This window comes from Alicyclobacillus tolerans (assembly GCF_900142255.1).
Taxonomy (GTDB): domain Bacteria; phylum Bacillota; class Bacilli; order Alicyclobacillales; family Alicyclobacillaceae; genus Alicyclobacillus_I; species Alicyclobacillus_I tolerans.
This window is the reverse complement of record NZ_FRAF01000012.1, coordinates 1-57,671: the sequence shown is the minus strand read 5'-3', so window position 1 is coordinate 57,671 and position 57,671 is coordinate 1. Positions and strand designations below refer to the sequence as shown.

General features: G+C 45.9%; 54 protein-coding genes (1 of these 54 running past the window's edge). 50 read left to right on the top strand and 4 right to left on the bottom strand.

Annotated elements, in window-relative coordinates; genetic code table 11:
* From BUA75_RS08145 to BUA75_RS08065, 15 genes are all read left to right on the top strand, one after another.
* Window positions 1–271, top strand: the 3' portion of a protein-coding gene (locus tag BUA75_RS08145; protein ID WP_072874106.1) for a chemotaxis protein CheA. 1,772 nt of this gene lie to the left of the window's left edge; 271 of the gene's 2,043 nt are visible here — the last part of the coding sequence; its start codon lies off the left edge, out of view; its stop codon occupies window positions 269–271.
* Window positions 272–348: 77 nt separating this feature from the next.
* The gene (locus tag BUA75_RS08140) at window positions 349–813 is read left to right on the top strand and encodes a chemotaxis protein CheW (protein WP_072874105.1); all 465 of its coding nucleotides are present in this window, start codon (window positions 349–351) and stop codon (window positions 811–813) included.
* A gap of 5 nt (window positions 814–818) precedes the next feature.
* The gene (locus tag BUA75_RS08135) at window positions 819–1,439 is read left to right on the top strand and encodes a chemotaxis protein CheC (protein ID WP_072874104.1); all 621 of its coding nucleotides are present in this window, start codon (window positions 819–821) and stop codon (window positions 1,437–1,439) included.
* Entirely contained in the window at window positions 1,432–1,944 is a 513-nt protein-coding gene (locus BUA75_RS08130) for a chemotaxis protein CheD (protein WP_072874103.1), read from the top strand. Before BUA75_RS08135 ends, BUA75_RS08130 begins: the two co-directional genes overlap by 8 nt.
* A 445-nt stretch (window positions 1,945–2,389) precedes the next feature.
* A complete protein-coding gene (locus BUA75_RS08115; RefSeq protein ID WP_072874100.1) occupies window positions 2,390–3,043 on the top strand; it encodes a hypothetical protein in 654 nt (217 codons plus the stop codon).
* A 164-nt stretch (window positions 3,044–3,207) separates the two neighbouring features.
* Window positions 3,208–3,912: a 30S ribosomal protein S2 gene (gene rpsB / locus BUA75_RS08110; RefSeq protein ID WP_072874099.1), complete on the top strand. Its 705-nt coding sequence runs from the start codon at window positions 3,208–3,210 to the stop codon at window positions 3,910–3,912.
* Between the two features lie 132 nt (window positions 3,913–4,044).
* Complete coding sequence (gene tsf, locus BUA75_RS08105; protein WP_072874098.1) at window positions 4,045–4,695, top strand: translation elongation factor Ts; 651 nt, start codon at window positions 4,045–4,047, stop codon at window positions 4,693–4,695.
* Window positions 4,696–4,851: 156 nt separating this feature from the next.
* Window positions 4,852–5,586: a UMP kinase gene (gene pyrH, locus BUA75_RS08100; RefSeq protein ID WP_072874097.1), complete on the top strand. Its 735-nt coding sequence runs from the start codon at window positions 4,852–4,854 to the stop codon at window positions 5,584–5,586.
* Window positions 5,583–6,140, top strand: coding sequence for a ribosome recycling factor (frr, locus tag BUA75_RS08095; RefSeq protein WP_072874096.1), 558 nt, complete (start codon window positions 5,583–5,585; stop codon window positions 6,138–6,140). Before pyrH ends, frr begins: the two co-directional genes overlap by 4 nt.
* A 59-nt stretch (window positions 6,141–6,199) precedes the next feature.
* Window positions 6,200–6,961 carry an undecaprenyl pyrophosphate synthase gene (gene uppS, locus BUA75_RS08090; protein WP_072874095.1) on the top strand — a complete coding sequence of 254 codons (762 nt, stop codon included), beginning with the start codon at window positions 6,200–6,202 and terminating at the stop codon, window positions 6,959–6,961.
* Between the two features lie 4 nt (window positions 6,962–6,965).
* Window positions 6,966–7,763: a phosphatidate cytidylyltransferase gene (locus BUA75_RS08085; protein WP_072874094.1), complete on the top strand. Its 798-nt coding sequence runs from the start codon at window positions 6,966–6,968 to the stop codon at window positions 7,761–7,763.
* Window positions 7,764–7,800: 37 nt separating this feature from the next.
* Complete coding sequence (gene dxr / locus BUA75_RS08080) at window positions 7,801–8,973, top strand: 1-deoxy-D-xylulose-5-phosphate reductoisomerase (protein ID WP_072874093.1); 1,173 nt, start codon at window positions 7,801–7,803, stop codon at window positions 8,971–8,973.
* A 21-nt stretch (window positions 8,974–8,994) separates the two neighbouring features.
* Window positions 8,995–10,260, top strand: coding sequence for an RIP metalloprotease RseP (gene rseP / locus BUA75_RS08075; protein ID WP_129583567.1), 1,266 nt, complete (start codon window positions 8,995–8,997; stop codon window positions 10,258–10,260).
* Window positions 10,261–10,348: 88 nt separating this feature from the next.
* Window positions 10,349–14,779: a PolC-type DNA polymerase III gene (locus tag BUA75_RS08070; RefSeq protein ID WP_242650277.1), complete on the top strand. Its 4,431-nt coding sequence runs from the start codon at window positions 10,349–10,351 to the stop codon at window positions 14,777–14,779.
* A 71-nt stretch (window positions 14,780–14,850) separates the two neighbouring features.
* Window positions 14,851–15,816: a prephenate dehydratase gene (locus BUA75_RS08065; RefSeq protein ID WP_072874092.1), complete on the top strand. Its 966-nt coding sequence runs from the start codon at window positions 14,851–14,853 to the stop codon at window positions 15,814–15,816.
* Between the two features lie 24 nt (window positions 15,817–15,840).
* On the opposite strand, the gene typA is transcribed toward BUA75_RS08065, so the two are convergent.
* Window positions 15,841–17,682, bottom strand: coding sequence for a translational GTPase TypA (typA, locus tag BUA75_RS08060; RefSeq protein WP_072874091.1), 1,842 nt, complete (start codon window positions 17,680–17,682; stop codon window positions 15,841–15,843).
* 232 nt (window positions 17,683–17,914) lie between these two features.
* Here typA and rimP point away from each other — a divergent pair, with 232 nt between their 5' ends.
* From rimP to dapA, 19 genes are all read left to right on the top strand, one after another.
* Window positions 17,915–18,388, top strand: a complete 474-nt coding sequence (gene rimP, locus BUA75_RS08055; protein ID WP_072874090.1) for a ribosome maturation factor RimP — start codon at window positions 17,915–17,917, stop codon at window positions 18,386–18,388.
* Window positions 18,389–18,496: 108 nt separating this feature from the next.
* Window positions 18,497–19,606 carry a transcription termination factor NusA gene (gene nusA, locus BUA75_RS08050; RefSeq protein WP_072874089.1) on the top strand — a complete coding sequence of 370 codons (1,110 nt, stop codon included), beginning with the start codon at window positions 18,497–18,499 and terminating at the stop codon, window positions 19,604–19,606.
* A gap of 78 nt (window positions 19,607–19,684) precedes the next feature.
* Entirely contained in the window at window positions 19,685–19,978 is a 294-nt protein-coding gene (rnpM, locus tag BUA75_RS08045; protein WP_072874088.1) for an RNase P modulator RnpM, read from the top strand.
* On the top strand, window positions 19,959–20,318 hold the full coding sequence (locus BUA75_RS08040) for a L7Ae/L30e/S12e/Gadd45 family ribosomal protein (RefSeq protein WP_072874087.1): 360 nt from the start codon (window positions 19,959–19,961) through the stop codon (window positions 20,316–20,318). The genes rnpM and BUA75_RS08040 overlap by 20 nt, the downstream gene beginning before the upstream one ends.
* A gap of 19 nt (window positions 20,319–20,337) precedes the next feature.
* Window positions 20,338–23,241 carry a translation initiation factor IF-2 gene (infB, locus tag BUA75_RS08035; protein WP_083574214.1) on the top strand — a complete coding sequence of 968 codons (2,904 nt, stop codon included), beginning with the start codon at window positions 20,338–20,340 and terminating at the stop codon, window positions 23,239–23,241.
* A gap of 44 nt (window positions 23,242–23,285) precedes the next feature.
* The gene (rbfA, locus tag BUA75_RS08030; protein ID WP_072874158.1) at window positions 23,286–23,756 is read left to right on the top strand and encodes a 30S ribosome-binding factor RbfA; all 471 of its coding nucleotides are present in this window, start codon (window positions 23,286–23,288) and stop codon (window positions 23,754–23,756) included.
* Between the two features lie 21 nt (window positions 23,757–23,777).
* Window positions 23,778–24,785, top strand: coding sequence for a DHH family phosphoesterase (locus BUA75_RS08025; RefSeq protein ID WP_083574199.1), 1,008 nt, complete (start codon window positions 23,778–23,780; stop codon window positions 24,783–24,785).
* A complete protein-coding gene (gene truB / locus BUA75_RS08020) occupies window positions 24,782–25,696 on the top strand; it encodes a tRNA pseudouridine(55) synthase TruB (RefSeq protein ID WP_072874085.1) in 915 nt (304 codons plus the stop codon). Before BUA75_RS08025 ends, truB begins: the two co-directional genes overlap by 4 nt.
* 2 nt (window positions 25,697–25,698) lie before the next feature.
* Entirely contained in the window at window positions 25,699–26,670 is a 972-nt protein-coding gene (locus BUA75_RS08015) for a bifunctional riboflavin kinase/FAD synthetase (protein ID WP_072874084.1), read from the top strand.
* A gap of 165 nt (window positions 26,671–26,835) precedes the next feature.
* On the top strand, window positions 26,836–27,105 hold the full coding sequence (rpsO, locus tag BUA75_RS08010; RefSeq protein ID WP_072874083.1) for a 30S ribosomal protein S15: 270 nt from the start codon (window positions 26,836–26,838) through the stop codon (window positions 27,103–27,105).
* 137 nt (window positions 27,106–27,242) lie between these two features.
* Window positions 27,243–29,339: a polyribonucleotide nucleotidyltransferase gene (gene pnp, locus BUA75_RS08005; protein ID WP_072874082.1), complete on the top strand. Its 2,097-nt coding sequence runs from the start codon at window positions 27,243–27,245 to the stop codon at window positions 29,337–29,339.
* Between the two features lie 132 nt (window positions 29,340–29,471).
* Window positions 29,472–30,416 carry a polysaccharide deacetylase family protein gene (locus BUA75_RS08000; protein ID WP_083574198.1) on the top strand — a complete coding sequence of 315 codons (945 nt, stop codon included), beginning with the start codon at window positions 29,472–29,474 and terminating at the stop codon, window positions 30,414–30,416.
* A gap of 131 nt (window positions 30,417–30,547) precedes the next feature.
* Complete coding sequence (locus BUA75_RS07995; RefSeq protein WP_072874081.1) at window positions 30,548–31,819, top strand: M16 family metallopeptidase; 1,272 nt, start codon at window positions 30,548–30,550, stop codon at window positions 31,817–31,819.
* Window positions 31,804–32,277, top strand: coding sequence for a dUTP diphosphatase (gene dut, locus BUA75_RS07990; RefSeq protein ID WP_242650275.1), 474 nt, complete (start codon window positions 31,804–31,806; stop codon window positions 32,275–32,277). Before BUA75_RS07995 ends, dut begins: the two co-directional genes overlap by 16 nt.
* A 120-nt stretch (window positions 32,278–32,397) precedes the next feature.
* Complete coding sequence (dpsA, locus tag BUA75_RS07985) at window positions 32,398–33,303, top strand: dipicolinate synthase subunit DpsA (RefSeq protein WP_072874080.1); 906 nt, start codon at window positions 32,398–32,400, stop codon at window positions 33,301–33,303.
* 25 nt (window positions 33,304–33,328) lie between these two features.
* A complete protein-coding gene (locus BUA75_RS07980; protein WP_072874154.1) occupies window positions 33,329–33,964 on the top strand; it encodes a dipicolinate synthase subunit B in 636 nt (211 codons plus the stop codon).
* A 13-nt stretch (window positions 33,965–33,977) separates the two neighbouring features.
* Window positions 33,978–35,018, top strand: coding sequence for an aspartate-semialdehyde dehydrogenase (locus BUA75_RS07975; RefSeq protein WP_072874079.1), 1,041 nt, complete (start codon window positions 33,978–33,980; stop codon window positions 35,016–35,018).
* A 25-nt stretch (window positions 35,019–35,043) separates the two neighbouring features.
* Window positions 35,044–36,270, top strand: a complete 1,227-nt coding sequence (dapG, locus tag BUA75_RS07970) for an aspartate kinase (RefSeq protein WP_072874078.1) — start codon at window positions 35,044–35,046, stop codon at window positions 36,268–36,270.
* Window positions 36,271–36,276: 6 nt separating this feature from the next.
* Window positions 36,277–37,167, top strand: coding sequence for a 4-hydroxy-tetrahydrodipicolinate synthase (dapA, locus tag BUA75_RS07965; protein ID WP_072874077.1), 891 nt, complete (start codon window positions 36,277–36,279; stop codon window positions 37,165–37,167).
* 57 nt (window positions 37,168–37,224) lie between these two features.
* Here dapA and BUA75_RS16095 read toward each other — a convergent pair whose 3' ends face one another.
* Window positions 37,225–37,512 (bottom strand): hypothetical protein, encoded by a 288-nt coding sequence (locus tag BUA75_RS16095; protein ID WP_129583565.1) that lies wholly within the window; start codon window positions 37,510–37,512, stop codon window positions 37,225–37,227.
* A 91-nt stretch (window positions 37,513–37,603) separates the two neighbouring features.
* On the opposite strand from BUA75_RS16095, the gene BUA75_RS07960 reads away from it, so the two are divergent.
* Entirely contained in the window at window positions 37,604–39,262 is a 1,659-nt protein-coding gene (locus tag BUA75_RS07960; RefSeq protein ID WP_072874076.1) for a ribonuclease J, read from the top strand.
* Window positions 39,263–39,378: 116 nt separating this feature from the next.
* Here the strand turns inward: BUA75_RS07960 and BUA75_RS07955 are convergent, their stop codons facing one another.
* Entirely contained in the window at window positions 39,379–40,026 is a 648-nt protein-coding gene (locus BUA75_RS07955; RefSeq protein ID WP_072874075.1) for a helix-turn-helix domain-containing protein, read from the bottom strand.
* Window positions 40,027–40,233: 207 nt separating this feature from the next.
* Here BUA75_RS07955 and BUA75_RS07950 point away from each other — a divergent pair, with 207 nt between their 5' ends.
* From BUA75_RS07950 to BUA75_RS07930, 5 genes are all read left to right on the top strand, one after another.
* Window positions 40,234–41,559, top strand: coding sequence for an NRAMP family divalent metal transporter (locus BUA75_RS07950; RefSeq protein WP_072874074.1), 1,326 nt, complete (start codon window positions 40,234–40,236; stop codon window positions 41,557–41,559).
* Between the two features lie 125 nt (window positions 41,560–41,684).
* Window positions 41,685–42,464: a ClpP family protease gene (locus tag BUA75_RS07945; RefSeq protein WP_083574197.1), complete on the top strand. Its 780-nt coding sequence runs from the start codon at window positions 41,685–41,687 to the stop codon at window positions 42,462–42,464.
* Window positions 42,461–42,688 carry a YlzJ-like family protein gene (locus BUA75_RS07940; protein WP_072874073.1) on the top strand — a complete coding sequence of 76 codons (228 nt, stop codon included), beginning with the start codon at window positions 42,461–42,463 and terminating at the stop codon, window positions 42,686–42,688. The genes BUA75_RS07945 and BUA75_RS07940 overlap by 4 nt, the downstream gene beginning before the upstream one ends.
* Window positions 42,689–42,798: 110 nt before the next feature.
* Window positions 42,799–45,288, top strand: a complete 2,490-nt coding sequence (locus BUA75_RS07935) for an FtsK/SpoIIIE family DNA translocase (RefSeq protein ID WP_072874072.1) — start codon at window positions 42,799–42,801, stop codon at window positions 45,286–45,288.
* Window positions 45,289–45,399: 111 nt separating this feature from the next.
* Window positions 45,400–45,978 carry a hypothetical protein gene (locus tag BUA75_RS07930; RefSeq protein ID WP_129583564.1) on the top strand — a complete coding sequence of 193 codons (579 nt, stop codon included), beginning with the start codon at window positions 45,400–45,402 and terminating at the stop codon, window positions 45,976–45,978.
* A gap of 131 nt (window positions 45,979–46,109) precedes the next feature.
* On the opposite strand, the gene BUA75_RS07925 is transcribed toward BUA75_RS07930, so the two are convergent.
* Window positions 46,110–46,451 carry a hypothetical protein gene (locus BUA75_RS07925; RefSeq protein ID WP_072874152.1) on the bottom strand — a complete coding sequence of 114 codons (342 nt, stop codon included), beginning with the start codon at window positions 46,449–46,451 and terminating at the stop codon, window positions 46,110–46,112.
* 208 nt (window positions 46,452–46,659) lie between these two features.
* On the opposite strand from BUA75_RS07925, the gene BUA75_RS07920 reads away from it, so the two are divergent.
* The 10 genes from BUA75_RS07920 to rny all read left to right on the top strand — a co-directional run bounded on the left by BUA75_RS07920 (window position 46,660) and on the right by rny (window position 57,321).
* Window positions 46,660–47,673 carry a hypothetical protein gene (locus BUA75_RS07920; RefSeq protein ID WP_207549731.1) on the top strand — a complete coding sequence of 338 codons (1,014 nt, stop codon included), beginning with the start codon at window positions 46,660–46,662 and terminating at the stop codon, window positions 47,671–47,673.
* A 97-nt stretch (window positions 47,674–47,770) separates the two neighbouring features.
* Entirely contained in the window at window positions 47,771–48,568 is a 798-nt protein-coding gene (locus BUA75_RS07915) for a DUF3388 domain-containing protein (RefSeq protein WP_242650274.1), read from the top strand.
* A 95-nt stretch (window positions 48,569–48,663) separates the two neighbouring features.
* A complete protein-coding gene (locus BUA75_RS07910) occupies window positions 48,664–49,614 on the top strand; it encodes a helix-turn-helix domain-containing protein (protein ID WP_072874069.1) in 951 nt (316 codons plus the stop codon).
* Between the two features lie 50 nt (window positions 49,615–49,664).
* Window positions 49,665–50,156: a YajQ family cyclic di-GMP-binding protein gene (locus BUA75_RS07905; RefSeq protein ID WP_072874068.1), complete on the top strand. Its 492-nt coding sequence runs from the start codon at window positions 49,665–49,667 to the stop codon at window positions 50,154–50,156.
* 131 nt (window positions 50,157–50,287) lie between these two features.
* Entirely contained in the window at window positions 50,288–50,878 is a 591-nt protein-coding gene (pgsA, locus tag BUA75_RS07900) for a CDP-diacylglycerol--glycerol-3-phosphate 3-phosphatidyltransferase (protein ID WP_072874150.1), read from the top strand.
* A gap of 2 nt (window positions 50,879–50,880) precedes the next feature.
* The gene (locus BUA75_RS07895; RefSeq protein ID WP_072874067.1) at window positions 50,881–52,143 is read left to right on the top strand and encodes a competence/damage-inducible protein A; all 1,263 of its coding nucleotides are present in this window, start codon (window positions 50,881–50,883) and stop codon (window positions 52,141–52,143) included.
* A 90-nt stretch (window positions 52,144–52,233) separates the two neighbouring features.
* The gene (locus BUA75_RS07890) at window positions 52,234–53,817 is read left to right on the top strand and encodes a DEAD/DEAH box helicase (RefSeq protein ID WP_072874149.1); all 1,584 of its coding nucleotides are present in this window, start codon (window positions 52,234–52,236) and stop codon (window positions 53,815–53,817) included.
* A gap of 198 nt (window positions 53,818–54,015) precedes the next feature.
* The gene (recA, locus tag BUA75_RS07885; RefSeq protein ID WP_072874066.1) at window positions 54,016–55,059 is read left to right on the top strand and encodes a recombinase RecA; all 1,044 of its coding nucleotides are present in this window, start codon (window positions 54,016–54,018) and stop codon (window positions 55,057–55,059) included.
* Entirely contained in the window at window positions 55,049–55,687 is a 639-nt protein-coding gene (locus tag BUA75_RS07880; RefSeq protein WP_072874065.1) for a regulatory protein RecX, read from the top strand. Before recA ends, BUA75_RS07880 begins: the two co-directional genes overlap by 11 nt.
* A 92-nt stretch (window positions 55,688–55,779) precedes the next feature.
* Window positions 55,780–57,321 carry a ribonuclease Y gene (gene rny / locus BUA75_RS07875; protein WP_072874064.1) on the top strand — a complete coding sequence of 514 codons (1,542 nt, stop codon included), beginning with the start codon at window positions 55,780–55,782 and terminating at the stop codon, window positions 57,319–57,321.
* Window positions 57,322–57,671: the final 350 nt, after the last annotated feature.

Sequence of the window (57,671 nt, the reverse complement as noted above, 5' to 3'; positions counted from 1 at the left end):
CCATCGAGATGGGCTCATCCCGCTGCTGGATGCGGGGGATGCTTTTTACGAACAATCGTCGGCCATTCAATTTCCTTGGTCAGCCATTCTCTGTAAAGAAGGCAATCGTCGTTTGGCGATACTTGTCGATGATATTGTTGGAGAGCAGGAAATTGTCAACAAACCATTGGGGAAATATCTGCAGTCCGTGCGAGGATTTTCTGGAGCGACCATTCTCGGCGACGGTACGGTGGGACTCATTCTCGATCTCGATGCCTGGCTATCAGCCTGAAGTTAACAACCTCTCAAAGACTTGAATTGATTTTTATATTTTGGCAGTCGAAAAATTCGGGGTAAGGAGTGATAGACATGGAGCAACAATTTGTCGTCATGGCTGTAGGTCAGGAAAAATATGGTGCCTCAGTAACCCAGGTATTGTCTATTGAGAAGCCTATGGAAATTACACGTGTACCGCGTACGGTCGCATTTATCAAAGGTGTTGTGAATTTGCGCGGCACCATTGTGCCTGTGGTCGATCTCGGTGAGCGTCTGGGATTGGCTTCTTCCTTGCAGCAAGATGATTCCCGTATAGTCATTGTACAAGTGGAAGATATGATGGTAGGTATGATAGTGGATGCGGTTACAGATGTAGTGACACTTGCAGATTCGGATATTCAACCTGCTCCTTCGATGGTAGGTGGACTTTCCGCAGAATTTTTGCAGGGGATTGCAGAACATCAGAAACAAGTGCTGATTCTCCTCCATTTGCCTCGCCTTTTTAATCATGCTGAACAGTTGCAGCTCAAGGAGTTGCGGGAGCAGGAGGAACGTTAAGAAACATGAGTGTATTCTATAATCTGGATGATCGACAGCAAGATATTCTCCGTGAAGTCGGCAATGTGGGCGCTGGTCATGCTGCTACTGCGTTGTCTGTATTGTTGCAAGAAAGTGTACAAATGTCCGTCACAGCTGCTAGATTATGCCCGTTTGACGAGATTGCAGATATTGCTGGCGGTCCAGAGGCGCCTGTTGTCGGCATCTTTTTACAAATTGGGGGGCAGATGAATGGAAGCATGTTTCTGCTTTTACCCATGCAAAGTGCGGAACATCTATTGCATCAGCTGAATTTGACAGGTCATGAAGGGCTTCTTTTTGAAGAATTGCAGCTTTCAGCGCTGGCGGAAGTTGGAAATATTCTTTCTGGCAGCTATGTCACCGCCATCAGTGAACTCGCGTCGCTGCAAATTACTCTTTCAGTACCGTCGATTGCTGTGGACATGGCTGGTGCCATTCTCGACATCGGCCTTGCTTTCTCTGGTGATATAGCCGATCAAGCGATTTTGATTAACACGCAAATTTGGCAAGGACAAATGAACATCGATGGCCATTTCTTCCTTCTCCCTCACCCACAATCTATGGTCAAGCTGTTCAGTGCGCTGGGGTGGGATAATGATGTGTGAATTCACCTTACCCTCGATTCAAGAAAGCCAACTGATTCGGGTAGGTATTGCTCAAGGGGCAATCGTTTCAGGGCCAGATCGAATTGGGACAACGGGTCTCGGTTCGTGCGTTGGCGTGGTTTTATACCATGCAAGGAAAAATATAGCCGGTTTAGTTCATATTATGCTTCCTCAATCACCACCTAATTTTTCAGGAAACGTATGTAAATATGCCGATCTCGCTTTGGATTGGCTGTTGGATGAATTTTCAAAGCAGGGTTTGCGGCCCAGTTCGTTGAAAGCCAAAGCTGCGGGTGGTGCGCAAATGTTTAGCGGATCGGCCAATTCCGATATTCTCCGGGTGGGCCCGCGTAATGCTGAAGCAGTAGAAAACTATTTGCGAGACGCTGGAGTAGAGTTGGTTTCAACTGATTTTGGAGGCAATACGGGTCGAACTATTGAGTTTGATTTGCAGACAGAGTTGTTACAAATTCGTACTGCTATCAAGGGTACATATACGATTTGAAGAAAGAGCATCTATCTAATGTTAAGTACTCTATTGAGTTCTAAGACCTATGAAGGGAAGTGATTTTTGAGGGTATCAATATAAGCCTGTCAGAGACAGACGGGTTTGCAGATTCAGTCCAATATATGATCTTACGCGATTGGTTCGTATGGCTTTTTGTCACGCAACAAGGCATGAATGATGTATGTCAATTTGCGCGCAACAGCAGCTTTGAGGCGCTTTTCGATCTCGGCATGGAGTCGTTCTAAGGGCCACTCTGTGAAGCGAATTTGCTGGACAAGCAGGCGCAAATGCAGTCGGTACGCATCCACTGCCGTGTCAATGCCCAGTGGCGCGGCGGCAACAGACTTGAGGTTTTCTGCATTATCCAGGCCCAGGCGATTCCGGCTGTGTTTAGCGATGAAGGCCGCCAGTACTTCGGTAATATACTAGGAGGTGAACAGATATGTGGTTGACAGGAGCTATGGGTCTACTTTGTGCGGCTATGGTCGTCGTACTCTATACTTCTACGGGGGGATGGAAACAATATGGTGGGTTAAAAGGTATTTTTCGTTGGCTGCGCTCCGGTGCTCTGGCCAATCCACAAGTCATTCAAGCAAAGGAAAGTCCGCAAGCTATGATTTCCGCAGTTAATGAAGAAGTTGTGAAAATTTTAGAAGATATTTACATGGAATTGCGATCCAATTTAGATGCGTTAGAACGAACCATGGATGAGCGTGTTGGCAAATTAGAAGAACGTTTCAATCAATTGGAAGAGATACTTCAAAAAGACGAACCTCACCATATAAAATTTTTTTCAAAGAATGAGCAAGTTGTTTCGAGATTTGATGATGTGGGTCAGTCATTGGCGGGTGAACAGCTGTTGATGAAACAGTTAATAGAAATGTCTCGAGAAGAGGTTGGTGAAGCATTGAATGCTCAGAAACCTGAAGCTGCAGAAACAGTTGAATCTCCTTCCTTTTCTCCACGTTACTTTGAGATTCTCGATGCTTTAACTCAAGGCTTGACTGCAGAACAGGCTGCTCAACAGTTATCCTTACCAGTTGCTGAGGTTTTACGTGTGGAACGAGCCTTGCATATGCCGCCGACTCTGAATTGATAGAGTGGGTCATTGCAGTCTTACGCAGGCTGTGATATATTGGAGAACGGTGCAATGCCCACAGTGAAGTGGAGCACACACGCTTATCTGATGGCTTGCGGGTCCAACTGGTCGCAGGTTCATATGACGAGGGCGGAGGACAAACCGTTTAGGAGGAGTTATCTTTGGCGATTATTTCTATGAAGCAATTGTTGGAGGCGGGTGTTCATTTTGGACATCAAACCCGTCGCTGGAACCCCAAGATGTCTCGTTATATTTTTACGGAGCGCAATGGGATTTATATCATCGATTTGCAAAAAACTGTTCGCAAAGTTGAAGAAGCTTATAATTTTATTCGTGACACTGCTGCGAATGGCGAAACTATCCTGTTCGTTGGCACTAAAAAGCAGGCTCAAGAAGCTGTAAAAGAAGAAGCAGAACGCTGTGGCATGTTTTATGTCAATCAGCGCTGGCTGGGCGGTACATTGACCAACTTCCCAACCATCCAAAAACGTATCCAGCGTTTGCTAGAGTTGGAGCGTATGGAGGAAGATGGGACTTTTGAACGCTTGCCTAAGAAAGAAGTTATCTTGCTTCGCAAAGAAGCTGAGCGTTTGGAACGTTTTCTTGGCGGCATCAAAGGTATGAAGAAATTGCCGAGCGCTATGTTTGTGATTGATCCGCGCAAAGAACGGATTGCTGTTGCAGAAGCGCGTAAGCTCGGTATTCCAATTGTAGCCATCGTCGACACCAATTGTGATCCGGATGAAATTGATTATGTGATTCCGGGTAATGATGATGCTATTCGGGCTGTTAAACTGTTGACTGCCAAGTTGGCAGATGCTGTATTAGAAGGCGCTCAAGGTCAAGGGGAAGAAACCACTGCCTGATTGGAGCTAGTAGGTGACGGGAGCATCTGTGGCTCGTCACCTTTTTTGTGCGCTAATGCGTGTTGAAAGAACTTCGTTAGGTATGTGCTCAAATGGTATTCTAAGTTTTTGCTGAATTGAGGAGGAAATGAGATGGAAGTTACAGCGTCAATGGTCAAAGAATTGCGTGAGAAAACAGGTGCAGGTATGATGGATTGTAAGCGCGCCTTAGCTGAAGCCGATGGGGATATGGAGAGAGCGATGGAAGTTTTGCGCGAGCGCGGACTGGCATCTGCTGCTAAAAAATCGGGTCGTGTAGCTGCGGAAGGATTGGTGGAAGCTTATATTCATGGCGGTGGACGGATTGGCGTTTTGGTCGAAGTGAATTGTGAAACTGACTTTGTGGCCAAAAACGAAGATTTTCGTCAATTGGTTCGTGATATTGCTATGCATATTGCTGCCTCTAATCCACTTTATGTGCGTCGCGATGAAGTTTCGAGTGAGTTCATAGAGAAAGAACGCGAAATTCTTCGGGCGCAAACTTTGAATGAAGGTAAGCCGGAAAATATTGTGGATAAAATTGTGGATGGACGTATTGAAAAATATTTGAAAGAAATTTGCCTTCTAGACCAGCCGTTTGTCAAAAATCCAGATAAGACAGTGGAGATGTTGGTGCGTGAGAAAATTGCCCAAATAGGCGAGAATATTTCCATCCGCCGTTTCACACGTTTTGTTGTTGGTGAAGGTATTGAAAAGAAAGAGAGTAACTTTGCTGAAGAGGTCATGTCGCAGGTTCGCGTTTAATGGCACTGGCCTTTGCGGTATAAGCAGGGGAACACGGCGTGGAGACACTATGTGTTCCCCTTTTGCAAACCAGGTATTGTCGTGGTCCCCGCAATATATAAAGCTATAGGGCTCAAAATTGGATGAGTTCTTATCATGAGGAGGCATTCTCAATTTATGACGACACCCCAACCTAAGTACAGGCGGATCATTCTCAAACTGAGTGGCGAAGCTCTGGCAGGGGATAAGGGATATGGCATTGACTCTGAAATGATGTCAAACATTGCGTTACAGGTTCGAGAAGTTGCGGATTTAGGTGTGCAGATGGCTATTGTGGTCGGGGGAGGAAACATCTGGAGAGGTGTTTCGGCCAGTGCTCGTGGAATGGATCGAGCAACAGCGGATTATGTGGGAATGCTGGCAACCGTCATGAATGCTTTGTCGCTCCAGGATGCTTTGGAAAAATTGGGTGTCGATACACGGGTGCAAACATCGGTGGAAATGAGTCAGGTAGCCGAACCGTATATTCGCCGACGAGCCATTCGTCATTTAGAAAAAGGACGAGTGGTTATTTTTGCGGGTGGTACGGGTAATCCATATTTCTCTACAGATACAACCGCCGCGCTGCGCGCCGCTGAGATTGAAGCGGAGGTCATTTTAATGGCCAAAAATGGAGTGGATGGTGTTTATACGGCTGATCCTCTCAAAGATCCAACAGCTGTCAAATATGATGAATTAGAATTTATGGATGTTTTAAATCAAGGTCTTGGTGTTATGGATTCTACAGCAACCTCGCTTTGCATGGATAACAATATTCCCTTGCTTGTTTTTGCTTTGGGAGAATCGGGCAATATTCGCCGAGCAGTCATGGGCGAAGCGGTAGGTACAATGGTCAGGAGAGTGAAAGTATGACAGAGCAAATTGTGAAGCATGCAGAAGAACGTATGGAAAAGGCTGTAGCAGCATTTCGCAAGGATGCGGCGTCAATTCGGGCGGGTAGAGCTACGCCGGCTATGCTTGAAAAAGTAACCGTAGAATATTACGGCTCACAGATGCCCATTCCACAAGTTGCAAGTGTAACTTCTCCAGAACCGCGCTTGTTGGTTATCTCTCCTTGGGAGAAAAGTATGTTGAGTGAGATTGAAAAAGCTATTCAGAAGTCTGACTTGGGTCTGAATCCTGCCAATGATGGTTCTGTTATTCGTTTAGTTATTCCAGCCCTTACGGAACAGAGACGCCAAGAGCTTGTCAAGCAGGTTAAAAAGATGGCTGAAGAAGCACGCGTGGCTATTCGTAACGTTCGGCGAGATGCTAATGACGAGTTGAAAAAAGCTGAAAAGAATGGAGATGCTTCGGAAGACGATGTTCGTAGATTGATGGAGCGGATTCAACAGCTCACAGACAAGTTCGTTGGTGAAATAGACAAAGCTGCGACTGGTAAAGAGCAAGAACTGCTTGAAGTATAGGCTTAAGATTGGAAAGTATTGGATTTAACAAACTGTCGCCGGATTGTGAGGGATGATCGGTGCGCTGGAGATGGGGTTGGGACAACCGAGGACAGAATCCTGACATCGATTCGCTTGCAGTTCGGCCTAAGCATGTTGGTATCATCATGGACGGCAATGGCCGTTGGGCGCGGCGTCGTGGATTGCCGAGAATCGCTGGTCACCATGCAGGTATGCAAGCTATGAAAGAGACGATTCGGGCTTGTGATGATTTAGGTATTGAATATCTTACCCTCTATGCCTTTTCTACCGAGAATTGGAAGAGGCCACAACGTGAAGTGGAATTTCTCATGAAGTTGCCTCGCCAGTTTTTTATTACGGAAATTGATGAATTAATGGAACGCAATGTGCGGATTCGTGTGATTGGCGATACTGAACAATTACCTGCCGATACACGTGAGACAGTATTGCAGTCGTTGGAGAGAACCAAACAAAATACAGGGATGAACGTTAATTTTGCTCTCAATTATGGAGGGCGTATGGATATTGTGTTCGCCGTGCGTAAACTTGCCGAAGCAGTGGCAGAGGGGCGAATAGCTCCACAAGATATTGATGAAAGTGCTTTGGCTGCTCAACTCTCCACCGCCCATCAGCCTGATCCCGATTTTATCATACGCACCAGCGGAGAAATAAGGCTCAGCAATTTTCTCGTCTGGCAATCCGCATATGCTGAATTATGGTTTACCGACGTACTCTGGCCTGACTTTAATCGGCAGCATCTTCTCCGGGCTCTGCAAGAATTTAGTGGCCGGCAGCGCCGGTTTGGCGATATAGGTAGGTGAGAGAATGATCAAACAGCGCGTACTTACAGCGACCATTGGTGTGGCTGTAATCTTGATCGTTTTGCTCCTGCCCAATGCTTGGCCATGGGAAATTGCGGTATGGTTGGTGACAGCCGCGGGTGTTACGGAGTTTGTGCGGATGTTTGGTGTTTCTTATCGTCAATCTTTGATGTATTTGGCTGTAATAGCTGTCACTTATATAGAGTTTGATACTGGATGGTACCATCCCATTTCTCTTGCAGTTATGGTTGCTCTTTGCCTATTGTGGCCTGTTTTGACTCGAAATCGCAACCATCTGGCCCAAGTTGCTCCTATCTTTGTTGGAATGCTGTATATCGGCATTGGCGGACACAGCATGATTCAATTAAGATTGGTTCCTCATGGCTGGTTTTTTCTCTGGTCCTTTTTAATCGCGGTATGGATGAGTGACACTACTGCTTTTTTTGTCGGACGTTGGTTGCAAGGACCTAAATTATGGCCTGACATTTCACCAAAGAAGACTATTTCCGGGTCTCTCGGCGGCATTTTGGGTGCAGCAGTCGGTGCGGCTCTGTTTGGTTTAGCTGTAGGACAAATTCATCTGGTCGCTTTACTGGGGCTAGGTGCTGGAATTTCTATTTTATCTCAGCTTGGCGATTTGATTGAATCAGCTTACAAACGAAGTACAGGAGTCAAAGATTCGGGTACCTTGTTACCCGGACATGGCGGCATTTTGGATAGAGTAGATAGTCTGTTGTTCGCTGCTCCGTTTATGTTTTATATGGTCCATACATATGGTTTGTTGTGGTTTTCTTTTTCCTAGAAATTTTGAACATACTGGAAAGAAAAGAAGTGATTCTGTGTCGAAGGTCAGCATATTGGGCAGCACTGGAGTCATTGGCTGTAACAGTTTAGATGTTGTTCGACGCCTCTCTCCTGCATGGCAGGTGGTAGCCCTGAGTGCAGGAAAGAATATGAGGTTGCTCAAACAACAGATAGATGAGTTTGCACCTCAGTACGTTTCTGTACAGGATGAACACTCGCGGCAAGAACTGATTCAACTATTTCATGGCAGACTCCCTTGTGATGTGGGCGTGGGTCAGGCTGGCTTGGAAGAAGCTGCTTCCGTTCCAGCCCATCTTGTGATCTCTGCAGTGCTCGGTGCCGCAGGAATTGCTCCTACTTGGCGCGCTATCTCTCAAGGTGCTGTGGTAGGGCTGGCAAATAAGGAGACGTTGGTGGCGGCAGGAGATTTAATCATGGAGCACGTGTCTGTCAACGGATCGAGCCTAGTTCCTGTGGATAGTGAGCATTCTGCGATTTTTCAAGCGCTTCTGGCCGGGAAACGTCAAGAAGTAGAGTCATTTTACATAACAGCTTCCGGGGGACCGTTTCGCACTTACAGCGTGCAACAATTGAAGTCGGTTACCCTAGAACAGGCTTTACAGCATCCGACGTGGAAAATGGGCGCCAAAATTACGGTGGATAGTTCCACGCTTATGAATAAGGGTTTAGAAGTCATTGAAGCGCATCATTTATTTTCTGCGCCATATGATAAAATAAAGGTACTCGTCCATCCGCAAAGTATTATTCACTCCATGGTGGAGTATGTAGATGGTTCAATTGTTGCCCAGTTAGGCAACCATGATATGCGTTTGCCCATTCAATATGCGTTCACGTATCCTGCCAGAGTAAAGCTGGATTTAGAACGAATTGATTTTGTCAAGCTGCGTCAATTGACGTTTGAAGAACCTGATCTGGAACGTTTTCCAGCCCTTCGTTTAGCGTATGAAGCAGGTCGAGCGGGAGGCGCCATGCCTTGCGTGTTAAATGCAGCCAACGAAGTGGCTGTACAAGCGTTTCTTGAACAGCGCATTGGCTATCTCCATATAGCGGAGATTGTAGAGCGACTGTTGCAGTCTAGTGATTATGCGGTACCTCGGTCGATTTCAGATGCGCTCCATATTGATGAAGATGTAAGACGTCGTGCCTGGCTTCTTATACAAAAAGAAGAATTAGGGCAGGATGTTTAAGTAGGGAAGGAGGGTGTATCCATGTGGTGGTTGCCGTTGGTGCACACGCTCCGTTCGGTCATCGCGATAGTATTGGTTTTTGTGGTATGCATCATGTTGCATGAGTTTGGCCACTTCTATGTTGCCAAACGTAATGGAGTAGCCGTGCCTGTATTTGCTATTGGTATGGGGCCCAAATTATTTGCTTTTCGCAAAAACGGTACAGAGTATTCGTTACGCCTATTTCCTATTGGCGGCTTTGTTCAACTTGCGGGTGAAATGCCACAGGATGCATACTTCAAAAAAGGTGAGCAGCTAGCTTTCTCGCTTGATTCCAGCGGTCGTATTGACGCCATTGGTGAGCCTGACTCACTGCCAGGGCGGACCGTGGGGACGTTGGTTAATCTGGATTTGACCAAGCACATGTTTATTACCATGGAAACAGCAGACGGTATTCGCTCCTATTCAGTCAGACCGCATGCTCGTTTGCAGACCAGTCTCCGTTCCAGCATTCCTCTAGTCTCCCCAGGGGAGCAAATGATTGGTAAGTCCCTATGGGCGCGTGCTTCGATTATTTTGGCTGGCCCAGTGATGAATTTTTTGTTGGCAGGAGTTCTTTTCTCACTTGTTTTCTTGCATGTAGGTGTTCCATCGAGCGCTCCTGTCGTGGGTGCAGTGCTACCGAATACACCTGCCGCTGCAGCTCATTTGCAACAAGGCGATCGAATTGTTCAGGCTAACGGAGTGCCTATTCAAACTTGGTACGATCTTAAGCGAGTGATTGTTGCTGACAAATCGAATCCTCCCAAACCCATCCCGCTTTTGGTGGAGCGCGATGGGCATCAAAAATGGCTTCTGGTGAGGCCGGAATTATACCAGTCCACACCCATTATAGGCATAGACAGTACTTTGACACATAATCCTTTCGATGCTTTTGCCCAAGGCTTTAAATCTGTTTACACCAACAGTGTGAATGCCATTCATCTCTATGCTCAAGTGATTGAACGTCATCAGTTCAACGATTTATCTGGTCCTGTCGGCATTGCGGATGTCATTTCCCAGCAAGCACAAACAGGTGTTTGGCAGGTGATGTATATCACTGCACTCTTATCGCTCAATCTTGGTCTCTTTAATTTAATTCCCATACCAGCGCTTGATGGTGGCAGATTGCTTTTTATGCTTGTCGAGTTGATACGTGGAAAAGCTATCGACCCGCGTAAAGAAGGGTTGGTTCATTTAGTCGGTTTTGGATTACTAATGCTCTTGACCGTTGTCATAACCTATCGGGATGTCACACGTTTTTTCTGAACGGTTGGATGATGGGTGTTGTACCTGGCGTTGCGGACCACGACCTTTCACTCAGCAGAACAGCAATGTCTAGGAGGTAGTCTAGCAAGTGAATTTTATCCGCTCATTTTGCGCCCTATTTGCTTCAGGAATGGAGATGGAAAGCCCTTCTCTCCATTCCTTTGTCGATCGCGTTTTTGTATTTTCATCACAGAAAAAATTAGCATTTCGATTGCCTTCTCTTCAATCCCTTCTTGAAGACTCTCCAAATGAAGTTCGTCAATCTTTGGTGGAGTATTTGCAAAATGGCTTCCTATTGCTTCACAAAACAGATGAGACACTAACTCCTTTAGGGGTTCAATATCAATTTTTAGAGGATGAATGGCTTTCACAAAATTTTGAACAAATAGCTATTTCCCTCATAGAAGCTTTGACCACACTCTATTTACACATAGAACCGCTTGCCGGGCGGTTTCTGCAGCAGGCAAGTTGGTTGTTGCAATCTGGCCAGACAGCCTCTAAAGATGAAAAACGTTGGATTGCTGTAGCTCATTTGGCACAGGCTGGCGCTGAGGAATGGCTTCAAAAAAAGAAAGTAGATATTTATTATCAGGAAGCCATCTCTACTTTATTCGGACAAGATCTATCGGTTCGATTTATTGAAGAATTGGCAAACAAAGAGTATCAAGAGGCGCTCAGAGAGCAATTGGCTGAACAGCAACAAGCTGAGGTTGCACGTATTTTGCAAGAAGAAGCAAGGCTGGAAGCAGAAAAGGCTAAATTGCGTCAGCAAGAGCAGGCGCCTGCTGAAACGAGATCGTACCCTTACGGGAATCGACGCAATCGAGAAGAAACCCCCATTGCCCCTCTTACATTGGGTAAACCATTAGACTCGCAAGAAGTCATATCGATTCAGGAAATTGAGGATGAGATGCGGCGCGCTGTCGTGCAGGGTAGAGTCTTCAGTGTAGATAAACGTGTCTTGCCGAGCGGTCGCTTTCTTCTTCAGTTCAATATTACGGATGGCACCAACTCCATCACGGCTAAATGTTTTGCTCGTGACGAACGTCAGCGCGAAGTGCTTGAACCACTGAAAAACAATGATTATCTGAGAATTGGCGGACAAGTACAATTTGATACTTTCAGTAAAGAAATCGTTTTTATGGTTTCTGATATGCAGCCAATTGAAGCTCAGTTGCCAATGGATTTTGCAGAGAAGAAACGTATTGAACTTCATGCGCACACCAATATGTCTCCGCTCGATGGAGTCATTCCTGTGGACAAGTTAATCGCTGAAGCAGCGAGGCTTGGTCACAAGGCCATAGCTGTGACCGATCACGGTGGAGTGCAGGCGTTTCCAGAAGCATATGGGGCGGCCAAGAAACACGGTATTCGAGCAATACTGGGTGTTGAAGCTTATGTGATTGATGATGGAGCGCGCGTGGTCATTCGCCCACAGTCGATAGAGCTTGACGATACATGCGAATTTGTGGTGTTTGATACAGAAACTACAGGCCTGAATGCGCGTGAAGACACTTTAATTGAAATTGCTGCCGTGCGTATGCGGGGAACTGAAATTGTGGATACATTCTCGACGCTCATCCAGCCCGAGCGTGCGTATTCACAGAAAGTGGCGGAGTTGACTGGAATTACACCAGAAATGTTGGAAGGACAGCCTGTATTGGCAGATGCTTTACCGCGTTTTCGAGAATTTGTTGGTGATGCGGTATTGGTGGCACACAATGCTGAGTTTGACAGCGGCTTTCTCAATCAGTGCGCTCTGCGGATTGATATGCCGCAATGGGAGCAGCCCATTATTGACACGCTTGCTTTGGCCCGCATTCTTTTTCCAGGAGAAAAAAATTATCGTTTAAAGACGTTGACGCAAAAACTTCAGATTGAGCTGGTCAATCATCATCGCGCCTTGGCTGATTCTGAAGCAACTGCACGTTTGTTTGCTCATATGCAGAAGGCGCTTCGTACCAATGGGATTACGAATCTTGTCGAGTTAAATGATCTTTCATCTACAGCCGATATGAGCAAAGTGCGTCCATTTCATGCGACCGTGCTTGTTAAAAATCGCCAGGGTCTACGCAATCTCTACGAGTTGGTTTCTCTTGCCCATACCAAGTATCTTTATCGAACGCCGAGGATTCCCAAAAGTGAATTGGCTCGTTTGCGGGATGGTTTGTTGATTGGTACAGCCTGTCAGCAAGGTGAATTGATTGAGAGTTTTATTCGCGGCAAATCTATTGAAGAAATTGAAGAAATATGCAGCTTTTATGATTATTTAGAAATTCAACCGCTGAGTCACTATGACAATCTCATTCGCGAAGGGATATGGCAGACAAACAGTCTCAAAAAGGTGCATCAGCAGATTGTCGAATTAGGGCAACGGCTCGGCAAGCCTGTTGTGGCTACAGGTGATGTCCATTATCTTTATCCACAGGACGGTATCTTCCGGGAGGTTTTTCTGCAGTCGCAAAATAACGGATCGAACGCTGAGCGTCAGCCGCCATTGCACTTTCGAACCACAGAGGAGATGTTGGAAGAATTTTCATTTCTTGGCGATGCTGCCATAGAAGTGGTGGTAGAAGCTCCGGCTAAAATTGCTGAACAAATTGAAGATGTACCGCCAATTCCCAATGAACTATATACGCCTATTATCGATGGGGCGGAGGATGAAGTGCGGCAATTGACTTACAGTAAAGCAAAACATTTATACGGTGAAGAGTTGCCGCAAATCGTTGCTGTACGACTGGAGAAAGAATTGCATTCCATTATTTCGCATGGTTTTGCAGTCATATACTTGATTGCTCATAAGTTGGTCACCAAGTCTTTGCAGGATGGTTATCTTGTAGGAAGCCGTGGTTCGGTGGGGAGCTCGTTGGTTGCAACCATGATGGATATTACTGAAGTGAATCCTTTGCCACCCCATTACCGCTGCCAAAACTGCAAACACAGCGAATTTCTTGATGATGGAAGTGTTGGTTCCGGCTTTGATTTGCCAAAGAAAGATTGTCCACATTGTGCCGAACCCATGGAACGAGATGGACAAGACATTCCTTTTGAAACGTTTCTAGGCTTTGAAGGAGATAAAGTTCCTGATATTGACTTGAATTTTTCTGGCGAATATCAACCGCGTGCTCATCGTTATACAGAGGAGCTTTTTGGGCGCGATCACGTTTTTCGGGCGGGTACGATTTCAGCTGTGGCTGAGAAAACAGCTTATGGATATGTCCGCAAATTTGCAGAAGAACGAGGATTGGTACTGCGCAATGCCGAAATTGAAAGGCTTGTACAAGGATGTACGGGTGTAAAAAGAACAACTGGACAGCATCCGGGCGGGCAAGTGGTTGTGCCAAGTCATGTTTCCATATATGATTTTTCACCAGTTCAGTACCCTGCAGATGATAAACAATCGGAGACGCTGACGACTCACTTTGATTATCACTCAGGGTTGGAAAACTGTTTGTTGAAACTAGATATCTTGGGTCATGACGATCCGACGGTGATTCGCATGCTTCAGGATTTAACTGGTGTCGATCCTAAAACCATTCCTTTTGATGACCCGCAAGTTTTGGCTCTTTTTAGTGGAACGCAATCTCTGGGTGTTACTGCGGAACAGATTCGCTCCAATACTGGGACGTTTGCCATTCCTGAGTTTGGCACCAAGTTTGTTCGACAAATGTTGGAAGATACGAAGCCAACCACATTTTCCGAGTTAGTGCGTATTTCCGGTTTGTCTCACGGGACAGATGTATGGTTAAATAACGCGCAAACTTTAATTCGTAACCAGGTAGCGACGCTTTCAGAAGTTATTTGTGCTCGCGATGATATCATGGTCTATTTGATATACAAAGGACTTGAACCAGCGCGCGCATTTAAAATCATGGAATCGATTCGTAAAGGCAAGGGAGTCAAGCCCGATGATGAGGCGTATATGCGCGAATTTGGCGTACCGGATTGGTATATAGAATCAGGAAAAAAAATCAAATATATGTTTCCTAAGGCTCATGCTACTGCCTATGTGATTATGGCTGTTCGTATAGCCTGGTTTAAAGTACATTATCCACTCGCTTTCTATGCTACGTACTTTACGGTGCGTGCTGATGACTTTGATGTAGAGTTGATGATCAAAGGCTCAGATGCGATACGTAGAAGAATTGAAGAAATTGAAGAAAAAGGAAACGCGGCTCAACCGAAAGAAAAAAGTCTCTTGACCGTACTTGAAGTTGCTTTGGAGATGGTAGAACGTGGATTTCGCTTTGAGCGCATCTCACTCTATCAATCTGACGCCACTCGCTTCCTGATGAATGAACAGAATGGTTCGCTTCTGCCACCGTTTGCCGCAATTCCTGGAGTAGGTGATGCTGCAGCCCGCAATTTGGCGCAAGCGAGATTGGATGGTCCATTTCTTTCTATAGAAGATTTGCAAGAACGTAGCCGAGTTTCGAAAACCGTCATAGAAATTTTGCAGCAATTAGGTTGTTTGCAAGGCATGCCAGAGTCCAATCAGCTGTCGCTTTTCAATATTTAAGTTTCTCTCTTACCATTCCATTGTATATGGTTAGTTGGTTCTTTTTAACATACCGAAGGAGCGTGCATAGGATGGCTCAACCGACAATCTATTTTCTTGGTCCCCAAGGAACTCATTCCGATATTGCGTTGCGCACATTTTGTAAACGAGTCGGATGGGAAAACGCCATTTTGCGGCCGCTTGATTCCATAGCAGAAATTATTCATACCGTGCTCCATGCGGAAGACAGGTCTGTACACGGATGTCTTCCGCTTGAAAATAGTATTCAAGGTTCAGTCACCTATGCTTGGGATGGACTCATTGAAATGGTGATTGCGCAAGAAAAGTTAGCTGATGAGATTGAAGACACGAATGCAGAGACGGATTATCCTCGACTGGTAGCAGCATGGACCTTACCTATTCATCATCATGTGTTAAGCAGCCCGGGGAGTGATTGGACGCTTGCTGAAAAAGTCTACTCTCATCCGCAAGTGCTTGCTCAGTGTCGGCATTTTATACAAAGAGAATTGCCTAAGGCGGAATGTATTCCAGTTTCGAGTTCAGCTCAAGCAGCGAGAATGGTTTCTGAACATTCGTTACAGCCTCAGATTGCGCTCGGCAATGAAATTGCTGCTGAACTATATGGTTTACACATTGCGAAACGTGCTGTGGAAGATGCGTCAGGTAACCAAACGCGTTTTGGGCTGCTTTCAAAAAATAAGGCAGAAAGCTTATTTGCTGAAGCTTTCCGCCCTGAGGAGCGCACCATTTCTTTATGTTTAATAGGAGTGCACAATGAACCTGGTGGCTTGTGGAGCGCACTAACACCATTTCATTATTTTGGGCTCAATCTCTCACGTATTGAGTCAAGGCCAGCAGGTCGAATTCTCGGTGAATATCATTTCTATATGGATGTTGATTTTCCGCTGGGCGAGTCGACAGAGCAAGTACAGGAAAATTGGCGGATAGTCTGTTCCATGCTCGCCTCTCGCGGAATACAGTTAAAAATACTTGGTGAGTATTTGCAATTTGGTCTATTGGAAAACCATTCAACCTGATAGTTTGCCGTTCTGACAAGGCTGTTATTGCATGACTTCTTTTCCTCGCTTGGCCATCTTATCGCGTTCTGACTTGTTTAAATAGCGTTTGCGCAAGCGAACGCTTTGAGGCGTGATCTCACACAACTCGTCATCCTCGATATAGGTCATAGCCTGTTCCAAAGAGAGCAAGCGGGGTGCTTTCAACCGGACCGTTTCTTCTTTGGTTGCGGAGCGAACATTGGTCATATGCTTGGCTTTGGTGACGTTGACGGTCAAATCATTCTCACGTGTATGTTCGCCAACAATCATTCCTTCATAGACTTCTGTACCAGGTGTGATGAATAGAATACCTCTATCTTCCAAGTTTTGAATGCTATATGCTGTCGCAGTGCCGCTTTCGCTAGCTACAAGGACACCCTGTCGTCGGGTGATGACGTCACCTTTCCACTCATCATATTGCAAAAATCGATGGTGCATGGTGCCATAACCCCGTGTCAGTGTTAAAAATTCTGTGCGAAAGCCGATTAAGCCGCGGGCCGGAACGTGGAACTCAAGGCGTGTAGATTCTCCAGAAGGCGAAGTCAACATGTGGACCATTTCGCCTTTGCGGTATCCAAGTGCTTCAATTACAGAACCTACAGCATCGCTTGGTACGTCGGCCACCAGATGTTCAATAGGTTCCTGAATTTTACCGTTTTGTTCTCGTAGAATAACGCGTGGCTTGGAAACCTGTAATTCATATCCTTCACGACGCATGGTTTCAATCAAAATAGACAAATGCAACTCTCCGCGGCTGGAAACCAAAAAAGCATCTGTATCCTCAGTTTCTTCTACCCGCAGTGAAACGTCCGACTCTAATTCTGCAAACAGGCGTTCACGAAGCTTGCGTGACGTAACAAACTGTCCTTCACGTCCAGCAAACGGCGAATCGTTGACACGAAAAGTCATTTGTAAAGTTGGTTCATCAATATGCAATGTGGGCAGTCCTTCAGGAGCGTCTACAGGACAAACTGTTTCTCCTACTGTCAGCTCTGGAATTCCAGCTACAGCTACAATATCCCCTACGCCTGCGGTTTCTACTTCCATGCGTTTCAATCCTTGGAAGGAGAACAGTTTCACAACTCTTGCCCTGGAAACATCTCCACTTCGGCGCACCACACTGACCGCGTCACCTACATGAATTTGGCCGCGGGCTACACGTCCAATACCAATCCGTCCTAAAAATTCGTTGTAATCCAACATCGTTACCTGCCATTGTAATGGAGCCTCAGGATCTCCCGAGGGAGCCGGTATATGCTGAATAATTGCTTCAAAAAGTGGCTGCAAGTTTTCGCCTGGATGGTCGATGCTCTCGCTTGCTGTCCCTCGCAACGCAGATGTATAAACGACTGGAAAATCACATTGTTCTTCGCTGGCTCCAAGTTCAATAAACAAGTCCAGGACTTCATCTATGACTTCAACGGGGCGGGCATTTTCACGGTCCATTTTATTGACAACAACAATGGGCGCCAAACCAGCTTCCAAAGCTTTCTGCAGGACAAATTTGGTCTGCGGCATGACACCTTCAAAAGCATCTACTACCAATAGCACACCGTCTACCATCCGCACAATGCGTTCAACTTCGCCGCTAAAATCAGCGTGACCGGGAGTGTCGACAATATTAATACGTATATCTCGATAGGGAATAGCCGTGTTTTTGGCCAGAATCGTGATGCCTCGTTCGCGCTCCAAATCTCCGGAGTCCATGGCGCGTTCCGCCATATGCTCATTGGCCCGGAACAGTCCAGACTGTTTCAGTAACTGATCCACCAAGGATGTTTTGCCGTGGTCGACGTGAGCTACAATGGCAACATTTCGCAAATGTTCAATGTTACGTATCGTCATTTTAAAATTTCTCTCCTTAATACATACTCCTGTCTCTGCCGCTCTCCAACATACCATGCTCTGTGACTTACTGCAATGAAAATGGCTTGCGGCATTATTTGACGGGTGATATAATGCGAATGTTAGGCTTCGTATAGGCTTTCGTGCGGAGAGTGGGGCAACCCACTCTCTGACTTATGCAACGGGCTTTTTGCGTGACCGTCACAGGTGACGTGATGGAGGAGGAAATGATGTGGCGAATGAACGCGTAACCGACATTGTGGAGCGGTTGGCGCTGCCGATTGTGGAACAAGCGGGCGTGGAACTCGTGGAAGTAGAGTACCGTAAAGAAGGTTCCAATTGGTACCTGCGCGTCTATATCGACAAAGAAGGCGGCGTGGATATTGATGACTGTAGCCATGTTAGCGAGCAGCTTTCGGATGAATTGGATAGGGTTGATCCGATTCCTAACTCGTACTTCTTGGAAGTGTCGTCGCCAGGTGCCGAGCGTCCTTTAAAAAAGCCAGCCGACTTTTATAAAGCTGTTGGAGAGCGTGTGCATATTCGCCTATACGAACCTCTTCTAGGTCAAAAAACATTTGACGGCACCTTGCTTTCATACAATGAGCAGGAACTAGAAGTGGAATACATAGATAAAACTGCAGCAAAACGTGTTATTTTGCCGGTTTCCAAAGTGGCGTCAGCCAGACTTTCTGTCTGGCTATAATTTATTCCGCTGCTGTGAGTGTATCAATAAACGCTCTCCATACCGGAAATGAAGAGAATGTGAACTGGTTGGCTCAAAGCGGTCGAATCAGGGGGAGATTGGTGTCAAATGAATGCTGAGTTTATAGAAGCGTTGAATCAGTTAGCCAAAGAAAAAGGGATTGACAAAGAAATATTGTTGGAGGCCATTGAGGCGGCTTTGATTTCTGGATATAAGCGTAATTTTAATTCTGCTCCCAATGCTCGAGTCGATATTCATCGTGAATTAGGAACAGTTCGTGTTTTTGCTCGCAAGGAAGTTGTGGAATCACCAACGGATAGTCGATTAGAAATTTCGCTTGAAGCTGCCCGTGATATGAATCCCAACTATCAAGTGGGTGACGTGGTCGAGATTGAAGTAACACCTCGGGATTTTGGACGCATTGCTGCCCAGACAGCCAAGCAGGTAGTTACGCAACGCATTCGTGAGGCAGAGCGGACTGTCCTTTACGGAAAATTTGCTGATAAAGAAGAAGAGATTGTAAATGGAATCATTCAGCGTCAAGACGCTCGCAATTTTTATGTTAATCTTGGCGAGACAGAGGCAGTATTGCCACATACAGAAGTGATGCCAACCGACCAGTTCAAACAAGGAGATCGAGTGCGTGCTTTTATCGCTCGTGTAGAGCGTACGACGAAAGGACCGCAGATTGTTCTCTCCCGTATTCATCCAGGTTTACTGAAACGGCTTTTTGAATTGGAAGTTCCCGAAATTTTTGAGGGAATTGTAGAGATTCGTGCGATTTCACGTGAGGCTGGTTACCGTTCGAAAATTGCGGTTCACTCCCGCAATCCTGAAGTGGATCCAGTAGGAGCCTGTGTTGGCAGCCGCGGTTCGCGTGTGCAGGCAGTAGTCAATGAACTGCATGGAGAAAAAATTGATATCGTCAAATGGAGTGAAGATCCAGCTGAGTTTGTGGCCAATTCATTAGCGCCTGCCAAGGTGTTGGATGTTCAGATTATCGAAGAAGAAAAAGTTGCCCGGACTATTGTTCCGGATTATCAACTATCTTTGGCCATTGGCAAAGAGGGGCAAAACGCTCGATTAGCCGCCAAATTGACAGGCTGGAAAATCGATATTAAGAGTGAGCAACAGGCTTCTGATATCGGTCTCTTTTCAGAACTGGATGAAGAAGAATCTGTGGTTACGCTGTCCGATGATTGGTTGACAGAACCCTGATGCCCAACTGCTTGGTGCGGATAATTTTTTAAGGGCAGAAATGCGAGAGAAGTCGGAATAGTCGCGAGGTGATGGTGGATGAAAGTGCGGAAAGTTCCACTGCGAAAATGCGTAGGTTGTCAGGAGAGTTTTCCCAAAGCTGATTTGTTGCGTGTGGTTTTAACGCCTGAAGGTCATATCGAACTTGATATGCGTGGGAAAATGAATGGACGAGGAGCATATCTCTGTCGACAGCTCAGTTGCCTGCAAACGGCTCGCAAACGAAAATCGCTGGAACGGGCGCTGAAAACCTCCATTCCCGACGATGTATACGAGAAGTTAGAGGAAAGCATGCCCAGGGAGGCGGGGTCTGTTGCCAAACCGGACGTTTGACCGTAATCGCTGTTTACAACAATTAGGGCTTGCAAGACGAGCAAGTGCGCTTCTGGTAGGTACGGATGCTGTACTTGCCGGTTTGGCAGCGGGCTCCGCTTTGCAAGTTTGGCTGGCTGTTGACGCAGGAACAAATGTAACAAAGAAAATACGCGATAAATGCGCGTTTTATCATAAACCGTTAGTTCAATCGTTAAGTCGCAAAGAGTTAGGCGAGGCGCTCGGGCGTTCACAAGTTGTTGTCGTTGCTGTAACCAACCCCGGGTTTGCAGCATCTTTACAAAATGCGTTAGGGGAATCAGACGGGGGTGTATTGTTTGACAAAACTGAGAGTGTATGAATATGCAAAACAATTAAATATGTCGAGTAAGGAAATTTTAACGATACTATCACGCGTTGGCGAGCCGGTTGCTAATCACATGAGTGTGATGGACGATCAAATGGTGCAAAAAGTAGAACAATTCTTCCAGGATGTCAAGCAGAGAGCTGCGAAACGGCATGCTTCGGAAGTTGAGAAAGAATTGCGTGATAAGCAGAAACAGCGAGAACACGCTGCGGAATCGAGTTCTGCCAATGAAATAGGCAGGGAACGCATGGATGAAAGGCATCAGCATACATCCACTTCTGCCCATATCTCTGGTGCAGATCGTCCAAAATCAAGCAGCAAAGATGCTCCTAACGCTGAATCGGGAACAGTGGCTAAATCTACTGTAAGAGAGCTATCGACTGAAGCAAGTGGGCAATCCGCTGACGTTCAGCGCAGTGTCGAAGGCAGGAATGCAAATGCTGGAACAAGAGGTAGAGATTTGACAACCGATACGTACAACTCTGAGAAATCTGAACAACGTTCCGACAGGAATGGGAATGCAGTTGCCTCGCGATCTGCTCAAAGTTCTGAAAACCAATCGGCTCCATCGCGTAGTGAACATCGTTCTAGTGGCTATGGTGGTCAGCGAGACGGAGGTGGCAACCGCTCTGGTGGCTATGGCGGTCAGCGAGACGGTGGCGGCAACCGCTCTGGTGGCTATGGCGGTCAGCGAGACGGCGGCGGCAACCGCTCTGGTGGCTATGGCGGTCAGCGAGACGGCGGCGGCAACCGCTCTGGTGGTTATGCCGGCCAGCGAGACGGCAGCGGCAACCGCTCTGGTGGTTATGCCGGCCAGCGAGACGGTGGCGGCAACCGCTCTGGTGGGTTTGGCCGCGACAAAGATCAGCGTTCTGCGAGCGATCGGCGTTCTCCAGGAGGCGGAACTGCTCGTCCAGGCAATCGTTCCGATCGTCCTGGTGCTTTTGCAGGTGCTGGTCGACCCAGTGGAGGATTTGGCGGTGGCCGTTCAGGTGGTAGCGCAACAGTAGCAGCAGTTGCTCCTCAGAAAGGCGCGGCGCCTTCTCGTAAAGATCGGGAAAAAAATCGTCCAGATTTTAATCGCGATCGAAAAGAACAGTTTAATGAGGAGAAATTGCGCGCGCGCCGCAAAACAGGTCAGCGCGAACAGCGCAAGGTGGAACTTCCTACCGAGGTAACGGTAGAAGGTCCAATGACAGTTGGTGATTTTGCCAAATTGATTCGTCGTGAGGCGTCTGAAATCATTAAGAAATTGCTCTTCCTGGGAATTATGGCTACCATCAACCAGGAAATTGACACAGACGCTATGGAACTGATTGCTGATGAATATCAGATTAAACTCAGTGTGGTTGAACCAGTAGATGAAGAAGCATTGGATATGCTGATGGAAGAAGAAAAACCGGAAAATCTGATTACCCGTCCTCCGGTTGTCACCATCATGGGTCATGTCGATCATGGTAAGACCACATTGCTGGATGCGATTCGTCAAAGTCGTGTAACAGCAACCGAATCTGGCGGTATTACACAGCATATCGGTGCCTATCAAGTGGAAATTAACAATAGGCTCATCACGTTCCTGGATACCCCTGGTCACGCAGCTTTTACAACCATGCGTGCTCGCGGGGCGCAGGTCACGGATATTACCATCTTGGTTGTAGCAGCAGACGATGGTGTCATGCCGCAGACGATTGAAGCTATCGATCACGCCAAAGCTGCCAATGTGCCCATAATGGTGGCCATCAATAAGATTGACAAACCGGATGCTAATCCTGATCGCATTAAACAAGAGTTGACGCAGTACGGTTTGGTCTCTGAGGAATGGGGCGGCGATACGATTTTTGTCAACATCTCCGCTTTGAAAAAAGAAGGTCTTGACGATTTGCTTGAAATGGTCCTGCTTGTTGCTGATATGCAGGATTTGAAAGCCAATCCGGAAGGCCGTCCACGAGGTACGGTCATTGAAGCAAAATTGGACAAAGGCCGCGGTCCGGTAGCCACCGTGTTGGTGCAAAACGGAACACTCAAAGTTGGCGACATTGTTGTGGCAGGTACCAGCTTTGGCCGCGTACGAGCCATGGTTGACGATCGGGGCCGTCGTTTGAAAGATGCTGGCCCTTCAACACCCGTCGAAATTCAGGGCTTAGGTGATGTGCCTAGCGCAGGTGATTTGTTTGTTGTCTATGATGAAGAGCGCGCGGCGCGAGCTCTTGTCCAAAAGCGTTTGAACCGCGAAAAAGCGGAAGCTATGAGCAGTACATCGCGTGTCACGCTGGATGATTTGTATCGCCAGATTCAGGAAGGAAATGTCAAAGAGTTAAATGTGATTGTCAAAGCGGATGTTCAAGGGTCTGTCGAAGCGCTTGTAGGAGCGATTGAGAAAATTGAAGTGCAAGGCGTGCGCGTAAAAGTGATTCATCGTGGTGCGGGTGCGATTACGGAATCCGATGTTTCGCTGGCGAGTGCTTCAAACGCCATTATCATAGGTTTCCATGTGCGTCCTGATGTTAACGCAAAACGTGCGGCGGAAGCGGAAAAAGTGGATATTCGTCTCTATCGGGTCATCTACAACGCTATAGAAGAACTTGAAGCGGCCATGAAAGGTATGCTTGATCCTGAATATAAGGAAGTCGTTCTTGGTCATGCGGAAGTGCGTCAAGTTTTCACCATTTCTCGCGTGGGTACGGTTGCGGGATGCTATGTTACGGATGGCAAAATGACGCGTGATGCGGAAGCTCGTCTCGTTCGTGACGGTGTGGTGATTTACGAAGGTGCTCTGGATACCTTGAAGCGTTTCAAAGACGACGCTCGGGAAGTTCAAACAGGCTTTGAATGTGGTATTACACTAGAGAAATTTAACGATATTAAGGTTGGCGATGTCATAGAGGCCTTCAAAATGGAGGCTCTAAAAGTACATTGAGCTAACCGGCAGGTTTGGGACGCAAGTTGGAGAGCCGAATTCGCATGCCGTTTTCGGCCTGCCCATACCACGGGCTGAAAGGAAGATGGCATTTGAGTAAAATCCGCGTAGCTCGCGTAGGTGAGCAGATGAAAAAAGAATTGGCGGATATTTTGCAAAATCACTTAAAAAATCAAGAACTCGGTTTTATTACGGTGACCAGGGTAGACATGGCTGGAGATTTGCAGCACGCAAAAGCGTATGTCAGTGTGTTTGGCGACGCGGCTAAAAAAGAAGAAGTTTTACAGTCGCTGCAGAAAGCAGCTGGTTTTGTGCGGGGAGAAATTGCTCGCCGTCTACATCTTCGGTTAGCCCCGGAAATCATTTTTAAACTTGACGATTCCGGTGAATACAGCGCCCATATTCAGACAGTGCTTAAGTCTTTGGAAGATTCGCGTCCATCCTCCGAAGCGGCTGGGGGACAAGTTTCTAATAACCATTTGAATCAAGAATTTCGGACAAGTGAGAATGACTAAGGTGGAAAGGGGAACAACTGAATGGCAATCCTGCCAAATCCCAAATTCACCGACGATATACAGCGTGTAGTGGAAGTTATGAAAAATGGCGACAATTGGCTGATTGTGACACATGAGCGGCCAGACGGTGATGCGATTGGCAGTGCTTTAGCCATCGCCCATATTCTTGAGCAACTGGGTAAAAAATGGACTTTCCTGACAGAGACAGTTTTGCCGCGTCGCTTTGATTATCTGGAGTTTTTTGGGAAGGCTCAACTTGCCTCCCATTTTGCAGGCGAGCGTTTTTCCCATGTAATTGCCGTTGACTGCGCAGACGAGATGCGTTTTCAAGGGCTGCATGGTTGGATTGCCAATCAGGCGACGATTGTCAATATTGACCATCACCGTACGAATCCGCGTTATGGGATGGCCAATTATGTGGATGCTGACGCCGCGGCTACTTGTGAATTGATCTTCTATTTAGCTCAACAATTACAACAACCGATGCAGCAGTCTCTAGCTGCGGCTCTTTACACCGGAATTCTGACTGACACGGCGGGGTTTATCCAACCGAATACAACAAAAGCTGTGCACCAAATTGCCGCAGAATTATTAGCGGCAGGTGTTCAACCTTATGATATTGCTGAACCAGCGCTGGAATCGCGTTCGGCCGCACAAATGCATCTGTTGCAGATGGCGCTTGCTAATTTGACAGTCTCGCGCAATGGCCTCTATGCTGCGATTTATGTTACGCGCGGTATGTTGGATGGTGCAGGTGCAAACGATGACGATGTGGAAGGCTTGGTAGGATTTGCCCGCTCGATTGATACGGTTGAAGTGGGGATGCTCTTTCGCGAGACAGAGGAAGGTACAGTTAAAGTTTCGCTTCGTTCCAAACGGCGAGTTGATGTTTCACGAGTAGCGCAACAATTTGGCGGCGGTGGTCATGTTCGGGCAGCAGGTTGTGTGATCATGGACACGCTTGATATTGCTATGGATAAAGTGTCTGCTGCGATTGAAGCAGCGCTCGCGGAGGCTGGATTGGCATGAGTTGGGGTTTGTTGCCTGTTGACAAACCAGCTGGTATAACTTCGCATGATGTGGTCCAACGAGTACGTCGCGCTTATGGCATTCGGCGTGTAGGACATGCAGGTACGCTCGATCCGGCTGCAACGGGCGTACTTCTTTTGTGTTTGGGAGAAGCTACGCGATTACTCGAATATATGACTGGGAGCGACAAAACTTACACGGGCACCTTGTTGCTTGGCGTTGGTACCAGCACGGATGATGCTGAAGGTCAAGTGTTGGAAATCGGTTCAACCCAGGGCCTTACCTTGCAAGAGGCAGAAAGAGCCGCCAGTTGTCTGATGGGTATCATTGATCAACAAGTACCTCGTTATTCGGCAGTGCATATAGCTGGGCAACGTGCCTATGACTTGGCCCGCTCAGGAGCTGATTTCAATCCACCTACGCGGCAAGTGCGAATTCTCGAATTTCATGTGGCGCCAGAATCAGACAACACGGGTGAAACGTGGCTTTTGCAGTTTCAAGTAACTTGCAGTGCGGGGACGTACATTCGTTCCCTGTGTAGAGATTTTGGACGGCTGCTTGGTGTCCCAGCCCATCTTCGCAGCTTGCGCCGCACGATGGCAAGTGGTATGGATATTGAAGAATGTATACCATTAGCTACTCTTTTGGGAGATGAGCAACGATTAAAATATCTTCGTCATCCGCTTGACGCGCTGAAGCACTATCAACAATTAGAGGTTTCTCTGCCAGAGGCAGAGCGTTTGGCCTGTGGCCAGAAATTGCGTTATGTGCAAGGCAATAGTCATGTTTGGACGGAAACTGTGTTTTTGACATGCGGTGGACGATTGGTTGCTAGTGCAACGCCGATTCAGGAACGAACGGGCGTGTGGATATTGAAACCGCAGAAAGTTTTTTGGAAAAGAGGTGAATAGAAATGTTGCAACGGATAGACATTGAAGGGCCGTCTTTTGCTGCTGGAGAGATTTTATCTCCCTGTGTACTGGCCATCGGCAAGTTTGACGGCGTGCATATTGGGCATCAGGCCATTCTTGCCAAAGCTCGTGCAGAGCTTGCGTCTGACTCTCGAGCAGGTCAAGTGGCAGTCTTGAGTTTTCAACCTCATCCTACATACGTGTTGACAGGGGACGAACAATATTTGCGTCTCCTTACACCATTGCCGGAAAAGACATATTGGCTCGAACAATTTGGTGTAGAACGTCTTTATTTGGCACATTTTAACCAGGTTTTTATGAATACCAGCCCAGAGGAATTCCTCGCCAACTACCTTCTTCCGCTCGGAGCGAAGAGCATAGTTGTAGGGCATGACTTTCGATTTGGCCAGGGTGGGCGAGCGACAGCTGAAGAATTAGCTAAGCTTTGTCAGCCACACAATATTCCGGTCAACGTCGTTCACCATGTAGAAGAAAATGGTATAAAGGTTTCGTCTTCTCAAATTCGCAAACATTTGCAAACTGGACGTGTGGAAGCTGCAGAAGCTTTGCTCGGACGTCCGTATGGTGTTACGGGTTTGGTGGAGACAGGGGACAAGCGAGGAAGAGAACTCGGTTTTCCAACAGCCAATATAGGGAAGCTGGACAGTTATGTTTTGCCAAAGCGCGGGGTATATGTAGTAGCGGTCGATACGGCTCCTTATGCGACATCGGGTCGACATTGGTTTGGCGTGGCCAATCTTGGCGTACGACCGACAGTCGATGGTGTGGCCGAGAAACTAGAAGTTCATCTGCTCGATTTCTCAGGGGATTTGTATGGCTCGACCTTGCGTATACAATTTCTGCGCAGAATTCGCGATGAGAAGAAATTCGCGTCACTTGCAGAGTTGGAAACACAGATTCGTGAGGACGTGCAGATAGCCAGGGAAATGCTTGGTATGGGACAAACATCGTGATCGCCCTCTTCCTGAGATTGCACGAAGTTGCTGGAGTGTGCTATATTTTGTGAGTCATTGACATTGATTTAGCTCACATGAGAATGGAACTCTGTCGCAGTTGTTCGTTTGCTCCTGACGGCAGCTTCGGCAGGAGGGATTTCGTGAGCCAACAGAGGAGAGGTTATTTTGTTAACTAATGAACAAAAGAAGCAAATTGTCGAGAAATTTCGCCTGCATGATTCAGACACAGGAAGTCCAGAAGTTCAGATTGCCATTCTTACTGAAAAAATTAATTATCTGACGGAACATTTTCGTGAACACAAGAAAGACCATCACTCCCGTCGCGGTTTGTATAAAATGATTGGTCATCGTAGAAACTTGCTGAACTATCTTCGCAAGAAAGATGTCAATCGATATCGTGAGTTGATTCAGACGCTAGGATTGCGCAGATAGATTGCAAGCGGGCTAAGGCCCGCTTGTTTTGCATGCGTCTGCATTGTTCATTTAGCTTGTAAATCCATCGTTCAATTGCACAAAATGTAATCCTGGATAGAAATAACAACGACAGGATAGAGGAGGAAAATTGTTGTATGGTTGTGCGGCATGAGTTTATGGTCGCCGGTCGCAAGTTTGTACTGGAAACTGGCAAAATGGCCAAACAGGCAACAGCGGCTGTTGATGCCAGATATGGAGATACCATGATTCTGGCCACAGTGACGGCTTCAAAAGAGCCAAAAGATCTTGATTTTTTCCCATTGACTGTTAATTACGAGGAACGTCTTTATGCAGTCGGTAAGATTCCCGGAGGATTCATTAAACGAGAGGGCCGGCCCAGTGAGAAAGCGATACTCGCTTCACGGCTGATTGACCGCCCCATTCGTCCATTATTTCCTGAAGGTTTTCGCAATGAAGTGCAAGTGGTCGATCTCGTCATGTCAGTCGATCAAGACTGTGCCCCAGAAATCACTGCAATGATTGGTACATCAGCAGCGCTGACGATTTCAGACATTCCTTTTGATGGACCGATTGCTGGTGTGATTGTAGGGCTGATTGATGGTCAGTTTGTTCTCAATCCATCTGTTGAAGAAGCGACTCGAAGCCAAATGCATCTGGTGGTCGCTGGCACCAAAGACGCCATTGTCATGGTTGAAGCAGGTGCTGAAGAAGTGCCTGAAGAGCAAATGCTTGAGGCTATTTTATTTGGACACCGACATATTCAGGCGATTATTGCTGAAATTCAGGTATTCGCTGAAAAAGTGGGCGTGAGCAAGCGCGAAGTTGTTTTGCGTCAAGCTCCTGCGGAATTGGTACAAGCTATTCGTGAAGTTCTTGGTGAACAATTGCGTCTTGCTGTACGCCATCCGGACAAGCAGACACGTGAAGAGAACATTGCCACCGTCAATACGAGTGTCAAAGAAAAACTTCTTGAGCAATATCCGGAAGACGAGGCCTGGATGGACGAAATCTTGCACGATTTGCTCAAAGAAGAAGTTCGCACAGCGATTCTTAAAGAAGGTTTGCGGCCCGATGGACGTCAACTGGATGAAATTCGACCGATTTCTTGTGAGGTCGGAGTTTTGCCGAGAGCCCATGGAAGCGGTCTTTTTACTCGGGGGCAGACGCAGGCGTTATCGGTTTGTACACTTGGCGCCATGGGTGATGAGCAAATTTTGGATGGTTTAGAGTTAGAAGCTTCCAATCGCTATATGCATCATTACAATTTTCCTCCCTTTAGTGTGGGTGAAGCACGTCCTTTGCGCGCGCCGAGCCGCCGAGATATTGGTCATGGCGCACTTGGTGAGCGGGCTCTTGACGCTGTGATTCCATCACCTGAAGAGTTCCCTTACGCGATTCGTGTGGTCTCTGAGATATTGGAATCTAACGGATCGACCTCTCAAGCAAGCATTTGTGGCAGTACGATGGCCCTGATGGATGCGGGAGTGCCTATCAAAGCACCCGTAGCCGGGATAGCAATGGGACTTGTCAAAGAAGGTGAAGACGTAGCCATCTTGACGGACATCCAAGGTATGGAAGACCATCTTGGTGATATGGACTTTAAGGTAGCTGGGACCGAAAAAGGCGTTACTGCCTTACAAATGGATATCAAAATTGCTGGTATCAATCGCGAAATTCTAGAGCGAGCTTTACAGCAGGCGCGTGTGGGCCGTCTTTTTATACTGCAGAAAATGATGGAAGCCATTTCTAAGCCGCGTCCAGAATTATCGCAATATGCACCACGCGTGCTTTCCATGCGCATTCATCCAGATAAGATTCGTGATGTGATTGGACCTGGTGGTCGTGTGATTAACAAAATTATTGAAGAAACTGGTGTAAAAATTGATATTGAGCAAGATGGACGAATCTTTATTCACGGTATGGATGCGGAAATGGCTCATCGTGCCAAACAGACGATTGAGAATATTGCTCGCGAAGTAGAAGTCGGCCAAACCTATGTAGGCCGAGTAACCCGTGTGGAAAAATACGGTGCCTTCGTGGAAATTTTGCCTGGTAAAGAGGGACTGGTGCACATTTCTCAGTTGGATATGCAACGTGTCAACAAAGTAGAGGACGTTTGTTCAGTGGGCGATCCGCTGACTGTGAAAGTAACAGAAATTGATGCACAAGGCCGACTGAACCTCTCTCGCAAGGAAGCTTTAAAGAATGAATCGGATATGGCTTCTCTGTAATTTGTGATTCATTTTGTATCAACCTTTGTGTGAATGGAAGCATTTTTGGGCACCTTATCCTCGACAGTACTTGAAAGCAGTGGGTCTTTTCTTCCGAAAAACCGAGAGACTCACGAAAGCGAGGGATGAGAGGTGTCTTTTTTACGCGCTTCACACATCGCAGCCAGAGCTGTAGCAGCTTTATGCTGCCTGATGACTTGTATCCATCCAACAGTTCTGGCTGTTCCCACAACGACAGATGATTTTGTGCGATTGAATAAAGAGTTTGGCCAAGCACCAACAAATGCCCGCATCGATCGTGTTTGGAAAGGAATTCCCGGTCTGTCGGGTTGGCAGCTTGATATTCCAGCTTCTCAGCGGCTGACCGCTTCGGCAACTGACGGGAAGTATCACTTGCAATGGAAATCTGTTGCTCCCACGGAGCATTTGGAGAAATTGCCACCGGCTCCAGTTTACCGTGCACCTGCGACTGAAAAATCAGCTACGCTGATGATTAATGTTTCATGGGGAGAAGAGTATCTTCCATCCATGATTGAAACTTTGCATAAAGAAGGCGTGCGAGCCACTTTTTTTCTTGACGGAGCTTGGGTCAAGAAAAATCTTACTTTAGCTCGCAAATTAGTGGAAGAAGGCCAAGATATCGGTAGCCATGGGACAGGCCATCCTGATTTTCGCCAATTGAGTATGGAAAAGTTAAGCCGTCAATTGGATGTCACACATACGATACTCTATACTCAACTCGGTGTTGATAGCCGAATCATCGCTCCACCGTCAGGCAGTTATGACGAGCGACTGGTGCAATTAGCCCGGCATCGTCAAACGACGGTTATTCTTTGGACAGCCGATACTGTGGATTGGAAACATCCCCGCCCTGCTGTTATTCTCGAGCGTGTTCGTTCACAGTTGACACCAGGCATGATGATTCTCATGCATCCGACAGCGGAAACAGCACAAGCTTTGCCGCAAATCATTCATTTATTGCGCAATCAGGGATATTGTATAAAAACGGTCAGTGATGTGTTGGCTGAACGCAGAATGACTCATCCACCAAAGGTTTTGGCCAAAGAGCAGAATTAAGTGGTTTACAAAATAAAAAAAATAGCAAGAGTGTGTAGAAATTTTTCTTGAGTATAGATGCGACAGTCTGATATAGTTGCGGATAGGCTTGGCACAGTTACTGCGTCAGGTTTGAGGAGGATAATCAGACTGTGAGCTACCGTCATCAACTGCCTTCAGGCGTTCGCATTGTTGGAGAAGAAATTCCATTTCTGCGATCCGTTGCGATTGGAATTTGGATAGGTACCGGATCGCGTTTTGAAAATAAGCAAAACAACGGAGTTAGCCATTTTTTAGAACACATGTTTTTTAAAGGAACAGAACGTTATTCTGCCAAAGCATTGGCAGAACTGTTTGACAATCTTGGAGGTCAGGTTAACGCCTTTACATCTAAAGAATATACGTGCTTTTACGCGCGCGTTCTTGATGATCATTTTGAAATTGCTGCAGATACACTCAGTGATATGTTGCTGCATTCTCAATTTCAAGTCGATGAAATGGACAAAGAACGCAAGGTAGTTATAGAAGAGATTCACATGTATGAGGACACACCGGATGAACTTGTGATGGATCTTTTGGCAGAAGGTATCTATGGGGAGCATTCGCTAGGTTTTACGATTCTTGGATTAGAGGAGAATCTGCGAAGTTTCTCCAGGCAGGATTTGCTTTCCTATATCGAATCCAGATACCAGGGGAACGATATTGTCATCTCAGTGGCTGGCAATATTTCTGAGGCTCGAGTGATAGAAACCTTTGGCCGTCTGTTTGGCCATTATCAACCCTCGGGAACTGGTAGTCGTCAATTGGTAGAGCCGCCTTTTCGGACACCGGTCGTTGTGCGTCAAAAGGATATTGAGCAAATGCATGTCGCTTTGGCAGCCCCAGGATTGCCTGCTGGTCATCCGGATATGTACGCCTTGATTTTGATGAACAATGCGCTTGGAAGTAATCCGTCTTCTCGACTTTTTCAGGAAATTCGTGAAGAGCGAGGTATGGCGTATTCTGTTTTCTCTTATCATTCTTCCTATTTGGATTGCGGAATGTTTGGCATATATACAGGTACATCGCCAGAAAATCTTTCCGATGTGCTCCAATTGATACAAGAGTGTGTTGCGCGGTTTGCTGAACAAGGTTTAAGCGAGGAAGAACTAAGCAAAGGTAAAGCCCAACTCAAAGGTTCTATGATGTTAGGTTTGGAGAGTACAAGCAGTCGAATGAGCCGGCTTGGCAAAAATGAACTGTTGCTGCGGCGCAGTATCAGCATTGAAGAGACATTGGCTGCTATTGATGCTGTACGGACAGAAGATGTCCTTCGTGTTTCCCGACAGTTGTTGCAGCATCCATTTGCCATTTCTACAGTAGGGCCTATGTCTGAGGTGGATGTACAGGCTGCCATTCAAAACAGTGGATGGGTGAACGCATGAATTCTCAAATTGTCATTCAGTATCGCATCGTTTCACCTTACGCTAGTTCTGAATTTTTACCCAAACCACAAACAGAAGGAGCAGCAGGTGCTGATTTATACGCTTGTCTACCAGAACCGTTGCTCCTCCAGCCTCAACAACGTGTCCGTATTCCAACGGGAATTGCCATTGAAATGCCGGACAATAACTGTGTTGGACTGATTTTTGCAAGAAGCGGACATGCATGGCGTTACGGACTTGGTTTGCCAAACGGAGTCGGTGTAATTGATTCCGACTATCGTGGAGAATTACAGGTACTTTTGCAAAATTTCGGCGACCAGCCAGTTTCCATTCAATCGGGCGATCGCGTTGCCCAAATTGTTTTTCTTCCTATTTTTCATGCCCATTGGGTGCTTTCAGCATCACTTAGCCCTACCGAGCGTGGAAAGGGAGGTTTTGGATCCACCGGAGAATCTTAAACATAAGCCTGTTTTCATAAGCCTATCCAAAGCTGCCTAAGAACAAAGGGCGGCTTATTTTTTTTGCACTCATCCAAGTGCATGCACATAGGCTGGTATACCTGGCTTGGAGGTGTGGTCATGCTGACAGGACGGCGTTTTATCTTTGTTGGAGGCGATTTGCGCCAGTTGGAAGTGATTCAGCAGGTTGTTGATAATGACGCCACAGTAACTTTGGTCGGTTTTGAATTGTGCAACCGAACTTTTACCGACACCACCCATGCTGATTTGACGGTCGAAACGTTTGCGGGTGCCGATGCGCTTGTTTTGCCTGTAGCTGGAATGGCAGAGGATGGCTCAGTACAGACGCGTTTCTCTCGCGAACCACTGATTTTGAATGAACATCATTTTGCAGCTCTTAAACCAGGAGCCAAGGTATTTACCGGGATCGCGCGCAATCGTTTGGAAAGTATTTGTTCGGAGTATGGGCTTTGCTTAGTTAAATTGATGGAACAAGATGAAGTGGCTATTTTGAATTCGATTCCCACAGCAGAAGGCGCGATTGCTCTGGCTATGGAGAAGACGGAAGTCACCATCCACGATTCTAACGTAGTTGTGCTTGGTTTTGGCAGGTGTGGAAAAACATTGTCAAGGACGCTTCACGCTTTAGGGGCGCATGTGCGAGTGGTTGCTAAACCACTACCGGAGTTAGCACGAATACGTGAAATGGGTATGCAGGATGTTCCTTTTGAGCGCTTGCTGGAAGCTGTGCAAGATGCAGATATTGTCTTTAATACCATTCCCGCATTGGTTTTACCGGCAGCTATTTTAAAAGAAATGCGTTTAGACGCGGTCATTATTGATATTGCTTCCGCACCAGGCGGTACGGATTTTCGTTATGCAGAGCGGCGCGGTATGACAGCGATTCTGGCCCCCTCCCTGCCGGGCATTGTGGCCCCAAAGACGGCCGGCAAGATTATAGCTGAGAGCATCTGTCGCTTGATGAACGTCAAGGATGCGGAACCAGAGGTACATGAGAAAGGATAATTTTGTGAAAAGGGACGTGAAGTCATTGACATTAGAAGGAAAGACTATAGGTTTTGGCGTCACGGGCAGCCATTGTACTTACGAAGAAGTCTATCCTATTATAGAACAATTGGTAGAAACAAAAGCTACAGTGGTGCCTGTTTTTTCGCATTCGGTTCAAACTGTTTCCACACGTTTTGGGGAAGCAGGTGAATGGGCGGCAAAGATAGAGCGTCTTACCGGTCAGAAGGCTATTACGAGCATACCAGAAGCAGAACCTTTGGGTCCACAAAAACGCTTGGATGCTTTTGTGATTGCGCCTTGCACAGGCAGTTCTCTCTCTCGCTTAGCGGCAGCAAATACCGATTCTCCCGTTTTGATGGCTGCAAAATCAACCTTTCGAAATGATCGTCCAGTGATATTAGCCATTTCAACCAATGATGGGCTTGGATTAAATCTATATAATGTAGCAAAATTGATGAATACGAAGAATATTTTCTTTGTTCCCTTCGGACAGGATGCTCCACATGTTAAAATGAATTCACTTGTGGCCGATATGACCCAATTGCCCGAGACCATTGAATGGGCATTGCAAAAACGCCAATTGCAACCAGTCCTGATTGAACGTTGGCAAAATGAACGCAAGCCAACTTGGCAGGAGACTGCAAATCATAGTGAATAGGGGATAGAGACGGGTGAACCATCCAGTTCGTGTGGCGATTCTTGGTGCTACGGGCGCCGTAGGCCGAAAGATGATAGAAGTTTTGGAACAGCGAAATTTTCCGTTGTCTGAACTGCGATTGTTAGCATCACCGAGATCGGCCGGACAAACGCTGTCCTATGCTGGCGAGAAACTGCAAGTAGAAGCTGTTCAAGAAGACTCCTTTGAAGGAGTGGATATTGCGCTTTTTAGTGCGGGGGCAAATACATCCAAGCAGTACGCTCCACTCGCTGTTCGCAGTCATGCGGTTGTGGTGGACAATAGCAGTGCTTATCGAATGCAGGAAGACGTTCCCTTGGTTGTGCCTGAAGTGAATCCTCATGCACTGAGCCGCTACAAGGGGATTATTGCTAATCCTAACTGTTCGACCATTCAATTGGTAGTCGTTTTGCATGCATTGCGTTCGCTCGGATTAGAGGAAGTGGTTATCTCTACTTATCAAGCTGTCAGTGGCATGGGGCAAACAGCGATTGATGCGCTTCATCGAGAACTCGAAAGTGGTTTTGCTGCTAAAGAGAGTACGCTTTTTCCGATGGCATCTGCACCCTTCTATGTACCTATGGCGTTTAACGTTTTGCCGCAATGCGATGTCTTTTTAGAGAATGGCTATACAAAAGAAGAAATGAAACTGGTCCAGGAAAGCAGAAAAATTCTTGAACAGCCAACCTTGCGTGTAGCGCCTACGGCTGTGCGAGTACCTGTAGTATATGGACACTCAGAGTCAGTTCGCGTGACTTTTGCGCGACCAGTTTCTGTCGAAGAAGTGCGTGTGCTGCTAGCTCAGGCTGAAGGTGTCAGTTTAGCGGATCGTCCAGAAGAAGGTATCTGGCCGCATCCGCGCATGGTAGAAGGGAGCGGCCAAACCTTTGTTGGCAGAATACGTTCTGATTTATTTGATGAACGAAGTGTGCAGTTCTTCATAGTCGCTGATAACTTGTTAAAGGGAGCCGCTTATAATGCGGTACAAATCGCGGAAGAACTGGTTAAAAACGATTGGCTCGGCAAGGAGCATTGAACGGCTTTGTCAGGAGTGGATGAGAGTGAAAATCCTCGTACAAAAATTTGGCGGTACATCGGTTGCCACCAGTGAAATGCGCAATTATGCTGCCAATCATATAGAGAGAGCACTCAGTGATGGCTATCGAGTAGTGGTGGTTGTTTCTGCCATGGGTCGACGTGGGGAGCCGTATGCCACTGACACATTGCTTTCCATGTTTGAGAATGCTTCCAGCGTTTCACCCCGTGATATGGATATCATTATGTCTTGTGGAGAAGCCATATCTGCAGTGGTCTTTTCCAGCTTATTGCGCAGCCGGGGACATGAAGTAACGGTGATGAACGGGGCGCAGGCTGGAATTATCACTACCAAAGATTTTACGAATGCGCGGGTTTTAGAAGTGAATCCGACACGAATCCTGCATGAATTGGGGCAGAATCGTATAGTGGTGGTCATGGGATTCCAGGGTGTGACTCCTGAAGGAGATATCACTACGCTCGGGCGCGGGGGAAGTGATACGACTGCGACAGCACTGGGTGTGGCACTCGATGCTGAGTATGTTGATATTTTTACAGATGTAGAAGGTATAATGACGGCAGATCCACGGATTGTTACCAATGCCAAACGCATTCGCCAGGTGACCTATTCTGAAATTTGTAATCTGGCCTATCAGGGTGCGAAGGTAATTCATCCGCGCGCAGTGGAAATTGCCATGCAAAAGAACATCCCCATCCGAGTTCGCAGTACCGCTTTAGAGGATGAGGGAACATTGGTGACAAGCCATGTCTCTTTTTTGGAAACCCATGTCGTCCATGATCAATTGATTACTGGAGTTACGCAAACCACTCACGTTACGCGTTTGTTAATTCCAGCATCAGGAAAAGACGGCGCTAGAGTTTTTCGTATCATGGCTGAGCACAACATATCAGTTGATTTCATTTCTGTGCAGGAAGGTAAAGTAGCGTATACCGTACCTAATACGAAAGCTGATCTGGCTGTTCGTTTGTTAAATGAATCTGGTTATTCCGTGGAAGTTCTTCCCGATTGTGCTAAAGTTTCTTGTGTAGGAGCTGCTATTGCTGGAACTCCAGGTGTCATGGCTCGAATATATACAGCTTTGGCGGAAGAAAATGTAGAAATTCTGCAATTTGCTGATTCACATACAACCATGTGGTGTTTGGTTCGGATGGACCAAATGGAAACCGCAGTTCGCGCGTTACATCGAGAGTTTTGTCTTGAGGAACTGGTACAACAGAATGTTTCGAGGTGACTTCCTTTGAATTTTGGACGGCTTATTACGGCGATGGCTACTCCGTTTGAAGATGATGGAGAGCAAATTGATAGGCATCGTCTCTCTATTTTAATCGAACATCTGCTTTCATCAGGAACTACCACGATTATTGTCGCTGGAACAACAGGTGAATCTCCCACGCTGAGTCACCAGGAAAAGCTTACTCTTCTTGAATGGACGATGGAAATCGTAAACCATCGTGTGCCGGTGATGTTAGGTGCAGGTACGAATGATACCAAATCAAGCGTAGCATTAGCGCGAGAAGCTGAATCCATGGGTGCAGATGGTGTACTGCTTGTTGCACCGTATTACAATCGCCCTAATCAGGAAGGGTTGTATGCGCATTTTGCAACAATTGCTGATGCTATCCAGATTCCCATCATGCTCTATAATGTACCAACCCGGACTTCAAGCAATATTGAACCTGATACTGTTTTGAAATTAGCACAAATACCTCACGTATTTGCCCTAAAAGAAGCAACATCCGATATGTCGCAAATTTTAAGGATTGCTGCTGATAAACCAGACGATTTCTACCTATACTCCGGTGATGACAAATTGACACTGCCTATTCTGTCTGTTGGCGGATATGGGGTTGTCAGTGTAGCTTCTCATTTGGTTGGTCGAGAAATGACTCAAATGATAGAAGCATATGTAGCAGGAAACATACAAGAAGCTGCAAGATGGTCGGGTATGCTATTGTCGCTGTTTGAAGCATTATTTATGAGTACAAGTCCAGGGCCATTGAAATGGTCTCTGGAGGCTATAGGCGTCCCGGTAGGTTCAACGCGTTTGCCAGTAACAATGCCGCCTGCCCAGGTGTGCGAACGATTAAGAAAAGAACTGCTAAGGCTTGATTACCTTCAAAGTATCTAATATTGAATTGTTTCACTGCTTCACGAGAAACACTAGTGATGTTTAGCAATCGTTCAGTTAAAAAACCAGCGTCCATGGATGGAGACTGCAGAGTTTCCACCATCGTATGCTGGTTTTTTTATCTTTAGTTTTCAAGAGGCGAGTTGTATCCCCACAAAGAGCAGGGTATAATAGAAGTACAGTGACTGGTGCGGCTTTGCAGTTCAAAGAACCTATCTTCGTTCCGTGGGCGGATTCTGCAGATTGCGGAATGGGAATGAGTTCGGAGAAATGAGACTGTACGGCAATCGTATAACAAAGCTGTTCGTCTACGGTATGATGATGGGATTTTTTGGTTTTTTTCATGATTTATGGTAAATTTAATGTCGCACATTTAAGTTACGTCTATTTAATTTTGTATTTTTGAAATATTCATATATATTCCGGAGGTGTTTTTGTGCCAAAAAGTAAATCGAGATTAGCGATTGTTCCGCTCGGCGGAGTCGGAGAAATCGGAAAGAACATGACCTTGTATTGGTATGGCAATGACATGATTGTAGTAGACGCAGGATTAAAATTTCCAGAGGAAGAAATGCTCGGAGTAGATATTGTCATTCCTGATATTACTTTTCTGGTTGAAAATAAAGAAAAGGTTCGTGGGATTTTTGTAACGCATGGACATGAAGATCATATCGGTGGATTGCCCTATATTCTTAAAACGCTCAACGTTCCTGTTTATGGTACACGATTGACCCTTGGCTTAATTGAAAACAAATTAAAAGAACACAATTTGCTGGATACCGTCAAAATGCATACCATTGGGGACAACCAACAAATTCAGGCAGGCGTATTTTCAGTAGAGTATTTTTATGTTAACCATTCGATACCCGATACAGTTGGTTTTGCAATTCATACACCAGAGGGTTTGGTAGTGCATACAGGTGACTTTAAATTCGATCAAACTCCAGTGGACGGACGTCAGGCTGATTTGCAAAAATTAGCTGGTTATGGAAGTCAGGGAGTTTTGGCATTGGTTGCTGACAGTACAAATGCTGAGCGTCCAGGTTTTACTCCCTCAGAGAAATCGGTGGGCAAAACAATTGATCATTTGGTTGCTCAAGCGCCAGGACGTATCATTTTGTCCACTTTCGCTTCCAACATTCATCGGGTACAGCAGGTTATTACGGCAGCAGAGCGATACGGGAGAAAAGTCGCTATTGTAGGTCGCAGTATGGTTAATAATATTCAAACTTCCATTCAACTGGGCTATTTGAATGTTCTGCCAAGCACATTAATCGACGTCGATGAGATTGGCAGGATGGATCCAGACAAGGTGTTAATTCTTTCTACTGGGAGTCAAGGGGAACCGATGTCAGCATTGACTCGGATGGCTCGTTCTGCGCATCGAAAAGTAGAAATCATGCCGGGAGATACGGTGATTTTGGCTTCGCATCCGATTCCCGGTAACGAAAAATTTATTTCTCGTACAATAGATCAATTATTTAAAGCGGGGGCAAACGTTATTTATCAAGGCGTTCACGTTTCCGGTCACGGTAGCCAAGAAGAATTAAAATTGATGATTAATCTGACACGTCCTAAATATTTTTTGCCAGTGCATGGTGAATTTCGTATGCAGCGCACGCACGCTAATTTAGCTATTGATTTGGGTGTCGATCCGGACAATATCTTTATCACCGAGTTGGGTGATGTGGTCGAATTCGAGGGAGATAGGGCACGTTTTGGCGGCAAGGTACCTGCAGGTACGGTCATGATTGATGGTCTTGGTGTTGGTGATGTGGGGAATATTGTGCTGCGTGATAGAAAGTTGCTTTCTCAAGACGGTATTCTGGTTGTGGTTGTGACTCTTTCAAAAACTTCCGGTACGATACTCTCTGGTCCGGATATTATTTCGCGTGGATTTGTTTATGTTCGCGAATCAGAAGCGTTATTGGATGAGGCAACCAAATTGGTTGAATCGACACTCGTTCGTATGGTTTCAGATAATATCAGCGAGTGGTCTTCTTTAAAAACAGCTGTTCGAGATACACTGGGTAGATATCTATATGAGCAAACGCGCCGTCGTCCCATGATTTTGCCTATTATCATGGAAGCGTGAGTGTTACAACATAAAGCATTGAAATCATTGTCGGGCTGTCCACTCTGCCTATGCTTCCCTGAAGCCACAAGGTCAAACCTTTAACAGAAGGGGCGAGCAGTCGAGGGCAGCCCTTCTTATGTTTTTTTAGAGAACTCCATTAATCGTTCTTGAGTAATCTGAATGGCTAAAGCGTCATCCAGATAACCGATAGGAAACATAAAATCTGGAATTGCATCTGTCGCGAGTACAAAATAGAGCAACCCACTTCCTAAAATCATTTTTTCTTTTTCAGAAATTTCCCCGTGAATATAACGCTCATACATACTATCCAATTCATCGATAAACGGTCCTGTTCCAAAAATTTGCTGTCTCTTTTCTGGGAATTTTTCTTCAATCAGTAATTTTCCTTCACTGGTCTTGGCGTATCCATCGTATTTCAATAGTTCATCCATAATGGATTGCCTGTTCAAGGTAACGGATGAATATCCAGTATAGTCAATTATATCCTTAAAATAACTATGAAGTGATAAGTGATCGTTTTTATCGACGTGATCGGCTACTTTTAATCCTGCTGCTTGATAAAGCAGAGTTGGATGGACGGATAAATGCTCAGCAATTTTCTCCAAATATTCCGGATTAATTCGTTGTTTACCGAGCAACATCTTTGAAATCGTTGCAACGTGAATTCCAGTAAGAGCAGCCAACTGACGCATGGACATGGAATGTTGCCGCAGCAGAGACTTAACAGTTTGCTCTAAGTTTGCGGCCGTTTTTTCCACCACTTTACTACCTCCACATCATGAATTTTTACTAATCCATACGGATTTATTTCGTGTTTCGATTTCCTCTACAACATCGGCACATTTGCAACAGCCTCTGTATAGAATATGTCGTCACCGGTTGAAGTAGTGTAGATATTTGAGAAATTTGTCACTCAAACCTTCTGCTAGCTCCGCTTGATTGGCCCTACAGGGAATGGAGGTTTTCCAATGGACAGCAATATCATTCCGAATGATTTGGAAACGTCGCAAAGCAATTTGGAACGATCACGGTTTCGAGAAATGATGGCGCAACGTAAACATGGTTGGCAAAGATATATCTGGATATTTTGGGCATTGCTTGGCCCGGGATTGTTGGCAGCTTTGGCAGACAATGACGCAGGCGGGGTGATTTCCTATGCGGCAACAGGTGTGCAATTCGGAATTGGATTGTTTATACCTTTGGTTCTTTGTCTGGCATTTCTAACTTTTACAGTTCAAGAAATGAGCATGCGCCTTGGAGCGGTTACTCAAGAAGGATTCTCAAGGTTAGCGCTACGGAGATATGGTAAGTTTTGGGGTTTTTATCATATCACTACTCTCGCATTCGAGAATTTGCTGACTTTGGTTACTGAATTTATTGGGATGACAGCAGGATTGACATTGCTAGGGTTGCCGCTTTGGTTAAGTGATCTGATCTGTTTCGTTTTTATTGTCTCATTTGCCATCTTCACAGGATATTTTACAAAAGAACGCATTGCGTTGTTGGTTGGTGCACTAAACGTTGTTTTTCTAGTAGTAGCGGGTATGACTCATCCCAACCTGGCATCGATTGGCCACGCCTTTGTAGCCTGGAATGTACCCACCAGTCTTCGTGGGGGTGTGATTTGGTTTGTGATTGCCACGGTGGGTAATGCCATAGCCCCCTGGATGATTTTCTTCCAAGGTAGTGGAACGATTGATAAGGGCGTCAGTTCACGAGAACTGATTCTAGGACGGATTGATACAGCATTTGGTTGTTTGGTTCAGGTCATTGTAGCTGCTGGCATTATTATTGTTGGAGCTTCCTTGTTTGGGCATATGTCCAATGTAAGCAGTGCAGGTCCAGCACAAATCATTGACGCGTTGCACCACAGTTATGGAAGATGGGTAGCTATTCTCTTTGGAATTGGTTTATTTGATGCTGGTTTTTTGGCATCAATCACAGTATCCCTATCCTCTTCATGGAGTATCTCAGAATTGTTCGGATGGTCAAAAAGCCTGAATGATACGTTGCGTCAAGCACCAAAATTTTATGCCGTTTACATTGGCAGTTTGCTGTTTGCCGCTTTAGCCATTCTGGTACCGCATCTGCCACTCGACTTTCTATCCATTCTTGCACAGGTTGTTGGCGGCATTTTGATGACTCCGTTATTAATCTTTCTCGTCGTAATGACAAGTGACAAACGTCTCATGGGTCAGTATCGTACAAAAATATTTGGTCGTGTGTGGGGATGGTTAATGGTCACGCTGCTTTGTGGATTAACCTTGGCAACTTTCTGGCAAACATTTTTCTAGGTGGGAGCTATCGAGAAAGGGAGTATGCTTTGGCGATAAAAGCCAGATACTATGGCTGGTTGAAAATGGGCCCGCTCTGCAGCGCAAACCATCATTAGGCCCGGGATAATGAGGGTGATTCCAACATGAGTCTGGCTGATCATCGCCAAAGTTCCAAAAATAATATCCCGCAATCCAATCCCCAGGAAGAGCAAGCAAGTCATCCAATTGGTATGACAGAGCAGAGTATTGAGAAATTTGGTGAAACAGACGTTCCGCTCTCAGATAGTGATATTCATTGTCTTACTATTATTGGTCAGATTGAGGGACATATGGTTCTGCCACCCCAAAACAAGACGACCAAATACGAACATATCATTCCACAATTGGTCGCTGCTGAACAGAGCAAGGACATTAAAGGATTACTGTTGATTTTGAATACTGTTGGTGGAGATGTTGAAGCTGGGTTAGCCATTGCCGAAATGGTTGCAAGCATGAGCAAACCAACAGTTTCTCTTGTTTTGGGCGGCGGACATTCGATCGGTGTTCCGATTGCTGTATCCTGTGATTATACGTTTATTGCTGAAACAGCTACAATGACGATTCACCCTATCCGTTTGACAGGCATGGTCATTGGCGTGCCCCAATCATTTGAATATTTAGAGAAGATGCAAGAGCGTGTCATTCGTTTTGTTGTACAGCATTCGCATATCAGTGAATCTGTCTTTCGTAAGCTTATGCTGAATACAGGTGAATTGGCGCGTGATATTGGAACGACAGTTGTAGGACGAGATGCGGTAGCTTATGGCTTGGTTGATGAAATTGGTGGGCTTGGACAAGCTATTCGTAAACTTCGTGAATTGATGCAACAAAATGCTTCTGTTTGGAATCCAACGATTGCAACAGATGGAGTGATGCAACAATGATTTTGTGGACCGTCGCAGACTGTGAAGAGATCATGTACAACATGTTGGAAAGTTACAGCGTTCGATTACAGAAAGTCGAGTATCAAGGAATTCAGCTGTTGGTTGAGCCGCTAGAGAATGGGTTAGCTCGTGTTGAGAGAATTTTATCCATGCGTCCAAAGGATTTTTTGCGTTCTGATTTATCGCCAGGAATGCATATTCCACTGCATACTTGCACCATCTAAGTTATCTGTAAATCATTGAATTGTCTCCCTTGTTTGCAGGAATCTCCACCTTGTTTCGAGAAATTTACAAGGCATGCGGATAGTAGTTATCCACATGCAGGAGGTTCTGCATGGGAAAAAGAGTTCAGCGTCGAGAAGTTTTAAAATATGAAACCATCGGCCTAGCCATGTTGACAGGCTCTGCTCTTGCACTTGGCAAATTAGGTTTGGTTGGACGGTATGTTGATGTCGCTTTTATTTATTTGGCAGGTTCATGGAGTTTTTTACTCCCTATTTTTATAGGCTACGCTGCCCTGTTTATGATGGTCAAACGTACTTCGTTTGTTTGGAACCATCGTCACATCGGCCTATTAATTCTGTTTCTGACATGGTTAACAGGAATGGAATTTTTCTTCTTTCAAAGTTATGCCGCCTCTCTTCCACCAGACAGTACGGTCCCGCTCTATTCGGCCACACTGCATGCACTTCAGTCTTTGCGCGTTTATGTTTTGACAGGCAGTCTTGATGGAACGACAGTTCCAGCTGCAGGTGGTGGTTTAATTGGCTATGCTTGTTTTTCTGTCTTGCACTACCTGTTTTCCACACTGGGTACGCTTTTGATTTTAGGTATTGCTGTTTTGCTGGGAGCTGCATTGACTACAGAGAAATCATTGGTTAAAGGAGTTCAAAGAGGTACCCGATGGATGGAAAAACGTCTGGATAATCTCTGGAAAGGCAGTCGTCAATTTGCTAATGTTCTGCTCGAAAAAGATACAGATACTGAACCAGCCACTCTCGAAACACCACCTTCAAATGAGAAAAAGAGTCGCCGTAGACCTCAGCTCATCATTGATGGAGAAATTTTTGAAGCGGGTTCAACGGATAAAAATTCAGAAGCTGGATTTGAAAAGAATGCTGGTTCTGAGGAAAAACATTCTATACAAAGACCCATTGTTCGTGATTTTGCTGCACAAGTGCGTGAGAAAGCTGTTGAAGCAGCAGAATCTAAAGCATCAGATGGACTAATATCGCCGTTACCACCTGCTCATTTGCAAAAATCTCAAAGAAGTGCATCTCAAGGAGGTGCGTCCGCAGGTTTATCTGGACGCACTCCAGTAGTTGAAGAAGAATTTCCTTATACGGTCGGTGTTCCAGTGCATGATGAGAATTACCGTCTACCTCCGCTTCATCTCTTTACATTACCGCAATCTCCAAAATCGGGATTCAATCAACAAAGTGCACATGAAAATGCGCGTAAATTAGAAGCTACCTTGGAGAGTTTTGGTGTACATGCTAAAGTTCTGGAAATCAGTCGAGGACCTACTGTAACCCGTTATGAGTTGCAGCCTGCTGCAGGTGTAAAAGTCTCAAAGATAGTAGGTTTGACTGATGACATTGCGCTTGCATTAGCGGCATCAGGTATTCGTATGGAAGCTCCTGTTCCGGGTAAATCTGTCATTGGCATTGAAATTCCTAATCAGGAGATTGCAGTTGTAACGTTACGCGAAGTGCTTGAATCAGAAGAATTTCAAAAGCATGAGTCAAAGTTGGCGATTGCGCTCGGCCGCGATATAGCTGGCAATGCTATCATTGGCAATCTTCAAAAGATGCCACATTTATTGGTAGCAGGTGCTACCGGATCGGGAAAAAGCGTATGTATCAACGGCATGATTGCCTCTTTACTCGTACGCGCTAAACCGCATGAAGTGAAGTTTATGATGATTGACCCCAAAATGGTTGAGCTGAATGGCTACAATGGTATCCCGCATCTTTTAGCACCTGTAGTAACCGATCCGCGTAAGGCAGCCTTCGCTCTAAAGAAAGTTGTGCAGGAGATGGAGAACCGCTATAAATTATTTGCCGATCGCGGTGCAAGAGATATTGAGCGCTACAACCAGTTGTTACAGGAAGAAGGGCTCGATGCTCTTCCTTATATTGTTGTCATTGTTGATGAGTTGGCTGATTTAATGATGGTGGCTCCAGGGGATGTCGAAGATGCAATTTGTCGTATTGCGCAAATGGCGCGTGCTGCAGGCATTCATTTGATTGTTGCCACACAAAGACCATCTGTAGATGTTATAACGGGAGTCATTAAGGCTAATATACCTAGCCGTATTGCTTTTGCAGTTTCTTCTATGGCAGATTCTCGTACGATTTTGGACAGCGGTGGAGCTGAAAAATTGCTTGGACGTGGTGATATGCTCTATTGGCCAGTAGGAGCGCCTAAATCAACTCGCGTTCAGGGAGCTTTTGTGTCTGAAGGAGAAATTGAACGCTTGGTGGAATACGTCAAAGAACAGCAAAATGCTGTGTATACGGTTGATTTACAAATTCCTGAAGAATCGGAAGAAGCCGTTACGGATGCTCCTTTAGATCCGCTATTTGTAGATGCGATGGATCTCGTTGTGGATAATGGTCATGCCTCTGTTTCCATGATACAGAGGCGATTTCGAGTTGGTTATTCAAGAGCGGCTCGGATTGTCGATCAAATGGAGCAACAAGGCTTTGTCGGTCGATTTGAAGGAAGTAAACCGCGCGATTTACTCATTAGCAAACTGCAGTGGGAAGAAATGAAAAATTCCAATTTCTTGCGTTCGGTTCATAAGTCGGAGAATCCATAAGTTTAAAAGCAGTCATGCTTGTCCGTCACTATACATAATCTTAATTCAGGAGGCGTTCCATACCTGGATCCTTCTGATAGGTTGATGAATGAGGACGGAGGCGATCTCCTTTTGAACAGCTTTCGTAAATGGCTTTCGTTTTTTATTGTTTTGAGTATCTTGGGATGCGGTTGGATATGGGCAAAGAATACGAGATCTATCGGTAAACTTTCTGTAGGGCAATCGCCGTCTCAAACCCAATCTGCAAATGAGTCATTATTTTCTGTTGCCGATCCTCCGCAAGGAGTGCGCGCAAAATTGGCAGAAGCGCTTTCTCCTGTCCCGTATCTAACCGATCTTGTCATTCAATCAGCCAATCATCAGCAACTGGATGTTTCGGCAGAAATATCAACTCCTCCCACGTTGGATAATGTCTCCTCACAACAACTGGGTAATTGGGCTATGACTTATTTTCAAGCCGTCTATCAATCTGGATTACCAGTTGGACAGGCGGAACTTGACGTCATGGTCAATGGTCAATTGGTAGCCACAGCTGGTATGGGAAAAATAGAATATGAAGCGTTGGCGGCTGTAACTGCTGGCCAAGAGGGTAGTAATTGGCAGGCGATGTTGCATGATATAGAGGAGGATCCTTCAAATTTGCAAAGTGGGACAACAGAACTTTGGTACCAGGCACGTTCCTTAGGATAAGCAAGGGTAGGATAGTATTCCATGTCAGTTGGATGATGCATGAATAGTTCTGATAAGAAAATAGAATCTTGAGAATGGAAACCAGCATTGGCGTGTCCCTTAGCAATGCTGGCTTTCTTTCATCCTGTAGATTAACGTCGAGAGGAGCGACCAATCAGATAGATGTGTGTAAAGCCAATTTTACGGCGACGTATTTCTCTCATTAGACTGCGGACAAGTGGTTCATGCCCAGTACGCATGAGAACTTCTAGAATAGTTTGGGTTGTAAAAGGTTCAGACAGGGAGTCGCGTACCTCGAGGTGTTCGTCCAATACTTGCAACCATCGATCATCATATCGGTCACCGCGTTTTTCTCGATAGGCGCGTTCATACAAGTCGCGTACACGAATATCCATGTTTAATTGTTGAAGATAAAAATCTAACTGATAGAGAGCTTTGGCGACAGACAAGTGGTCTCCGCCACTATAATTCATCACACAGATTCATCCTTTCCTACTCTCATTATCACGAACAGCATAAAGAAAGGCAAGATAAAGACGAGAAATAAATTTACTGCAAATCATGTTAAACTGATGGGTGATCATGATTTTAGTGTTGTCAATCCAGAATTGGACTGACAAGGGAAAAATGGAGTGCTACAATTAACCAATGAAACATTTAAAAAGCATTTTTCATTCTCGAGTGCGAAAAAGTTTATTCTTCACTTTTATAGCAGTATGTTCGGGACTGGCTGTCGGCTGTGGAGCTCCAGATATTAGCCATATGAAACCGAGTGTCAGTAAAAAAGCTGCGGAAATCTTTATTACATCTTCAACTCAAGGATGGACTACGGCTCAAGCAGTTTATGAAGCGGAAAAATCTAATCTTGATGTATGGGTCCAGTCTGTCAAAGTTCATCAGTTGATAGGGCAAATTCAACAGTTTCATAAAAAAGCTCCGCAAGGTTTGGCAGTCGTCGTTGGACAATGGGGAAATGCGGATGTAGGGTCGAGTCAAGGACCGTTGGCCTTAGTTCCTCTCAGCGCCTCGACAGGTCATGGGAAGAGGTTGACAGTGAAGGAGTCAGAAGTAGATGCTGCTTATGTAGTGGGGTATTTGGCCGGGCTCAATAGCCGCTTTCTAGCGATGCCACAAATTGGCCTTTTAGCAGGAATTAGCTCTCAACCTTCTGCCGCAGCAATGGCTGCTGCTTTGGCGGGTGTGTATCAAGCTAATCCTAAATGTTCCATTATTTTACAAAATATTCCATCCGTCCAACGCAGTACACACCAATCTGTGTATTTTCCATCCCAGACCAGTTTGCCGGCGCCACAACTTGTACTTGCGGCAGGAACCTTGTCTTCGGCTGCGCAATCCTGGCTATTGCAAAGCCATTCACTCGTCTACCATCTGTCTGCTGCGCCACTTTCTGCCTCAAACGATGTAGCTGCGTTTGGCTTCCCAGGGCCTTCAATTTTGCCGGAATTGCTTCAGCGATATGAGCAAAATGACTTGCCCACTTCAGGTGTCCTATCAGTAGTCACGCCGCACCTAGTCATTCTTCAGGACAAAATGTTGCCAGTTAGCCTTATTCAAGCGGCTCATCAATTAATCGGGCAAATTATAGATGGCAAATTGAATCCTTCTGTCGCATGGTCAAAATTGCCCGGAAATTTGCAAGCAGCTTGGAATCCTTTCATTCAAAGTGGTTCCTAGAGGACTGCAAAATTTAGGGTTGGGTTGCTTATGTACGCACTGCTCGCCGTTTCTTTTTGCTATATGTCATTGAAGTTTGGTAAAGGGAGGGGATAGCGTGGATTTGCCGACAGACGCAAGTCAAGCAAAATTTGAATTGTATTTTCAATATCACATTCTTAAAAATCGTCCAGGATTGTTGGGAGATGTAGCTTCGCTTCTGGGGATGCTGGGGTTTAATATTGTCCAGTTAGCAGCAGTTTCTGAATCACGCCGTGGATTTTTGATTTTAACAGATAAGGAAGAGAGTATTGAAGCACTCAAGACCATGCTTTCCTCTATTGAAGATGCTGAATTAGATGCCTTACGTCCCCCTTCTTTGCGCGATCGGTTAGCGTTAAGACATGGTCGTTTTATAGAACGCAGTGATGCTGAGACTCGTACGTATCGATTTGTGCGAGACGAACTCGGTGTGTTGGTTGACTTTTTAGGTGAATTGTTAAAACGTCCGGGCAGGCAGATTGTAGGACTGCGCGGTCAACCGCGAGTAGGTAAAACGGAATCGATAGTGGCTGCAAGTGTATATGCCAATAAACGTTGGTTTTTTGTTTCATCGACGTTGCTTAAACAAACTATCTTACGCAATTTGCCGCCAGCCGATTTCCTTAATGATCAATTTGTCTATATCATTGATGGGGCTGTATCCTGTTTTCGCGGCGATGAAGAACATCAGGCCTGCCTGGAGGAGGTACTGCGTTTGGATGCCCCTATCGTGATCGAGCACCCTGATATCTTTGTCCGTCATTCCCGATATAATTGGGATTTGTTTGATTATGTTATAGAATTGCGTCGCGAACCTAGTGAAGAAATTCGTTACGATGAATATGAGCGTCAGGCGGCTGCTTGGAATGAGTAAATTCACCCTCATCTGTCAAGGATGATAACGTCTCTGACTGACGCGGTGTTTAAGCGAAGTGAATAGAAGAGATACATGAAAGGAGAATGTTGTTCATGCATGCTGCTGTTCGGGCGCTGGGCGAAAAATTAAGGCAACAGAGAGAAAGACTAGGGCTCAGCTTGGAAGAGGTGGAGCAGCAAACGAAAATTCGCAAGCACTATTTGCGGGCGATTGAGAATGGTGAATGGGATTTTTTACCTGGCGATGTTTATGCGCGAGGTTTTGTTCGCACGTACGCCGAACTTTTGCAGATGGATGGCATGGCTCTTCTGGCAGAGTTGGATGCTGTGCACAGAGAACAGTCAATCAAAGAAAAAACAAATCTGCAATCCACAGAAGAACCTTCAGAATCTCGGACTTTTTCTGAGCAAACAGTACTTTCCCGAACGGGTGATGCTTCTGAATCATCATCTCAAAAGAACGACCGTTCCAAAATGGACAGAACTCGTCCGAGCTTGCCAGGTGGAGCGTTGCTTCAGGCGGGGGTCGTAGGAGTAGTGCTGGCCGCTATTGTCGTTGGTATTGTGGTGCTTCATAATGATCAGGCCAATCGTTCGCCTATGAATCATACAACAGCGGATTCAGCGTTAAGCACTTCATTGTCGAATCACAGTAATCAGTCATCTACATCTCATCCATCATCGAGTACGAGTCAAGCTACATATGGGCAAACGACGAATCTTCCCAAGCAGCCAACGGTCTCGATTTTGTCGTCTCCAGTGCAAAATGGGGCTATGACCTATACTGTTTCTGGGCCAAAACCCACGCAGGTAACGATTACGGCAACGGCTGCCAATGGCTGTTGGCTGCAGGCGACTGTGAATGGGGCTATGGTGAATTCTAGTCTTTTACTCAGTCAAGGTGCGAGTCATTCTTGGACAGGTAGTAACATTCTTTTGCGTGTAGGTAATGTTCCGGGTGCGTCACTCAAAATTGACGGTCAATCCGTGGCGCTTCCTTCTGTGCAACAACCGCTGAATATCGATATTGTTCAAAAATCCTGAAGTCAGGACTGTTGAAATCTGAACTCAAGAAGTTGCGGGAGGTTATTTTTGTGGCTAAAGAAGCATCTTTTGATATTGTTTCTAAAATAGAAATGGCTGAAGTGGCTAACGCTGTTCATCAAGCCCAGAAAGAGATTGAAAATCGATTTGATTTTAAAGGAAGTAAAAGCGAGATTCGACTTGAGGAAAATGCTCTTGTCCTGGTCTCGGATGACGAATATAAACTTTCACAGTTGTTGGATGTATTGCAGAGTAAACTTGTCAAGCGTGACGTTCCCTTAAAAGCGTTGAAACCAGGTAAAACAGAGGCAGCATCCGGCGGGACCGTACGCCAGACTTTTCAATTACAACAAGGAATCGATCAGGAGACAGCGAAGTCCATCACGAAGCTGATTCGTGACAGTAAAGTGAAAGTTCAGGCTCAAATTCAAGGAGATCAAGTCCGCGTGACAGGAAAAAGTCGCGACGATTTGCAGGCTGTGATTGCAATGTTGCGGGAGGTTGATTTGCCAGTCGCCCTGCAGTTTACAAATTACCGCTGAGTCAAAACTTATGGTATGATAGTCAATAGAGTGGCAATCGTTCGTATTTTCGGGTTTCTGTTTTCACTCACACAATCGGATTGTTGTGAAAGTTTACGGGTATACCTTGTCCGAATGGGGCGTGTGTGCGATTGAATCTGGCGAACCGGATTACGCTTGCCAGGATTTTTCTTGTGCCGGTCGTCAGTTTTTTACTGCTGATTCACTATCAATTCTGGTCGTTTACCATTAATGGGCGGACTACTACAGGCAGTGAAATGATTGCGGCGCTTGTCTTTATGATTGCTGCTGGAACGGATGGCCTGGACGGATATATTGCACGCAAGCGGAAAATGATTACGAATTTTGGGAAGTTTTTAGATCCGCTTGCTGATAAACTGCTGATTTCAGCCGTACTCATCTCTCTTGTTGAGATGCAGCGTCTGTCTGCTTGGATAGCCATTCTTATTATAAGTCGGGAGTTTGCTGTGACAGGGTTGCGGCTTGTTGCAGCTGCTGACGGCATTGTAATTGCGGCAAGTAAACTGGCTAAGTGGAAAACTGTGACTCAAATTGTTGCAATGATTGCCCTCATGTTGAACAATTTTCCTTTTTCCGTCGTTGGATTTCCGTTTGATGAGGCAATGGTTTACCTGATGGTCATTATGACAGTCGCTTCGGGTGTGGATTATTTTGTTAAAAACAAACAGGTGACACAGATGGCAGGAGATGAATCGCGCTAAGGATGAATGTTTCTATGGCTGCCGCATGCGAGGCGGAACTGATTGCTGTAGGTTCAGAAATATTGTTGGGACAGATTCACAACCGTCATGCTCAATATATCTCTGAAGAATTTGCCAAGCATGGATTGTATGTTTACTATCATACTGCTGTTGGTGATAATTTTGAGCGAATAGTCGAAAGTTTTCGCATCGCCTCTCAGCGTGCGAATGTAGTCATAGTAACAGGCGGATTGGGTCCTACTGTAGATGATCTGACTAAAGAAGCATTGGCGGATTATCTAGGACGTAATCTCATTATGGATGAGAATGCGTTGCGTGAAGTCGAAGCTTATTTTGCGAAGCGTCAGCGGCCCATGCCAGAATCTAATCGCAAGCAGGCGCTCTGTATTGAAGGTGGTCGTCTTTTGGCTAACCCCAATGGGACGGCTCCAGGCCAATATGTAGAGCAGGAAGGGATTCATTATTTTCTCTTGCCAGGCCCCCCTTTGGAAATGCATCCCATGCTTTTGGCTGAAGTCATACCAACTTTGGAGCGGTTATTTGGCAATCAAAAAGTAGTTCGTTCGCGTGTTTTGCATTTTTGCGGTATAGGGGAATCAGATGTCGATGCTCAAGTACGGGATTTGACCGCAACTTCCAATCCTACCGTAGCCCCGCTCGCAGGAGAAGGGGAAATGTTGTTACGCATTACAGCGAGTGCAGCAAATGAGTCGTCGGCGTGGTCCAAAATCGCTCCAGTGGAAGCGGAGATACGCAGGCGACTTGGTGGTTATATTTATGGTGTGGACGAGGAGAATCTGCAAAGTGCTGTAGTCAACAGGTTGCACAATAGCGGATTGACTTTGGCAGTAGCAGAAAGTTGTACAGGTGGACTTGTTCAATCTATGCTTACACAGTTACCTGGGGTTTCCTCAGTCTATCGTGGTGGCGTTGTAGCTTACCATAACGAGATCAAAAATAAAATATTGCATGTTTCTTCACAAGTTTTGCTTCAACATGGAGCTGTTTCCAGAGAAACCGCGATTGCCATGGCGCAAGGTGTTAAAGACGCGCTGGATGCGGATTGGGGGCTTTCTGTAACAGGTATTGCCGGACCGAGTGGCGGTAGCGATGAAAAGCCTGTGGGCACCGTGTACATTGGTGTTGCAGGATTAGATGGCGTATCCGAGGCGTATAGCCTGCATTTGCGAGGATCTCGCGAACAAATTCAGATACGTTCAGCCAAACAGGCGCTGTGGAGGTTATGGCAACATCTTCATTCATAAACTTTGGTCCTTTTGGAAGGCAGCTTGTTCTATACAAACAGGACGTGGAATGTTTGGAGCGAGGTTGGGGAGAATCAGGAAGGTGAGAAAATGAGTTCATTTGCAGCGTTTAATTTAAGTAAGAAAGTTCAGCAAGCAATTGATGAAATGGGATATGAAGAACCATCTCCCATTCAGGCGGCGGCAATTCCAGTGATTCTATCCGGTGTCGATGTGATTGGACAAGCTCAAACAGGAACTGGAAAAACAGCTGCTTTTGGTATTCCTCTCGTAGAAACAGTGAGTGCTGATCATCACGTGCAGGCGTTAGTTCTTACGCCCACTCGTGAATTGGCTATTCAAGTGGCAGGAGAGTTTCGGAAAATCGCTAAATATAAGCGTGTGCGCGCTCTTCCTATTTATGGTGGACAATCGATTGGTCATCAAATTCGTACTATTCAACAAGGCGTTCAAATTATTATCGGAACGCCAGGGCGCGTACTCGATCATATCCGTCGAGGAACGCTTCGTCTCAGTCAAGTGCGGACAGTTGTTCTTGATGAGGCTGATGAAATGCTCGATATGGGATTCATTGAAGATATTGAATCCATTCTTCAAGAAACGCCAGACCAACGTCAGACTTTGCTTTTTTCTGCGACGTTTCCCAACGAGGTACGCCGTTTAGCAGGTCGCTATATGAGTTCACCTGAACATGTGACGGTAAATCGCGGCGAAGTGACCGTTCCGCGTATCGATCAAGTCTATTACAAGGTACTAGAGCGCAATAAGCTGGAAAGCCTTTGTCGAATTATCGATTCTGAAGAAGTTTCACTTGGGATTATTTTCTGTCGGACCAAGCGTGGAGTAGATGAGTTAGTTGAGGCTTTGCTTGCTCGTGGTTACTTGGTAGATGGATTGCATGGAGATTTAAGTCAGGCTCAGCGCGATCGCGTTATGAAACGCTTCCGTACCAATGATATCGAGTTGCTTGTTGCTACCGATGTAGCCGCACGAGGTATCGATGTAGACAATGTGACGCATGTTATCAATTATGATATTCCTCAGGACCCAGAATCCTATGTGCACCGGATCGGGCGTACCGGACGGGCTGGTAAGCAAGGATTGGCTATTACTTTGGTAACGCCTCGCGAGTTTAAGTTGCTCAAGCAAATTGAACGTGAGACCAAATCCAGTATGATATTGCGTGAAGTACCGTCTTTGGCTGATGTGGCAGAACGTCAAGCGGAAATTTGGCGCAATCGTGTCATAGAGGCGATTCAAGATGGAGGACTAGGCCATTATCGAGCTGTTTTAGGTCGAGTCATTGATGATTATGATCCAATTGATATTGCCTGCGCTCTGCTAAAAATTGCTTCTGCAGGTGATTTACAAGCGGAAGAACAGGTGGATTACGATTTTGGGGATACCGGTGCTTCGCCGGGCATGGTTCGCTTTTTTGTCAACATTGGAAGGGCCGCTCGCATGTCTCCGGCTGATTTTGTTCGAGCCATCTCAGATGAAGCTGGTGTGCCAGGACAAGCAGTGGGAAAAATTGATATTTTTGACCGCTTTACATTTATTGAAATTGAGGAAGAGTCTGCTCCGTTTGTTTATGAAGCGCTTAAACAAACGCGCATTAATGGGGCACGAGTCAATATGGAGCCTGCAAAACCCCGTGCGCGGGTGCGTCATTAACCAATTTGAACGTAAAAACTTCCCTCCTTGGGCATGATGAACTAAGTCAGCAATCTGAGTATTTCTCAGATTGCTTTTTTATGCGAACAAATGTTTGCATTCTTTGGTGAGATTGATACAATAGAGTGCAGGAAAGAAATCAGGTTTCACGAATTTTTGAGAGTAGAGATAACGAAATTGAGAATGGAAGGTGCCCGCATGGGAGACAAGCGCGCCGCATTAGATATGGCATTAAAACAAATTGAGAAACAATTTGGCAAAGGGTCAATTATGAAATTGGGAGAAGCGTCTGCTTCAATGAATGTAGAGACAATTCCCACAGGTTCCATTGCATTAGATATCGCACTTGGTGTAGGTGGATTACCGCGTGGAAGAATCATTGAGATTTATGGTCCAGAATCCTCAGGCAAAACGACTGTTGCTTTGCATGCAGTCGCGGAAGTGCAGAAACGTGGTGGACAGGCTGCCTATATTGATGCAGAGCACGCGCTTGACCCCATCTATGCCTCCAAATTAGGAGTCGATATTGACGAAATGCTCATCTCCCAACCGGATACAGGAGAACAGGCATTGGAAATCGCAGAAGCCCTTGTGCGCAGTGGTGCGGTAGATATTGTGGTTGTCGATTCGGTGGCTGCGCTCGTTCCTAAGAACGAATTGGAAGGAGATATGGGAGATTCTCATGTTGGCTTGCAAGCACGCCTGATGTCACAAGCACTTCGAAAATTGGCTGGCGCCATCTCTAAGTCAAAAACCATATGTATTTTTATTAACCAAATTCGGGAAAAAGTTGGCGTCATGTTTGGGAATCCTGAAACCACAACTGGGGGACGCGCACTTAAATTCTACGCTTCTGTAAGACTGGAAATACGACGTGCAGAATCTCTAAAACAGGGAAACGATATTGTAGGTAGTAGAACACGAATTAAAGTGGTTAAAAATAAAGTTGCTCCACCCTTTAAGCAAGTTGATGTGGATATCATGTTTGGTGAAGGCATCTCACGTGAAGGTAGCTTAATTGATTTAGCTACAGAACTGGAAATTATTCAGAAGAGTGGTGCTTGGTATTCCTATGGAGATGAGCGTATTGGTCAAGGTAGGGAAAATGCCAAGCAGTATTTAAAAGAGCATCCAGATGTTGCGGAGTCCATTGAAATGAAAATTAGAGAGCATTTTCAGGTAGGACAAAGTGCCCAGTTATTTCAGTCTGTAACGGATGATGTAGACGGATATGAGGATTGAAGAAAAAGAAAGTATGGTTGTTTCTGTTCGACCGGAGGATTCAGACTTAGTGTCTATTCTTTTGGATGATGGTACAGCATTAACTGTAGCCGTTCATATTGTTTCAGACTACCATCTCTATTCGGGAAAACGTCTGTCTGCCGAAGATAGAGCTAGACTGCAGGAACATGCGGCATTCAGCAAAATCTGGAAGTCTGCTCTGCGCTATTTGCGCTATCAAATGCGTACAGTATTTCAAACACAGCGATATTTGCAAGAAAAAGGGTATCCAGAAGAACAGATACAACAAGTATTAAAAGTTTTGCAAGACCGCAAGTTTTTAGACGATAGACGGTATGCAAGTATGTACGCTGAACAACATCAATCCCAACAAAGTCGCGCTTATATTATGATGAAACTGAAACAGCGAGGCATACAAAGTGGTGTTTTAGACACAGTTTGTTCAGATTGGGATGAAGAAGCAGCAGCTAAGTTGCTTGTGGAAAAATATCTTCGAAAAAAATCGAAAGATCATTCTCAGGATTTAAAAAGAAAACTTATACAATATTTGCAAAGAAAAGGATTTTCTTACGATATTGCCAAGCGTGTCGCTTTTCTTGACAACGATTGGGACGAACCGATAATATAAGGTTGCGTATATTTTACGGCCTCTAGCTCGATTGTGGTTTAGATTCCGCAGCTCAATTGTGGCTGTGTGAATGGAGCAGGGAGGCTTTTTCAGTGAATATAGCTTTATGGATATTGGTTACCATTGTTGCTCTGTTATTGGGTTTCTTCTTAGGATATATTTTGCGTCGAATCATGGCGGAAAATAAAATCGGCAGTGCGGAATCACGAGCGTTGCATATTTTAGAGTCGGCGGAAAGAGATGCCGAAGCCCGTAAAAAAGAGGCTCTGCTGGAAGCTAAAGAAGAAGCGCACCGCATTCGTCAAGAAGCTGAACGAGAATTGAGAGATCGCCGCTCTGAGTTGCAAAAGCTGGAACGAAGAGTTTTGCAAAAAGAAGAGTCGATTGATCGCAAGTTAGAAGCTTTGGAGCAAAAGTCAGAGAGTTTGAAAATTCGTGAGAATGAATTGGAAAATATCCGTTCTCGCATTGAAATGTTGCAAGCGGAACAAATCAGAGAATTGGAACGCATTTCTGGCTTGACCAGAGAGAGTGCCAAAGAGTTAATATTGGCCGATGTAGAACGCGAATCTCGTCATGATGCTGCTGTTTTGATGAAAGAAATAGAACAGGAAGCAAAACGCGAGGCCGATCGACGCGCGAAAGACATAGTCGCTGCTGCAGTCCAGCGTTGTGCGGTCGATCACGCTTCAGAAATTACAGTATCCGTTGTTTCTCTGCCTAATGATGAAATGAAAGGCCGTATTATCGGTCGTGAGGGTCGTAATATTCGCACGTTAGAAACCTTGACTGGTATAGATTTAATTATCGATGATACGCCTGAAGCTGTAATTCTGTCCGGATTTGATCCGGTTCGGCGAGAGATTGCCAAAGTGGCTCTGGAACGTTTGGTGGCTGATGGCCGTATTCATCCAGCGCGCATAGAAGAAATGGTTGAAAAAGCTAGGCGTGACATTGATGAACTCATTCGTGAAGAGGGAGAACAGGCGACTTTTGATACAGGTGTTCATGGTCTGCATCCCGATTTGGTTAAGTTGGTTGGTCGTTTGCGGTTCCGGACGAGCTATGGTCAAAATGTCTTGAAGCATTCCATAGAAGTAGCACATTTGGCTGGTATGATGGCTGCTGAATTGGGACTCGATGTGGCGTTAGCCAAACGCGGAGGACTTTTACACGATGTAGGTAAGGCGGTCACTCACGAAGTAGAGGGTTCGCATGTAGAGATAGGCGTTGATTTAGCTCGTCGTTATAAAGAACATCCCATTGTTATCAATGCGATTGCTGCGCACCATGGTGATGTCGAGTTTATTTCTCCTATTTCTGTTATTGTTGCTGCAGCAGACGCCATTTCCGCAACGCGTCCTGGCGCTCGACGCGAAACATTGGAAATTTACATGAAACGTTTAGAGAAATTAGAGTCTATTGCTGAGTCTTTTGAAGGTGTAGAAAAAAGCTATGCGATACAGGCGGGTCGTGAAATTCGTATCATTGTCAAGCCTGAGCAGATTGATGATGCGGAATCTGTACGCGTAGCCAAGCAAATCTCCAAAAAAATCGAAAACGAATTGGATTATCCGGGTCAAATTAAAGTAACCGTCATTCGAGAGACGAGAGCCGTGGAATACGCAAAATAGAGTGGCCATTACGGCTACTCTATTTTTTGTGCGCCCGGCATGGGCGTTGTCTCTACGGTGAGAGTCCGGAATGGTGAAGGTAGCAGTAGCCATTAGCTTAAGCCAAGGGTGTCCACCGTGAGGTGGAATCTGAAGGAAGGCGGCGGCAAACCTCCGACCCGAGGTTCACGAACTCCAATCGAGGCTAGCGACAGTTGGGTGAGTCTGCAAAACAAGACAAAGCCCTTGCTACCGAAGGCTGTCGAGAGTAAATGGAGCGGGTAGATGGAGGGAAAGACAACGTTCTTACCCGGGGAGGTCTGTCCGGCACGCCAGCGATGCTGGTAAGCGTTTCTGAAAGGAAACGTTGA

What these genes read in the sequence shown, in the direction of transcription:
- BUA75_RS08140 (WP_072874105.1), top strand. Translation starts at nt 349, where the DNA reads ATGGAGCAACAATTTGTCGTCATGGCTGTAGGTCAGGAAAAATATGGT.
- BUA75_RS08135 (WP_072874104.1), top strand. Translation starts at nt 819, where the DNA reads ATGAGTGTATTCTATAATCTGGATGATCGACAGCAAGATATTCTCCGT.
- BUA75_RS08130 (WP_072874103.1), top strand. Translation starts at nt 1,432, where the DNA reads ATGTGTGAATTCACCTTACCCTCGATTCAAGAAAGCCAACTGATTCGG.
- BUA75_RS08115 (WP_072874100.1), top strand. Translation starts at nt 2,390, where the DNA reads ATGTGGTTGACAGGAGCTATGGGTCTACTTTGTGCGGCTATGGTCGTC.
- tsf (WP_072874098.1), top strand. Translation starts at nt 4,045, where the DNA reads ATGGAAGTTACAGCGTCAATGGTCAAAGAATTGCGTGAGAAAACAGGT.
- pyrH (WP_072874097.1), top strand. Translation starts at nt 4,852, where the DNA reads ATGACGACACCCCAACCTAAGTACAGGCGGATCATTCTCAAACTGAGT.
- frr (WP_072874096.1), top strand. Translation starts at nt 5,583, where the DNA reads ATGACAGAGCAAATTGTGAAGCATGCAGAAGAACGTATGGAAAAGGCT.
- BUA75_RS08085 (WP_072874094.1), top strand. Translation starts at nt 6,966, where the DNA reads ATGATCAAACAGCGCGTACTTACAGCGACCATTGGTGTGGCTGTAATC.
- rseP (WP_129583567.1), top strand. Translation starts at nt 8,995, where the DNA reads ATGTGGTGGTTGCCGTTGGTGCACACGCTCCGTTCGGTCATCGCGATA.
- BUA75_RS08065 (WP_072874092.1), top strand. Translation starts at nt 14,851, where the DNA reads ATGGCTCAACCGACAATCTATTTTCTTGGTCCCCAAGGAACTCATTCC.
- typA (WP_072874091.1), bottom strand. Translation starts at nt 17,682, where the DNA reads ATGACGATACGTAACATTGAACATTTGCGAAATGTTGCCATTGTAGCT.
- nusA (WP_072874089.1), top strand. Translation starts at nt 18,497, where the DNA reads ATGAATGCTGAGTTTATAGAAGCGTTGAATCAGTTAGCCAAAGAAAAA.
- rnpM (WP_072874088.1), top strand. Translation starts at nt 19,685, where the DNA reads ATGAAAGTGCGGAAAGTTCCACTGCGAAAATGCGTAGGTTGTCAGGAG.
- infB (WP_083574214.1), top strand. Translation starts at nt 20,338, where the DNA reads ATGTCGAGTAAGGAAATTTTAACGATACTATCACGCGTTGGCGAGCCG.
- rbfA (WP_072874158.1), top strand. Translation starts at nt 23,286, where the DNA reads ATGCCGTTTTCGGCCTGCCCATACCACGGGCTGAAAGGAAGATGGCAT.
- BUA75_RS08025 (WP_083574199.1), top strand. Translation starts at nt 23,778, where the DNA reads ATGGCAATCCTGCCAAATCCCAAATTCACCGACGATATACAGCGTGTA.
- truB (WP_072874085.1), top strand. Translation starts at nt 24,782, where the DNA reads ATGAGTTGGGGTTTGTTGCCTGTTGACAAACCAGCTGGTATAACTTCG.
- BUA75_RS08015 (WP_072874084.1), top strand. Translation starts at nt 25,699, where the DNA reads ATGTTGCAACGGATAGACATTGAAGGGCCGTCTTTTGCTGCTGGAGAG.
- pnp (WP_072874082.1), top strand. Translation starts at nt 27,243, where the DNA reads ATGGTTGTGCGGCATGAGTTTATGGTCGCCGGTCGCAAGTTTGTACTG.
- dut (WP_242650275.1), top strand. Translation starts at nt 31,804, where the DNA reads ATGGGTGAACGCATGAATTCTCAAATTGTCATTCAGTATCGCATCGTT.
- dpsA (WP_072874080.1), top strand. Translation starts at nt 32,398, where the DNA reads ATGCTGACAGGACGGCGTTTTATCTTTGTTGGAGGCGATTTGCGCCAG.
- BUA75_RS16095 (WP_129583565.1), bottom strand. Translation starts at nt 37,512, where the DNA reads ATGAAAAAAACCAAAAAATCCCATCATCATACCGTAGACGAACAGCTT.
- BUA75_RS07950 (WP_072874074.1), top strand. Translation starts at nt 40,234, where the DNA reads ATGGACAGCAATATCATTCCGAATGATTTGGAAACGTCGCAAAGCAAT.
- BUA75_RS07945 (WP_083574197.1), top strand. Translation starts at nt 41,685, where the DNA reads ATGAGTCTGGCTGATCATCGCCAAAGTTCCAAAAATAATATCCCGCAA.
- BUA75_RS07940 (WP_072874073.1), top strand. Translation starts at nt 42,461, where the DNA reads ATGATTTTGTGGACCGTCGCAGACTGTGAAGAGATCATGTACAACATG.
- BUA75_RS07935 (WP_072874072.1), top strand. Translation starts at nt 42,799, where the DNA reads ATGGGAAAAAGAGTTCAGCGTCGAGAAGTTTTAAAATATGAAACCATC.
- BUA75_RS07925 (WP_072874152.1), bottom strand. Translation starts at nt 46,451, where the DNA reads ATGAATTATAGTGGCGGAGACCACTTGTCTGTCGCCAAAGCTCTCTAT.
- BUA75_RS07910 (WP_072874069.1), top strand. Translation starts at nt 48,664, where the DNA reads ATGCATGCTGCTGTTCGGGCGCTGGGCGAAAAATTAAGGCAACAGAGA.
- BUA75_RS07895 (WP_072874067.1), top strand. Translation starts at nt 50,881, where the DNA reads ATGAATGTTTCTATGGCTGCCGCATGCGAGGCGGAACTGATTGCTGTA.
- BUA75_RS07890 (WP_072874149.1), top strand. Translation starts at nt 52,234, where the DNA reads ATGAGTTCATTTGCAGCGTTTAATTTAAGTAAGAAAGTTCAGCAAGCA.
- recA (WP_072874066.1), top strand. Translation starts at nt 54,016, where the DNA reads ATGGGAGACAAGCGCGCCGCATTAGATATGGCATTAAAACAAATTGAG.
- BUA75_RS07880 (WP_072874065.1), top strand. Translation starts at nt 55,049, where the DNA reads ATGAGGATTGAAGAAAAAGAAAGTATGGTTGTTTCTGTTCGACCGGAG.